This is a genomic window from Nonomuraea rhizosphaerae, assembly GCF_019396405.1.
Lineage (GTDB): Bacteria > Actinomycetota > Actinomycetes > Streptosporangiales > Streptosporangiaceae > Nonomuraea > Nonomuraea rhizosphaerae.
This window is the reverse complement of record NZ_JAHKRL010000007.1, coordinates 1-54,888: the sequence shown is the minus strand read 5'-3', so window position 1 is coordinate 54,888 and position 54,888 is coordinate 1. Positions and strand designations below refer to the sequence as shown.

At 66.4% G+C, this 54,888-nt stretch carries 54 protein-coding genes and 2 tRNA genes; 32 read left to right on the top strand and 24 right to left on the bottom strand.

The genetic code is table 11. The features are described 5' to 3' along the window. The first annotated feature begins 204 nt into the window (after nt 1–204). The gene (locus tag KME77_RS00500; protein ID WP_219460038.1) at nt 205–531 is read left to right on the top strand and encodes a hypothetical protein; all 327 of its coding nucleotides are present in this window, start codon (nt 205–207) and stop codon (nt 529–531) included. Between the two features lie 190 nt (nt 532–721). Here the strand turns inward: KME77_RS00500 and KME77_RS00495 are convergent, their stop codons facing one another. Further along, nucleotides 722–1,105 carry a GntR family transcriptional regulator gene (locus tag KME77_RS00495; RefSeq protein ID WP_219460035.1) on the bottom strand — a complete coding sequence of 128 codons (384 nt, stop codon included), beginning with the start codon at nt 1,103–1,105 and terminating at the stop codon, nt 722–724. A gap of 143 nt (nt 1,106–1,248) precedes the next feature. On the opposite strand from KME77_RS00495, the gene KME77_RS00490 reads away from it, so the two are divergent. The 8 genes from KME77_RS00490 (at nt 1,249) to KME77_RS00455 (ending at nt 7,287) form a co-directional block, all read left to right on the top strand. After that, the gene (locus tag KME77_RS00490) at nt 1,249–1,578 is read left to right on the top strand and encodes an SCO3933 family regulatory protein (protein ID WP_219460032.1); all 330 of its coding nucleotides are present in this window, start codon (nt 1,249–1,251) and stop codon (nt 1,576–1,578) included. Then, nucleotides 1,571–2,905 (top strand): FtsK/SpoIIIE domain-containing protein, encoded by a 1,335-nt coding sequence (locus KME77_RS00485; RefSeq protein ID WP_308250479.1) that lies wholly within the window; start codon nt 1,571–1,573, stop codon nt 2,903–2,905. The genes KME77_RS00490 and KME77_RS00485 overlap by 8 nt, the downstream gene beginning before the upstream one ends. 23 nt (nt 2,906–2,928) lie before the next feature. Continuing rightward, on the top strand, nt 2,929–3,639 hold the full coding sequence (locus tag KME77_RS00480) for a DUF2637 domain-containing protein (RefSeq protein WP_219460028.1): 711 nt from the start codon (nt 2,929–2,931) through the stop codon (nt 3,637–3,639). Between the two features lie 8 nt (nt 3,640–3,647). Continuing rightward, nucleotides 3,648–3,977 carry a hypothetical protein gene (locus KME77_RS00475; protein ID WP_219460025.1) on the top strand — a complete coding sequence of 110 codons (330 nt, stop codon included), beginning with the start codon at nt 3,648–3,650 and terminating at the stop codon, nt 3,975–3,977. A gap of 11 nt (nt 3,978–3,988) precedes the next feature. Next, complete coding sequence (locus KME77_RS00470; RefSeq protein ID WP_219460022.1) at nt 3,989–4,150, top strand: hypothetical protein; 162 nt, start codon at nt 3,989–3,991, stop codon at nt 4,148–4,150. A gap of 253 nt (nt 4,151–4,403) precedes the next feature. Further along, nucleotides 4,404–5,735 (top strand): replication initiator, encoded by a 1,332-nt coding sequence (locus KME77_RS00465; RefSeq protein WP_219460018.1) that lies wholly within the window; start codon nt 4,404–4,406, stop codon nt 5,733–5,735. Then, a complete protein-coding gene (locus KME77_RS00460) occupies nt 5,732–5,926 on the top strand; it encodes a helix-turn-helix transcriptional regulator (protein ID WP_219460015.1) in 195 nt (64 codons plus the stop codon). Before KME77_RS00465 ends, KME77_RS00460 begins: the two co-directional genes overlap by 4 nt. After that, a complete protein-coding gene (locus KME77_RS00455) occupies nt 5,923–7,287 on the top strand; it encodes a tyrosine-type recombinase/integrase (protein WP_219460012.1) in 1,365 nt (454 codons plus the stop codon). Before KME77_RS00460 ends, KME77_RS00455 begins: the two co-directional genes overlap by 4 nt. A 604-nt stretch (nt 7,288–7,891) precedes the next feature. On the opposite strand, the gene KME77_RS00450 is transcribed toward KME77_RS00455, so the two are convergent. From KME77_RS00450 to KME77_RS00420, 7 genes are all read right to left on the bottom strand, one after another. Then, on the bottom strand, nt 7,892–8,830 hold the full coding sequence (locus KME77_RS00450) for a pentapeptide repeat-containing protein (protein WP_308250478.1): 939 nt from the start codon (nt 8,828–8,830) through the stop codon (nt 7,892–7,894). 919 nt (nt 8,831–9,749) lie between these two features. Next, the gene (locus KME77_RS00445; protein WP_219460007.1) at nt 9,750–10,190 is read right to left on the bottom strand and encodes a hypothetical protein; all 441 of its coding nucleotides are present in this window, start codon (nt 10,188–10,190) and stop codon (nt 9,750–9,752) included. Then, a complete protein-coding gene (locus KME77_RS00440) occupies nt 10,157–11,308 on the bottom strand; it encodes a hypothetical protein (RefSeq protein ID WP_219460005.1) in 1,152 nt (383 codons plus the stop codon). The genes KME77_RS00445 and KME77_RS00440 overlap by 34 nt, the downstream gene beginning before the upstream one ends. 419 nt (nt 11,309–11,727) lie before the next feature. Next, nucleotides 11,728–12,252 carry a hypothetical protein gene (locus tag KME77_RS00435; RefSeq protein ID WP_219460001.1) on the bottom strand — a complete coding sequence of 175 codons (525 nt, stop codon included), beginning with the start codon at nt 12,250–12,252 and terminating at the stop codon, nt 11,728–11,730. A gap of 609 nt (nt 12,253–12,861) precedes the next feature. Continuing rightward, nucleotides 12,862–14,256: a hypothetical protein gene (locus KME77_RS00430; RefSeq protein WP_219459999.1), complete on the bottom strand. Its 1,395-nt coding sequence runs from the start codon at nt 14,254–14,256 to the stop codon at nt 12,862–12,864. A 400-nt stretch (nt 14,257–14,656) separates the two neighbouring features. Then, entirely contained in the window at nt 14,657–15,265 is a 609-nt protein-coding gene (locus tag KME77_RS00425) for an abortive infection system antitoxin AbiGi family protein (RefSeq protein ID WP_219459996.1), read from the bottom strand. Nucleotides 15,266–15,562: 297 nt separating this feature from the next. Next, nucleotides 15,563–16,009 carry a GntR family transcriptional regulator gene (locus tag KME77_RS00420; protein ID WP_219459993.1) on the bottom strand — a complete coding sequence of 149 codons (447 nt, stop codon included), beginning with the start codon at nt 16,007–16,009 and terminating at the stop codon, nt 15,563–15,565. Nucleotides 16,010–16,629: 620 nt separating this feature from the next. On the opposite strand from KME77_RS00420, the gene KME77_RS00415 reads away from it, so the two are divergent. After that, entirely contained in the window at nt 16,630–17,115 is a 486-nt protein-coding gene (locus tag KME77_RS00415; RefSeq protein ID WP_219459990.1) for a GntR family transcriptional regulator, read from the top strand. A gap of 3 nt (nt 17,116–17,118) precedes the next feature. Beyond that, nucleotides 17,119–18,033, top strand: coding sequence for a phosphotransferase (locus tag KME77_RS00410; RefSeq protein ID WP_219459987.1), 915 nt, complete (start codon nt 17,119–17,121; stop codon nt 18,031–18,033). 10 nt (nt 18,034–18,043) lie between these two features. On the opposite strand, the gene KME77_RS00405 is transcribed toward KME77_RS00410, so the two are convergent. After that, nucleotides 18,044–19,435 (bottom strand): NsdA family TPR-like regulatory protein, encoded by a 1,392-nt coding sequence (locus tag KME77_RS00405; RefSeq protein WP_504739318.1) that lies wholly within the window; start codon nt 19,433–19,435, stop codon nt 18,044–18,046. A gap of 290 nt (nt 19,436–19,725) precedes the next feature. On the opposite strand from KME77_RS00405, the gene KME77_RS00400 reads away from it, so the two are divergent. The 12 genes from KME77_RS00400 (at nt 19,726) to KME77_RS00345 (ending at nt 28,986) form a co-directional block, all read left to right on the top strand. Then, on the top strand, nt 19,726–19,893 hold the full coding sequence (locus KME77_RS00400; RefSeq protein ID WP_219459981.1) for a hypothetical protein: 168 nt from the start codon (nt 19,726–19,728) through the stop codon (nt 19,891–19,893). A gap of 87 nt (nt 19,894–19,980) precedes the next feature. Next, nucleotides 19,981–20,196, top strand: a complete 216-nt coding sequence (locus KME77_RS00395; protein ID WP_219459978.1) for a hypothetical protein — start codon at nt 19,981–19,983, stop codon at nt 20,194–20,196. Next, entirely contained in the window at nt 20,193–20,495 is a 303-nt protein-coding gene (locus tag KME77_RS00390; RefSeq protein ID WP_219459975.1) for a WhiB family transcriptional regulator, read from the top strand. Before KME77_RS00395 ends, KME77_RS00390 begins: the two co-directional genes overlap by 4 nt. A gap of 179 nt (nt 20,496–20,674) precedes the next feature. Further along, entirely contained in the window at nt 20,675–20,839 is a 165-nt protein-coding gene (locus KME77_RS00385; RefSeq protein WP_219459971.1) for a hypothetical protein, read from the top strand. Beyond that, on the top strand, nt 20,836–21,057 hold the full coding sequence (locus tag KME77_RS00380) for a hypothetical protein (RefSeq protein ID WP_219459968.1): 222 nt from the start codon (nt 20,836–20,838) through the stop codon (nt 21,055–21,057). Before KME77_RS00385 ends, KME77_RS00380 begins: the two co-directional genes overlap by 4 nt. Next, nucleotides 21,054–22,181, top strand: a complete 1,128-nt coding sequence (locus tag KME77_RS00375) for a DUF2637 domain-containing protein (protein WP_219459964.1) — start codon at nt 21,054–21,056, stop codon at nt 22,179–22,181. The genes KME77_RS00380 and KME77_RS00375 overlap by 4 nt, the downstream gene beginning before the upstream one ends. Next, complete coding sequence (locus tag KME77_RS00370) at nt 22,178–24,385, top strand: FtsK/SpoIIIE domain-containing protein (protein ID WP_219459961.1); 2,208 nt, start codon at nt 22,178–22,180, stop codon at nt 24,383–24,385. Before KME77_RS00375 ends, KME77_RS00370 begins: the two co-directional genes overlap by 4 nt. A 173-nt stretch (nt 24,386–24,558) precedes the next feature. After that, nucleotides 24,559–24,759 (top strand): hypothetical protein, encoded by a 201-nt coding sequence (locus KME77_RS00365; protein ID WP_219459956.1) that lies wholly within the window; start codon nt 24,559–24,561, stop codon nt 24,757–24,759. 101 nt (nt 24,760–24,860) lie between these two features. Further along, entirely contained in the window at nt 24,861–25,778 is a 918-nt protein-coding gene (locus KME77_RS00360) for a bifunctional DNA primase/polymerase (RefSeq protein ID WP_219459953.1), read from the top strand. Beyond that, nucleotides 25,775–27,112: a DUF3987 domain-containing protein gene (locus tag KME77_RS00355; RefSeq protein WP_219459951.1), complete on the top strand. Its 1,338-nt coding sequence runs from the start codon at nt 25,775–25,777 to the stop codon at nt 27,110–27,112. Before KME77_RS00360 ends, KME77_RS00355 begins: the two co-directional genes overlap by 4 nt. A gap of 264 nt (nt 27,113–27,376) precedes the next feature. After that, a complete protein-coding gene (locus tag KME77_RS00350) occupies nt 27,377–27,574 on the top strand; it encodes a helix-turn-helix transcriptional regulator (protein WP_308250477.1) in 198 nt (65 codons plus the stop codon). Beyond that, nucleotides 27,574–28,986 (top strand): tyrosine-type recombinase/integrase, encoded by a 1,413-nt coding sequence (locus KME77_RS00345; protein ID WP_219459948.1) that lies wholly within the window; start codon nt 27,574–27,576, stop codon nt 28,984–28,986. Before KME77_RS00350 ends, KME77_RS00345 begins: the two co-directional genes overlap by 1 nt. Nucleotides 28,987–31,803: 2,817 nt before the next feature. On the opposite strand, the gene KME77_RS00340 is transcribed toward KME77_RS00345, so the two are convergent. Beyond that, nucleotides 31,804–31,879 (bottom strand) — tRNA-Arg (locus tag KME77_RS00340). Between the two features lie 977 nt (nt 31,880–32,856). Here KME77_RS00340 and KME77_RS00335 point away from each other — a divergent pair. Beyond that, nucleotides 32,857–33,900: a M15 family metallopeptidase gene (locus tag KME77_RS00335; RefSeq protein WP_219459946.1), complete on the top strand. Its 1,044-nt coding sequence runs from the start codon at nt 32,857–32,859 to the stop codon at nt 33,898–33,900. 6 nt (nt 33,901–33,906) lie between these two features. Here the strand turns inward: KME77_RS00335 and mscL are convergent, their stop codons facing one another. From mscL to KME77_RS00320, 3 genes are all read right to left on the bottom strand, one after another. Beyond that, nucleotides 33,907–34,305, bottom strand: a complete 399-nt coding sequence (gene mscL, locus KME77_RS00330; RefSeq protein ID WP_219459943.1) for a large conductance mechanosensitive channel protein MscL — start codon at nt 34,303–34,305, stop codon at nt 33,907–33,909. A gap of 23 nt (nt 34,306–34,328) precedes the next feature. Further along, nucleotides 34,329–34,655, bottom strand: a complete 327-nt coding sequence (locus tag KME77_RS00325; protein ID WP_219459941.1) for a hypothetical protein — start codon at nt 34,653–34,655, stop codon at nt 34,329–34,331. Between the two features lie 485 nt (nt 34,656–35,140). Then, on the bottom strand, nt 35,141–35,947 hold the full coding sequence (locus KME77_RS00320; protein WP_219459937.1) for an S-methyl-5'-thioadenosine phosphorylase: 807 nt from the start codon (nt 35,945–35,947) through the stop codon (nt 35,141–35,143). A 108-nt stretch (nt 35,948–36,055) separates the two neighbouring features. Here KME77_RS00320 and KME77_RS00315 point away from each other — a divergent pair, with 108 nt between their 5' ends. Then, nucleotides 36,056–38,023, top strand: a complete 1,968-nt coding sequence (locus tag KME77_RS00315; RefSeq protein WP_219459934.1) for an MFS transporter — start codon at nt 36,056–36,058, stop codon at nt 38,021–38,023. Nucleotides 38,024–38,606: 583 nt separating this feature from the next. Here the strand turns inward: KME77_RS00315 and KME77_RS00310 are convergent. From KME77_RS00310 to KME77_RS00300, 3 genes are all read right to left on the bottom strand, one after another. Next, entirely contained in the window at nt 38,607–38,939 is a 333-nt protein-coding gene (locus KME77_RS00310) for an FmdB family zinc ribbon protein (protein ID WP_219459932.1), read from the bottom strand. Nucleotides 38,940–39,008: 69 nt separating this feature from the next. Continuing rightward, nucleotides 39,009–40,517 carry a potassium/proton antiporter gene (locus tag KME77_RS00305; protein ID WP_219459928.1) on the bottom strand — a complete coding sequence of 503 codons (1,509 nt, stop codon included), beginning with the start codon at nt 40,515–40,517 and terminating at the stop codon, nt 39,009–39,011. A 24-nt stretch (nt 40,518–40,541) separates the two neighbouring features. Beyond that, on the bottom strand, nt 40,542–41,102 hold the full coding sequence (locus KME77_RS00300; protein WP_219460065.1) for a 5-formyltetrahydrofolate cyclo-ligase: 561 nt from the start codon (nt 41,100–41,102) through the stop codon (nt 40,542–40,544). 33 nt (nt 41,103–41,135) lie between these two features. Between KME77_RS00300 and galU the strand changes: the two genes are divergently transcribed. From galU to KME77_RS00265, 7 genes are all read left to right on the top strand, one after another. Next, entirely contained in the window at nt 41,136–42,038 is a 903-nt protein-coding gene (galU, locus tag KME77_RS00295) for a UTP--glucose-1-phosphate uridylyltransferase GalU (protein ID WP_219459925.1), read from the top strand. Next, a complete protein-coding gene (glp, locus tag KME77_RS00290; RefSeq protein WP_219459922.1) occupies nt 42,025–43,212 on the top strand; it encodes a molybdotransferase-like divisome protein Glp in 1,188 nt (395 codons plus the stop codon). The genes galU and glp overlap by 14 nt, the downstream gene beginning before the upstream one ends. A 65-nt stretch (nt 43,213–43,277) precedes the next feature. Next, nucleotides 43,278–43,745 (top strand): cyclic pyranopterin monophosphate synthase MoaC, encoded by a 468-nt coding sequence (gene moaC, locus KME77_RS00285; RefSeq protein WP_219459919.1) that lies wholly within the window; start codon nt 43,278–43,280, stop codon nt 43,743–43,745. Next, nucleotides 43,733–44,236: a MogA/MoaB family molybdenum cofactor biosynthesis protein gene (locus KME77_RS00280; RefSeq protein ID WP_308250476.1), complete on the top strand. Its 504-nt coding sequence runs from the start codon at nt 43,733–43,735 to the stop codon at nt 44,234–44,236. The genes moaC and KME77_RS00280 overlap by 13 nt, the downstream gene beginning before the upstream one ends. A 115-nt stretch (nt 44,237–44,351) precedes the next feature. Continuing rightward, entirely contained in the window at nt 44,352–45,005 is a 654-nt protein-coding gene (locus KME77_RS00275) for a GNAT family N-acetyltransferase (RefSeq protein ID WP_219460059.1), read from the top strand. A gap of 76 nt (nt 45,006–45,081) precedes the next feature. Next, on the top strand, nt 45,082–45,720 hold the full coding sequence (gene sepX, locus KME77_RS00270; RefSeq protein WP_219459917.1) for a divisome protein SepX/GlpR: 639 nt from the start codon (nt 45,082–45,084) through the stop codon (nt 45,718–45,720). 72 nt (nt 45,721–45,792) lie between these two features. Next, nucleotides 45,793–45,866, top strand: a tRNA-Ala gene (locus tag KME77_RS00265). A gap of 268 nt (nt 45,867–46,134) precedes the next feature. On the opposite strand, the gene KME77_RS00260 is transcribed toward KME77_RS00265, so the two are convergent. From KME77_RS00260 to KME77_RS00225, 8 genes are all read right to left on the bottom strand, one after another. Continuing rightward, nucleotides 46,135–47,391, bottom strand: coding sequence for a phenylacetate--CoA ligase family protein (locus KME77_RS00260; RefSeq protein ID WP_219459915.1), 1,257 nt, complete (start codon nt 47,389–47,391; stop codon nt 46,135–46,137). 9 nt (nt 47,392–47,400) lie between these two features. After that, entirely contained in the window at nt 47,401–47,862 is a 462-nt protein-coding gene (gene paaI / locus KME77_RS00255) for a hydroxyphenylacetyl-CoA thioesterase PaaI (protein WP_219459896.1), read from the bottom strand. Then, nucleotides 47,859–48,752, bottom strand: a complete 894-nt coding sequence (locus KME77_RS00250) for an SDR family NAD(P)-dependent oxidoreductase (protein ID WP_219459893.1) — start codon at nt 48,750–48,752, stop codon at nt 47,859–47,861. Before KME77_RS00250 ends, paaI begins: the two co-directional genes overlap by 4 nt. Continuing rightward, the gene (locus tag KME77_RS00245; RefSeq protein WP_219459890.1) at nt 48,749–50,002 is read right to left on the bottom strand and encodes an MFS transporter; all 1,254 of its coding nucleotides are present in this window, start codon (nt 50,000–50,002) and stop codon (nt 48,749–48,751) included. Before KME77_RS00245 ends, KME77_RS00250 begins: the two co-directional genes overlap by 4 nt. After that, nucleotides 49,999–51,228 carry an AMP-binding protein gene (locus KME77_RS00240; RefSeq protein ID WP_219459889.1) on the bottom strand — a complete coding sequence of 410 codons (1,230 nt, stop codon included), beginning with the start codon at nt 51,226–51,228 and terminating at the stop codon, nt 49,999–50,001. The genes KME77_RS00245 and KME77_RS00240 overlap by 4 nt, the downstream gene beginning before the upstream one ends. Next, nucleotides 51,225–52,217 carry an ATP-grasp domain-containing protein gene (locus KME77_RS00235; protein ID WP_219459888.1) on the bottom strand — a complete coding sequence of 331 codons (993 nt, stop codon included), beginning with the start codon at nt 52,215–52,217 and terminating at the stop codon, nt 51,225–51,227. Before KME77_RS00235 ends, KME77_RS00240 begins: the two co-directional genes overlap by 4 nt. Beyond that, nucleotides 52,214–53,581, bottom strand: a complete 1,368-nt coding sequence (locus KME77_RS00230) for a KamA family radical SAM protein (RefSeq protein ID WP_219459887.1) — start codon at nt 53,579–53,581, stop codon at nt 52,214–52,216. Before KME77_RS00230 ends, KME77_RS00235 begins: the two co-directional genes overlap by 4 nt. Next, nucleotides 53,578–54,888, bottom strand: a 1,311-nt coding sequence (locus KME77_RS00225) for a class I adenylate-forming enzyme family protein (RefSeq protein WP_219459885.1), incomplete at its 5' end; no start/stop codon positions are given. The genes KME77_RS00230 and KME77_RS00225, both read right to left, overlap by 4 nt.

Sequence of the window (54,888 nt, the reverse complement as noted above, 5' to 3'; positions counted from 1 at the left end):
CAGCAACGAGCCCACCGTCACCACCACCTCACCGTCTGCACTCACAGTAGAAGGCGGTTCTCGGACTAAACAGTCACGACCACAAAAGCCCAGCTCAGACACTCACTGAGGAAGAGCTACACCCAAAGTCATCTGGGGGAGGCGCGTCGCGTCGCCGAGGATCTGCCGCGAGACGGCAACGTCTTCCAGACGCAATTCAACCGGGTGAACACGACGATCCATGCCGTCGAGGTCAGCATGGAGCTGGGCCGGCCACGCGATGTCATCACTCGCGCCGAACATGTCGAGATCGCCCAGATCGGTTCGTCGGAGCGGCAGGCGCACTACTGGACCTGCACCGCCGCGGGCTATCACATGAACAGGAAGGACAACGAAGCGGCGGATGCTCTGCTGCGTGCTGACCGGATCGCTCCTCAGCATGTCCGAAATCGGCCGCTGGTGCGCAACATCGTGCGTGACCTGCGAGGCAGTTCGCGGTTGCATCGCCAGCGCGAGATCCTCAACCTTGCCCAGGTCATGCGGCTGCTCTGATCACAGAAACGGTGGGCCTATTCGCGCATTGGCTCCCCACCCGTCAGGTAACCCGGGGCGTTTCGGCGTCCTGCCTACACGAATGGGGCAGTACTCGTGGGTCTCAGTGAGATCGAACGACAGGTCTTGCTACGCGAACTGGCGGAGATCACGGCCGACCTGGCCGAACTCCAACGGCGCGCGATCAGGATCACTTCTCAGCTTGATCAGGACGCGTCCGATCGTCGAGCTCGTCCAGCCTGATCGTCAGCTTCTGCATGTGCTGGCGTATCTCGCGTAGTTGCTCGGAGATGATGCGGAATTCTTCGCTGTGCTCGCCTGGGGCGGGGCCGGCGGTCTCGTCGTCGGGTGCCCGGCTGACGAAGCTGCCCGCCCCCTGGCGGGTCTCGATGAGGCCCTCGTCGCGCAGGACGGCTAGGGCGTTGCCGATGGTCATCATGGCAACGCCATACTGTTCCGCTAGTTCGCGGGCTACGGGGAGGCGCTCGCCGACCGCGTACCGGCCCGATGCGATGTCGCGCCGGATGTCCTCGGCGATCCTCAGGTACGGCCGGCGCCGGTCAGTGGATGCCATAGCTCCACAGTAGCGGTTCTAGATGCCTAGGTCTCTGGGCAACTTGTAAGGAATCTCGATCCAACTTCACTGTTCTGGGTTTACAGAGCTAGATATCTAGGTATCTTTATAGCTAGGACAACACTTCAAGGGAGACCAGCCCCATGCGCACCGTTCCTATCCCTGTCGACACCAGCAAGCTCATCGTCACCTGCGTGAAGGCGCCCAAGCCGCGCCTGCTCAACAAGGACACCGGCGAGATCAAGACCGACAAGAACGGCAACACGGTCTTCGAGGTGACCGTGTCGGTGGAGGACGAGTTCGGCCGGATCGAGCTCGTCAAGATCGGTATCACCGGTGAGCCGCCCATCAAGGCCGGCGACTCCGTCAACGTGGTCGGGCTGCTCGGCTACGTCTGGGAGATCTCCGGCCGGTGGGGGATCGCCTACCGGGCCACCGCCCTGCTGCCGCTGCAGGAGGCCGCCGGTGTATGACCAGTTCTCCACGATGCTCGCAGTCCTGGCCGCCCTCGTGGCCGGGCTGTGGGCCTGGCGCCGCTGGCACTATCCATCGTTCTGGCTCCTCGTCGGCTTCCCGCTGACCGCGATCAGTGTCCGCGCCACCTGGCGCAAGGTCGCGCTCGGCTGCAACCTGACCAAGAAGCGGCAGCGCTTCTGGTTCACCACCGTCCCCGGAATGATCGCCTCGACCGGCGTCGTCCGCGTCAAGCGCAAGTTCCAGCGCATCGCCGTGGACACCAAGCCGTTCATGTGGCTGCCGCTGCCGACCCGCTACGGCTGGCGCGTCACCCTGCACACGCTGGAAGGACAGATCCCGGCCGACTACGCCGACGTCGCCGAACGCCTCGCTCACTCCTGGGGCGTGCACGCCGTACGCGTCTCCTCCGACAAGCCCGGCCGGATCCGGCTCGCGGTCACCATCCGCGACCCACTGGTCAAGGTCGATGACCTGCCACCCTCCACCGAACTGCTCAAGGTCACCGTGGGACGGCTGGAGACCGGCAAGCCGTGGGTCGTCGACTTCCGCACCGTGCCGCACTGGCTGAACGCCGGAGCCACCCAATCAGGCAAGTCCAATCTCGCCAACGCGCTCATCGTCGGCCTGGCCCCGCAACCGGTCGCCCTGGTCGGCTTCGACCTCAAGGGTGGAGTCGAGTTCACCCCGTACAGCCCACGGTTGTCCGCGTTGGCCACCAGTCGCGCCGAATGCGGCGGGCTGCTGGATGACCTGGTGGCGCTCATGACGGATCGGATGGGCGTGTGCCGGATGGCCTCGGCCCGCAACATCTGGCAGCTCCCGCCCACCATGCGGCCCGTCCCGGTCGTGGTGCTGGTGGACGAGTTGGCCGAGCTGTACCTGATGGCCGACAAGAGCGAGAAGGACGAGATCGCCAAGACCTCCACCGCACTGCTCAGGGTCGCACAGCTCGGCCGGGCGTTCGGCATCTATCTGTTCTGCTGCGGTCAGCGCATCGGCTCTGACCTCGGTCCCGGAGTCACCGCCCTGCGCGCCCAATGCTCGGGACGGATCTGCCACCGCGTCAACGACCCCGAAACCGCCACCATGACCCTCGGCGACCTCGACCCCGCCGCCCTCGACTCCGCCCGCACCATCGCCGCCGAAACACCCGGCGTCGCCATCGTCGCCAGCCAAGACGGCCAGTGGTACCGCGCCCGCTCCTTCTACGTCAGCGAACAAGCCGCTGAACACGCCGCCCACATCTACGCCGACCGCGCCCCCGCCTGGGCCGAGGTCATGACCGCACAACCTCATGAGACGCCCGACTCCCAGACCGCCTGACCCGAACCGAGAGGAGGAACGAGATGCGCCGCTTCGCCGCCTGGCTGCTCGACACCGGCCCCGTCCTGGTCCTGGCGCTCATCGCGGGCGCGGGCTCGTTCACCCACATCCGCGACACCGCCACCGAGAACGGCCAGCACGGCTGGATGGCCTGGGCCATCGCGGTCTGCATCGACCTGACCTGCGTCATGGCCGCCCGTGAACGCCAACGCGACAAGAAGACCGGCAAAGCTCGGCGCGGCCCGATCTCCTGGCCTGTCCTCGTCCTGACCGGCGGCATCGTCCTGTCCCTGGCCGCGAACCTGCAACAAGCCGCCCCGACCATGTGGGGCTGGATCACCGCCGCCACCCCGGCCGGCGCCTTCCTCGTAGCGGTCTCCATGCTCGAACGCCGCGCCACCGCCACCCGTACCGAACCGTCCCCGGACGTCCTCCAGTCGTCCCCGTCCTGGACTGCGGCGTCCCCGTCCGTCCCCGAAGGTCCCCAAGCCGTCCCCTATGAGGACCGTCCTGCCCTCGTCCCCGCCGATGAGGACAAGAGCGAGGACGACCAGGACGCCGGACCCGCACCTGACCCGGCACTCATCGACTACGCCCAGCGCGTCGCCGCCGAACACCAGACCAAGCACGGCAAGCCCATCACTCGCGACCTGCTGCGCGCCCGCCTGGGCGTGTCCAACCAACTCGCCTCCGACCTGCTCCGCACCCTGCGAACCACACCAGAACCCTCATGAGGAGCGCCATGAGCGACCACCGCAGAGCACTCATCAACGGCCTGCTCCACCTGGCCGTCTTCCTGGAAACCCACCCCAACGTGCCGGCCTCGTCCAGGGTCGTACTCCATCACTTCCCGAAGCCCGCGAGCGACGAGGACCTGCGCGCCGAGATCGACGAGATCGCCGCTCAGATCGGTTCGGGGATCGAATTCGCGGACTCGCCGTACGGCCACTACACGACCTCCGTCCACTTCGGCCCCGTCGAATACCGGGCCGTGGCCATCCTCGCCGCCGCCCGCGCCCGCCATGACGCCGAGAGCAGCTACCACGGCTGCATCGAGCCTGACGCCACTTAGGAGCCCATCAAATGCGCATCCGCCTCGAAGGCAATCGTGCGGAGATCACGCTCGGCCTGATCCACCTGCGCGAGGTTTTCACCGTCACCGCGGTGTCGAGAGCGTTTCCCGACCGCGCTCACCCGCGTCGGTACCGCGTCTACGTCCGCATCGACCCGCGCGACAACCGGTGATCACCATGAGCGTCCCGATCGCGCACTACTGCTGCTGCACCTGCAACGCCACCGGAGTCGACCAAGACGGCAACACCTGCCGCGACTGTCACGGCAGCGGCATCGACAACCACGGCGCATAGCCGAGATCCCCTCACCTGGCCACACAACCGCCAAGTTCCGCGCCAGGTGAGGGGCCATCCCACTCCAGATCACATCCGGACAGGACGGATCCATCTTGCCCCACCCTGCTCACAGCCATGCCGTAGCCGGGATGATCTCCCGACTGAACGACCCGAACTATGACCGCTGGGCCAGCCAGATCAAGCGCACCGGCGGCTGCCGTCAGCCCATCCACCTGCGTGGCAAGGTCGAACACTATGACCAGGCCAACGGCCAATTGCTCCACCGCTACAGCACCAACCACGAGCCCGACGGCATCCTGCGCGTTCCCTGCAAGACCCGCCGCGCCTCCCGCTGCCCCGCCTGCGCCGAGATCTACCGCGCCGACACCTACCAACTCGTCCGCGCCGGCCTCGTCGGCGGCAAGGGCGTACCCGAGACCGTCAGCAGCCACCCGTGCCTGTTCGTCACCCTTACCGCACCGTCCTTCGGGGCCGTGCACGTACGGCGAGAGAAGAACGGCAAGGTCCTGCCCTGCCATGCCCGCCGCGACGCTGAGACCTGCCCGCACGGACAGGTCATGTCCTGCGCCAACCGGCACAGCGCCGACGATCCCCGGCTCGGCGAACCGTTGTGCCCCGACTGCTACGACTACGACGGTTCAGTTCTGTTCAACGCCCTCAGCCCTGAGCTGTGGCGCCGCTTCACCCTGGCCCTTCGCCGACGCTTCGCCAAGCTCTCCGGCCTGACGCTCAAGGCGCTTCGTGAGCAAGCCAGCATCGGCTTCGCCAAGGTGGCCGAGTATCAGCGGCGCGGCGTCGTCCACTTCCACGCAGTCATCCGCCTCGACGGACCTGATGGACCCAACTCACCACCACCCGCCTGGGCCACCGCCGACGCCCTGGAACAAGCCGTCCGACATGCGGCCGCAGCTGTGACGGCGGAGGTAAAGCCCCTCGGCCGTACCTTCTGGTGGGGCACACAGCTCGACGTCCGCCGCATCGCCATGGACGGCGAACTCACCGAACAAGCCGTCGCCGCCTACATCTCCAAGTACGCCACCAAAGCCGCCGAATGCACCGGCACCCTCGACCGGCGTATTCAGCCTCTCGACAACCTCGACGCCCTACCGGTGCGCGATCACGCTCGGAGACTTATCGCCGCCTGCATGCGCCTCGGTCGCCATCCCGACCTTGCCAATCTCCGGCTGACTCACTGGGCTCACATGCTCGGCTTCCGTGGCCACTTCTCCACCAAGAGTCGCCGCTACTCCACCACCCTCGGCGCCCTGCGCGCCGCCCGCGAGGAACACATTCGCGCCGAAGCGATCACCACCGGCCGACTGCCGCTCTTCGAGGAGGACACGGTCCTCGTCATCGCCCACTGGCAGTACGCCGGACAGGGCCTCTCCGCGGGTGAACAACTCCTCGCGGCAGCGCTCACCGGCGTCCGCCTCCCAAGCCCTGGCGGTGATCCTCGATGAGCAGCAGAAGCGACGAGTTGCTGACTGTTCCGCAGGTCCTCGCCGAACTGGGCGGGGTCTCCCGCCGCACCTTCTACCGCTGGCGCGAACTCGGCCGCGCGCCGGTTTGCATCCAACTACCCAACCTCGAACTCCGCGTCTGGCGAAGCGACCTCATGACCTGGCTCAACACACGACGGGAGGCGAAGTGAAGACCACTTACGACGTGAGGTTCAGCCAGATCCAGCAGCGCACCAACTGCGGCACCTCCTCCTACGTCGCTCGATGGAGGGTCGCTGGCAAGGAGCGCTCGAAAAGTTTCCGTACCAAGGGACTGGCCAACGCCTTCATGTCCGACCTGAGGCAGGCAGCCAAGGCAGGGGAGGAGTTCGACGTTGCCACCGGCCTTCCGGTGTCAATGCTTGCCCCCGAATCCTGTGGGCCTTCATTCCTGCAATTCGCCCAGGCATACGTACTCGGACGCTGGAACACCTCGGCTGCCCGGACCCGTGAGACCGACGCGTACGCGCTCCTGACGCTGGTCCCCGTCCTGGTGGCCGACGCGCCTCGCCGTCCCGCCATGGAAGAACTGCGCGAGGTCCTCAAGATTCACGTCCTTCTCCCTGAAGGGAGGCGCGCTGACCTTACCTCGTCCCAAGCTGCGGCTTTGAGCTGGTTGGAGAGGGCGTCACTCCCGCTGTCGGAACTGGGAGAGGCGTACGTACTTCGCAGGGCCCTCGACGCTGTCTCGGCCACCTTCGCCGGTACTCCGGCAGGAGCGAACACGGTACGGCGTAAGCGCGCCGTCCTACATCACCTCCTGGAACACGCGGTGGAGCAAAAGGTGTTCAGCAGCAACCCACTGGACGGGATCAAGTGGACGGTACCCAGAGCCGTGACCGCTGTTGATCCTCGTACGGTGGTCAACCCGGCCCAAGCGAGGCAGCTCCTCGACGCCGTGCCCCAGGTGGGGCGCAAGCGAGGCGCACGGCTTCAAGCACTGTTCGCGTGCATGTACTACGCCGCGCTCAGGCCGGAGGAAGCGGCTGACCTACGCCTGAGGAACTGCACCTTGCCGGCGTCAGGCTGGGGCCTGATCGTTCTGGAGAAGGCTCGCCCCCAAGGAACGAAGCGCTGGACCAACTCCGGTGAGACCCACGAGTCGCGCAGCCTGAAGCACCGCGCGGACAAGGAGACACGAGAGATCCCCATCCCACCCGTCCTGGTCGCTATGCTCCGCGAGCACATCACCACTTATGGGACCGCCAAGGACGGCAGAATCTTCAGCACGGGCACCGGCGGCACCTACTCCAGCTCAGCGCACTCCTACGTCTGGCAGGAAACCCGCAAGCTCGCCCTCAGCCCGGCACAGATCGCGTCGTCGCTGGCCGCTCGACCGTACGACCTGCGCCATGCGGCAGTCTCGCTCTGGCTGAACGCGGGCGTCCCGGCTGTCGAAGTCGCGAAGCGCGCCGGCCACAGCGTGGACGTCCTGCTGCGGGTGTACGCCAAGTGCATGGACGGCCAGCAGGAACAGATCAACGGCAAGATCAACGACGCCTTGAGCGAATAACTCCCGTTCACCCAACTACGGCCCCGGCATGACCGGGGCCGTAGTCACTTCGTGCTGCTCAGTATGCCCGTCGTTCCCGCCAAGCGCTGTCACACTGCGTCACTCTGGGATGACCGGGCGATGAGAGGAGGGCCTATGCAGAACGATCAGAACCGCTCCGCACCTTCTTCCGGCGAATGGCGTCCGCTGAGGCGCCCACCTTACAGACTGCCCCTCCGAGACCAGTCGCGGTTCCCCAGCACATCTGACGCCCTCGGTTAGCGAAGGTACGCAACTCCAGTCCCCCCGCAGCAGTCCCCTCTTCGAGGCTGGGATCGCCTAATACTCCAGTGACACTTCGCGATCTTGAGAGGTCGGTGTCACATGGCCACGGCCACCGCGTGATCACGCCGTGCTCGTGCTGACCCGGCACCGCTCCGTCACGGACGTCCTGCGCTGGTCGTACTGGCGCCGACGCCACCAGGCCACAGCCCGGCACTGCCACTACCAGCACAGATCCGACCCATGATCGCGATGTGTCACTGGAGTACTAGAAGACCAGGTCAGACCCCCTGCATCAGTTCTGGCACCGGACAACCCGTGGTCAGCAGGAGCACCCGTCATGTCACAGCAGTGGATCAATCAGCGTGTTCGAATCGACCACGGCTGCCTCACGTATCTCCTGCTCAGTCTTGCCAAGAACAGCCCGCAGGTCAGCGCCACGTGGGTCCGCGCTGCCCAGGGCCGCACCGCTCAGATTCGCACCACGAAGGTTCGCGCCACGCAGGTCCGCGCCACCCAGGTCTGCGTCCCTCAGGTAGGCGGCGCGCAGATCCGTGCCACGCAGGTCCGCGCTGGCCAGGCCTGCGCTACGCAGGTTCGCTCCACGCAGGTTTACGCCGCGTAGGTCTGCGTCGACCAGGTCCGCGCCCCGTAGGTCCGCACTGACCAGGTACGCATGGGGCATGCGTGTGGATCTTAGGATTGTGGTGGGGAATCGCACCCTGGAGAGATCAGCGGCAGCCGTGCGAGAGCCCAAATCTGAGGCGATGGAGAGCGCTGCAATGACGTCCGCTCCCGGCGTGATACTCGCTTCAGGTATGCGCAGTTCCTTAGCCTCTGAAGCGCACACGCGGGGAGGCTTCTTCTGCTCAGGTCGCACGGTGCAGGAATCATGGCTGCGGACGTACGCGGACAGCACGTTGCGGATGGTGTCTTTGTCACGGGGAGAGTCGTCGGCCAGACGCTGGAGCGCGTAAATGCCACCCAAGCGCACGTCCTGTCGGGCGTGGCCGAGTTGTTCCACCGCTTTGGTGTAGCGGTCGGTGATCTGGCCTTCCTGAGCGGTCTCGACCGTACGGGCGGTATACCACAGACCGAGGGCGGTGAAGGCGACACCGCCGATGACGACGAGACCGGTGGCCGCCTGAATCAGGGTATGGCGGGCGGCGTTGAGTGCTTCGATACGCTCGGTGGCAGTCATCTGCCGACGCTCAGTGTCAGTGATCGGGGTGCGTTCGCCGGACAGGTAGCGGGCGGCGGGGCCGATCAGTAGCCCGATCACAAGACAAGTCGTGGCGGCCATGGCCAGGCCGCCGGCCGTCCAGCGCCCCCAGGCCGGGAGAAGGGGGTTGAGAGCGCTCTGGGTTGCCGCGGCGATGATGACCAGGAACAGGATTAGGCCGAGCGAGCGGAGTAATCGACGCGTGCGCCGTGGCGGCGCTAAAGAAGTTGGCTGGTGATTCGGTGGCGGGTCGTGCGCGGACCCCGGCGGTGAACCTGCTGGCGCGGCAAGTGGTGAGGTGCGGGCGCATGCCAGGGCCGCAACGGCGGCGCAGGCTATGAGCACAGCCGCACGTAGAACCCTGGAGATTGTGGCCGTCATATCATTATTGGAGCGTGCGGCCGTGGGTGTTGAGACGAGAATCTGTCATCGCATGATGACCCGACCATCGCCATGTGACGCCAACCTCTCAAGATCGCGAAGTGTCGCTGGAGTACTAACCCGGCCAACGCTCATCGTCAGCTTCGCTGTCTGCGTTGGCTTGGGCGTCTGGTCGAGTGCATGGAACGCTGGCAGCGATTCGGCGCCGACGAGGGCACCCTCGACGCCGATGTCTCTCCCCAGCGTTGCAGAACGCCCGGTGGCGCAGATTTCGCCGCTGGCATCCACACTCCCGCTCCAGGCGATGCCCTCCGCGGCGCCCAGTTCAGAGCTCCAGGCACCGAAGAACAAAGCGGTGCGGCGAGAGAAGCATCGCCAGCCGAATGTGTTAAATCTTCCGCATCAGACTCATCGGAACGTTGCGACGGTACCGCGTAGGAAAACAGCTATCCCAGTGGCGCGTCCAAGAAAGACCTGAAGCAATCGTGCAGAGCACATCGCTTCGTCATTGGTGGCCGCGAAATGTGACGAGCTATTCCCGCCCTCTCGTCCTCAATTCCAGATGCGTAACTATGCTTGCCGAAAGATGTTGGAGTGATCAATCGAATCCGGCGATCCACTCCTCGATATACTTCGCGTTTTCTTCGGCGAGGACAACGGATTCTCTCGGAGCTGGGGCGAGGCAATTAACGATCTGGTCGGGGGATACGGGCCTATGTGCGGTTACCAGATAACATCCCAGGCCATCACTCATCTGGCGTGACATCGAGGAGACGAAAGCATTGCGGCGGAATCTGTTACACAACAGGAGAAATCCTTGTTGCTCCAGCGTTGCTCGCAGTTCGCGCAGCGTGTCTTCGAAATCAACTGACGACCGCAGGATGATGGGCGACACGCCCGTCCAATCAAGCCGTAGCTCGCACACCTCACCCAAAATCTGCGTTGTGACGCGACACGGCAAACGGCTTTCGTCGGCAAGGCTGACCAGTTCGAGCCCATGCGTTATCACTTCGGTTTGAAGTTGGGATTGGGAATCCATATATCTGGCTTTCCGAGTTTTCCGGGCTTCCAGGCGCCTCGGACCTGTGATGGCTCGATCCTCGTGAACACGAACTCTCTCTCGCCCGCGAGGTGTCCGTAGCCGGGCGGGTACTTCACGCGTATGCTATTACCTCGGTCCTCGATCTCATAAATATATCCCCTGTGTTGAATGGCGAATCCCCTCGCCACATCCTTGATCTTTGATGCACCGATAAGGCCATTCCCTCCACCGAGATGCTCTTCGAGGCTCATGTCGGGACTGCGAGCCGTCATCCCATCCTGGAAGATCTCATCTGTTGGCCGCCCGTCTCCACGGAACAGCGGAGGGATTTCCTTCTCCTTGCGGCCGAAGTGCTTGCCCAAGGTCAACGGTGACGGCTTGGCCGGCGGCTTGGCCTTCACAGCCTCGGCGGCCTTCCGCAGGGCCCCGGCAACCTTTGACCCGCCTGACGCCACGCTGCTGGAACCGGCCGACGTGACAGCCGCCATGATGTCGGGGATCAGTCGGCCGAAGGCTCGGTCAGGGTTGGAGGTCCAGGTATCCCAGTCCAGCACCGACTTGGCGAACTCGCCCGGATTCTTGGCTCCGGCTACCAACGCTCGGCTGAGGTCGCTCAAGCTGCGCTGCCACCCCATGTGGTCGATGATCATACGGTTGGGGGAGACGTCGACCACTAGCTTCCCGAGTCCGGCGACGCCTTCCACTGCACCCTTGACCTGTTCCGTCAGCGGATCCCCGGAGTTCAGACTAGGGTCAAGGGTGGCCTGGATCTGCTGACCGATGCGATCCCAGACATTGCCCGCCAAAGGCAGTACCGCCCCAGGAACGAACAACGAGTCGTCCACAGAGATCGGCGGCTTCCCCGCACCGAACAGCTCCGGTTTGGCCAACTCCATTCGCTCCAGGAGCAACAGCCGCTTGTTGATCTCAGGGCCCTGGTCGCCAGCCCACGCCGCCACCTGGCGAATTATGTCGGCCGAGGAGGGCAGTAACCAGGCCCTCGACAGCAGTGCCCATAACTCTTCGCCTATGGAGTCCAGCGAGGTTTCGGCTTGGCGCAACGTGTCGTTAAGGCTTCGGACTCCATCGGGGACCATGCCCTCCAACTGGGCCATGGCCCTAGCGAGTACTGTCTGCGGGCGTACGGGCTAACAAAGCCCGCAGTTCGTCTACAGCTCCCGTGCATGCTCTGAGCAGCAATTGGCGCTGAGCCACCAGTTCCTCTGCGAAGCGCTGAGCGGCCGGTCCAGTCCAGACGTTCTGCGCCATCAGCGTCACCGCGCGATCGAGGCTGGGCCTGGCTTGATCGGTCAGCTCCTCGGCTCGGCGTAAGGCCTGTTCCACTTGCTCCCGGGTCATCCATGACTCCTTGAGGTGTGGCGATCAAGCTAGTGACCAAGATGCCAGTCCATTGGACTTCGTTCCGCAAAGCACGGCAACCGAATCGTCGGGATTGGTCCGAAGTGTCTGATGGTGCGATGGGTCCCGCTCCAGGGGCGCCCTGCGTGGGTAGCAGTGTTCCAGGTACGACTCGCTATGGGCTCCCTAAGGTCGCGCGGGCCGTTTCAATGAAGATTTGCAGCTGGTCACGGTATGTCTGGCGGGCTGCGTCGAAGCGCGAACGTCCTTCAGGGGTGCCTTGCGCGATACCCCGCAGGGCCGAGTTCGCATTCGAGGCCGCTTGCACGACGGCTTCCGCTCCTGCGGCGACGGCTTCTGGTGCTTCGAGGACAACTACTCTGGCGCATCGAGCCAGAGGGTCATAGGCGTCCCGAAGGGCGGTGCGTAAGTCTTCAAGCTTCTCCAACTGCTCGTCCGGCCGCGTTAACTGCATGTAGATGTCATCTAGCCTGAAGTAGTGCTCGCCTGTGATATGGGCCTGCTCCAAGAACTCGAGGTAGGCCGTTCGACGTGCCTCACGGATCTGAGCATGATGCTGAGCCTTCGCGGAGGCCTGGGCCTGGATCCGTGCTGTGCGAGCGTTCCCCAGGCTGGTCACCCATCCTGTTAGAACTGCAGTCCCACCCGTCAAGATCGCGACCCACACTGTGCTGTCCACACGACCTCCTGGTCAAGGTCCGCGCGTTCGCTCCGGAGACTGCTACACCGAGCGCAAGAACATGTCGAAGTGTCTTGCTTCCGGCTTCGTAGCCCGGCGTATCTAACATCGCCGTTCTATGGCGTCCGCGCCAGGCCGATTCGCAGTGACCGTCCTGTTGGGTCGTGGAGAGCCTGTACAGGCCACTCGGCGGGGACGTCTGTCAGCGTCGGTCTGGTTCACAGGTCTGCCAGTGACCTGGGGAAATGCTAACAAGATCATCCCGTGCATATCCCGTGATCATGGTCCTACGGCTGCATAGGGGTGCCCTCGGCGACCCATCCAGGGGACTGGAAAGCAAAAGACCTGCGGCAGGAAACCGCAGGTCGGAGGCTGAAATGCCTGGTGGAGATGCGTGCCCCCGGCAGGATTCGAACCTGCGGCACCCGCTTTAGGAGTCCGATGGGCTGCAAGGTCTAGTCATGCTGTCTACCTGCAGCGATGCAATAGATGCTGTGCTATGTGACCGATGCTGGGAAGGGATTGGGAACGATCAAGGCATCTGCTGGAGGTCGATTCGGGCGATGGAAGATCGTCCGTGAGTCCAACGGATGATTGCGCGTGTTCGGGCTACTCCGGTGCAAGGTCCTGCCGAGTCCCAAGCTTGAGTTTGATCACATGGTCGTCGGCCAGCTCGAAGACGGCTTCAGGGTTCTCTCCGTTACCGCCGAGCCTCGCGATGGCAAGCAGTTGCCTTCTGTTTCCGAGCTCTACGTGAGGGCAGACATAGTAGCCCGGACCGAGATTGAACTCTTGGTCCGCCAAGAGGAATCTGATATTTTCAGATTCCACATATAGCATGCCACCCTTGTTGATCATGCTAAGGAAGTTTTGTAGCCGGTGACGATGTATATGGGCCCGAATCGGCCCGCGGCCCATGCTAACGCCTTCTCCAGAAAGAAGCTTGCGGGTGTTTCTTATGGCGTGGAAATCGCCACTTTCCAACGGCTCAGGCATCGGAAAGTAGAGCCCGAGCTTATTTTGGATATATGCAAGATCCTCTACCACGGCGACCCGTGGCCGGAGAGCCTGAAACATGGGACTTCTGATAACAGTTTCTGAAACCATGCCCGCAATTTTCATGCGCAAGACGCGGCCTTCGAGAAGTTCGCCGATAAACTGCAGTACGGGTAGCAGTACTGCTGGAGCTGCCTGAAATGCTTCTTGAGATATCTCGATATCCAATTTTCCTTTCCGCTCATGGATATCGAGCCGAGTTTGGACGCGTAGTAGGTTTCCCGTGATCTGCCCGTGCAGTGTCAAGCCACGCTGGCCGGCCTGCCGGCGATCGAAGTTGACGTGAACAATTCGCCGTGTATTTCCGGAGGCATCTATAACTGCCAGTGTGCCGCGTAGCGGCAGGCCTGTCGTGTCCTCCAGGGATTTGAATGATATGGAGTCCACCTGAAAGGTTCCACTGATACCCAGTTCTTGTGGTGCCGTGATGGTTATATCGGCAAGCTGAGGTGCGGCTAGAGTCACTTCGCCGCCGTAGTCAATGACTTGTTGGAACTCCTGCATTGCAGAGGTGACTCGCTCTGGGTCTCCTTTTATGTTGAACCGGGGAATAAATTCGATGTTATTTGCGCCCCCCGCCTTAGGGGACACAGTTATGCTGATGCCGTCCTGTCCGCTGGAGAAGCCCAGATAGTGGCTGGCAGACGAATCGTATGCTCGAGATGCCAGGATGCCTACTCTTTTGACGAGGTCTGGTATCCCTTCCTCCAATACGCCGCGCTCGGCATTCATCTCCCGCAGGATGTCGAGCACTTCTGCGTTCTGATCTTTTAGAAAATATCGCTGAAGATCGGGATGATTTGCGATCTGAGTGTTGAGCCAACCTTTACCGTACCAGCGTTTTACGAATGGGAATTTCTCTTGGAGGCCATCAAACCACTTGATTTCTGACGGAGTGAGATCCGTCGGCACCACCAGATACCATTCGTCTGGTTTCGCCTTCGCCACTGCGCGTAGCGATCTCATTACCTGATTGCGTCGGCCACTACGAGAGTCGACCCTGCTGGGAAAGTACTTGAGTTGGTAGACGACGAGGCGGGAGCCGCTACGGCGTTGTACATCGCGACCGCCGTCCCCTCCCGCACCATCGATAATTTCCGCCTCTGGGTACATCCGTTGCAGCAATGCGGATACTAGTGGTGTGTATCGGTTCTCTCCGAGTTCGCTCCAAGGCACCTGCACTGTGTACCTCCCATCGCGACTTACGCTATCGCATGTCACTGACAACCTAGAAGGATTGTTGGATGCTGCGACAACTCGGACGCGACCGCGACCGCCTCTGGTCAGTCTTCGTCCGTACTCGTGAGGTCTGTTGGTCGCGGCAGGGAACGCGAGGGTCTCCTCGCCACTATCCGTCTGCTTGAGCTAGCGCAATGATCATCCGTTCAAGACTCCAGTTCGGGTCGAGAAGTGGAGGGGTCCGCTCAAAGGCTGATCGTTGGGCACTTAGGTCGCGAACGAAGGAAACATGATCAGTTTCGGGAGCAAGGATAGTCACAACGTCATCGACTGTGAAATTCAGATCGCCCTGATGGCGCCATTCTCGCTCCCATGAAAAGTCCTTGCGATAGCTTGCTCCGTCGGTCGATCGAGTTCCGGTGCCCATCTGCTCCATGAAAGGGGTGAGCTTAAGGATGTCTGGCACATCGCTAGTTGGATGGATAGGCGATAGGGCGAGCTGCGCTATGGCTTCCTTAATAAGACGATCGAGTGGATTGGTCAGCCAGTCGTGCCCGGGAGTGATGTCGATGTACCAGATCGGGTTCACTCCGCGGCGGCGTGCCCAGTCCTTAGCAAAGGCGACTCCGTAGCTGGAGAGACGAACGCTTCTAGCTGCAATCGGTTGGCACATCATCCACGTGTGCTCCAGTGGGGTTTCCGTAAAGCAGACAGCTCTTTGGCTGGCTTCGTATGGTGTGCTTCTGGTAATTGCTGCGGCTGGGCCGAATGAGGTCACGGCGCGCATCTGTTGGCCACTCAAAATGGCAAGGAGAGCCTCGCGGGCGCTCACTCCCTGTGTCGAGTCTCGTGTGAGGTGGACGAGGAAGGTGGAGAGATCACTTCGTCGGTGCAGCAAGCTCTCAACTTCGACTGGCTGGTGGGCGGGGGTATTTGACATGACGCTCCCGGATTTATGGTGGGTCATCACTGTAGGATTGCCGGCCGGAGGTAACGAGGTGCCACATAGAGTAATGGCGCCAATGTGCGACACCAGGAGGGATACCAGTCCATCCCTGAACCACTGTTGGACGTTCTACTCTGGCAATCCTTCGGTATCACTAAGGGTAGGGGCGCCGGAATCCCAAGTGAGGATTGTCCGGTCGGCGGACAGAATCCGGTCACGTGTACGCGGCGTCTTGATGACAAACACCGGAATGCCTTCAGGGATGTCAAGGTGTCTTCGCTCGTCAGGCGAAGGCATGCGGGCGGTGACCTCTGCTTTGGGTTGCATCGCAACCCGCTCAACGGGCACCTGCGGTCGAACGTAGGAGCCTTCACGCTTCACGGTGACGACCAGTCCCTCGCTGCGCAGCACTCCGAGTGCTTGCCGTACGGCGACGCGGCCGAGCTCGTACTGCTGCATGAGCCGAGTCTCTGAGGGGAGTGCCTGGCCAGGCTCCAGCCGGCCCGCTGCGATGTCCGCGCGGATGATGTCGGCGAGCTGCCGGTGCACCGGTCGATCGGAACCGAAGTCGATCACAACAGATCATCATTACAACCTCACTTCCTCACGTGAGCTAGTAGGCATATGCTCATAAGCGTTTACGTGCAGGAACGTTGCCACATCGCTAGGCGGGAGGTCAGGCCAATGGCCCAACCGACAGAGCCGGGAACAGAGGAGTGGCCCTGTCCGGGATTCGCTGTCCATCCCTCCCTCCCGGCGGGCCTCCTGGAAGTCTCTCTCGACTGGTGCGAAGAGGGCCGCTACACCCACCACTGCCCGAACCGACAGCGAGTCATCGACTACACCTGCGCCTGCTCCGAGACGTCGTATGAGCTTCTGGGAGTCGGCGGCAGGTACCAGTTCCGACGCATACGCCGGAGCAACCTCAAGGTCGTCGCCTACGCCGGTCCCTGGCAACGGGTCAGAGCCGTTGAGCTATGGCGCCTGCTGCTGAAGGGCGAGGCTCGATGATGCCGCTGTCTCGCGGGCAAGCTACGCGGTTCCGAAGATGGCAAGAGCGGTGGTCTCACGCCCGCCAAGTTCGAGCCAGCAGTCGATCGAACACCAGAGATAGCCGTCCACCGAAGCGGCCTGCATTACCGGCCATGAGCGCTCGTCTTAGCCTTGAGTCCGTTGTTGCTCGGCAAGGGAGCCTCATGACTCACGGCAAAGCTCAGCCCGCCTACGCCACGTTGGCCGATGACCTCCGTCAGCGGATCGCCGCCGGCGAGTATCCACCAGGCGGGATGATCCCGTCCGAGACGGCGCTCATGCAGACGTACAGCGTCGCTCGCGGCACCGTACGACAGGCGCTCGCGGAGTTGGAACGCGAGGGCCTGGTCGTCAGCCAGATGGGCCGTGGTCGCAGAGTGCAGGGGCAGGCCGCAGAGGACGCGAAGCCGGCCACCCGCTATGAGGACGTGGCCAACCAGCTCCGCGCCGCCGTCATGGCCGGAGAGTTTCCACCCGACGCGCGTTTGCCTGGTGAACCTGTCCTCGCCGAGAGGTTCGGTACGGCGCGCATCACGGTACGCAAGGCCCTGGAGGTGCTTCAGCAGGAGGGCCTGATCGTCGTCATCCCCAGCAAGGGCCGTTTCGTGGCCACCGGTTCGCCACCGAGCAACACGAGCAGAGAGGGCTGATCCATGACCGAGACCCCCACCGCGCAGGGCTTCTGCCAGCAGGACGCGCACAGAGCGCTTGTCGCGGCCTGCGAGCAGGCGGGGTTGGACAGCCGCGCGGCGGTGCCGATACGGATCGGGGAGAACGCGCTGTACCGGCTCGTGTCGGCTCCGGTGGTGGTCCGGATCGCGCGGAGCGCAGATCGCCTGTCCGATGTCCAGAAGGAGGTGGGGGTTGCTAGGTGGCTGGAGGAAGCCGACTTTCCCGGCGTGCGTCTGTTCCCGGACTGTCCTCAAGCGATCGTCCACGATGGACGGGTGGTGACGTTCTGGCTGTACGCGGACAACAGCGGGCCGGCCCCCGGCTTCGCTGATCTGGCGGTCATGTTCAGACGGTTGCACGACGTTCCGAAGCCGATGGATCTGTTGCTACCGCTGTTCGACCCGCTGGCCCGCGTGGAGAATCGCCTGGACAGCGCCTCCACCGTCGCGGACAAGGACATCGAGTTCCTGCGCGAGCGGGTCAAGGACCTCTATGCCGAGTACAGCGCCCTCGACTTCGCCCTGCCCGCCGGCCACATCCACGGCGACGGCCACAAGAGTAACCTCCTGCGTCGCACGAACGGTCAGGTGATTCTGCTCGACTACGAGGCGTTCGCCTGGGGGCCGCGTGAGTGGGATCTCTGCACGGGCGTCGGCATCCCGTTCAGAGGGTTCCGGTGGGTAGCGCCGGACGAGTATGCACAGGCTGTGGACGCGTACGGCTTCGACATCACCGAGTGGCCCGGCTTCCACACCCTGCGCCGCATCCGTGAGACCACGATGACCACGTGGCTCATGCAGAACGTTGACCTCAACCCGGAGACCCGCGCGGAGTTCGATCGGCGTGTGGCGTCGCTGCGACACGACGTGCTTCCGCGTGTCTGGAGGCCATTCTGAGCGGCTACGACTACCGCGCGACGCTCGCCTCTGAGCGGGCTCGGGCGAGCCGTGATTCCGTGAATGTTTGGAACTCGCGCACTCTTGGATCGTTCCCGAAGCGCGCGAGTTGTTTGACGAAGTCCTGTACGTAGCGCCGCGTCCTGGTCGACCGTAGGTCGGCCACCGTGGTTACCACCTCGCGCGCCACGGCGAGCCCATGCTCCAGCTCGCCGCCGGCCACGTGGCTCGCGGCGAGAATGGTCCGCACGAAGGACAGGCTGCGCACGTACAGGCTCTCGGAGAGCTCTACGCTCTCCAGCACCCTGTTGGCGGCCCGATGGTAGTGGCCGAGGTCGCGGAAGCAGTGGGCGAACTCAGCGGCCATCTCGGCTTCGTCGAAGTACCGCAGCCACGCCGGATCGTCCTCCGGTGTGCGCCGCTCGAACCAGCGCTCGGCCTCTCCGAGCGCCCGGCTACACGCGGCCTCGTCACCCTGGGAGGCCAAGGCTCGCGCCTCCATGGCGCTGAACAGCGCCATGGCCGTGGGCGTGGCAGCGCCCACGGCGCCCATCTGGGCGGCTCGCGCGAGGTTGACCGCCATGCCGTAGTGGCCGAGGTAGTTGGCCTGGTGGCTCATGCCGGCCAGGATGCGGCCGCCGAGCATCCGATTGTCAGCCTCGCGCGCCAGGTGAAGAGCCTTGGTCATGTAGCGCTGGGCGAGACCGTGCCGTCCCGTGTCGTACGCCATCCAGGCCGCCAGTCGCAGCATGGCCGCCGTCTCGGAGAGGAACTGCTTGCCAAGCGCGGTGTCCGGCCTGACGTGTTTGAGGAGCGGCTCCACCTCCATGGCGATGTACTGGACCACGGTGGATCGGGCGTGGCCGCCGCCGAACCGGTAGTCCAGCTTCGCGAACATCGCCGTCGTCTCGCGTACGGCCTCGACGCTGGAGGCAGTGACCAGGCGTCCCTCCGTCAACAGCTTCGGGATCGGTGCAGGGTTCACCAGCCACGTGACCATGGAGTCGTTCCACGAGTCCGCCGAGACGTCGCTCTCGACCACCTGAGGGTTGGCCGAGAGGTCACCCGACACGAGGGCCGTCACGCCGCCGGCCAGGCAGTCGGCCTGTTGCTGCTTGCGCGAGCTGGGTGCGAACGGCGTCGTCTCGGCGTACATCATGCCGATGTCGCGGACGCTCACCCGCTCACCCAGCTTGCGGCTGAGGGCTTCGGCGATGAAGTGCGGCGTCAATCCTCGGGGGTGCATTCCGTCGAGCCAGCGTTTCACCGACACGTGATCGCAGCGGAGATCCGCTCCGTGGCTCGTGGCCACGTCCTGCACCCGGCGCGCGAGCGCCTTGTTGGAGCACGTGGCCCTCATCATGACCGCTGCGAGCTGGTGATTCGACTCTCGGAGCTTCACGGCACTCCCAGCACGCAACGGGTCAACGACCCTGAGTGATCACGATGTCGCCGTCAGTTTGCACCCCCTCCAGGCCGTCGTGCACCCCCAATCGCTCAATTGCACCGCCATTTGAACGCTGCCACACCCCCTGACCTGCGCGGTTTTCTAGAGCCACGAACACGGCGGGCCCCGAAAGAGGCTTGACGGACCCGCCACGCCTGTTCTATACCTGTACAGGACAGGTTCTCGCGAGAGGGCCGGTCCACCAGGAGACGGGCTCTATGACGACCGGAAGGGATCACCGCCCCATGCCTGTTCTCCGACCCCGACGCTTCCTGCCCACGGTGCTGATGATCCTCGCGGCCTTCTTTGTCATCACTCAGCCGCACAAGGCCGCGGTCGCCGTCAACGTCGCCGTGAACGCCGTGCAGACGATCGCCCAAGCCCTGACCACCTTCAGCAACGGTCTCGGCTGATCCACCAACCAGAACAAGCCGGGGCGCGGCCCAAAGTCGCCAAACCTGATCCGCGCCCCGGCACCCCTTAGAAGAGGTGTCCTCATCATGACCCACGGGTCCAGCAACACCCCGCCCACCTACGACCTCGACCTGCCCATGCGCCGGGTGACCTGGGCATCCGTCCATTGGATCTGCCTCGTCTGCGGTGGGGCCGAGGAGATCGCCCCGGAGGAGGAGGCTCCCACCCCGCCGATCTGCCCGATCTGTCATCAGCTCGCCGTCGCCGAGGCCGTCGCCACCCTGTGGGCGGTGCGCCGATGAACGAACTGGCTGCCGTCGTCCTGGGCGACGAGAAACTGTCCGATCTCCGCGACGACGTCATCAACGCCGATCCGGCCTGTGAGAGCGGCGACGCCGAACTCTTCACCGGTCCTGACCTGTTCGAGCCCGAGTCGGACGACGAGAGGAATGCTCGCGAGGCGAAGGCCAAGGGGGTGTGCGGGGGATGCCCGGCCCGCGCCGCGTGCCTGATCTACGCCTTGGCCGCGCTTCCCGAGGTCGGCGTCTGGGCGGGTCTGACCGCCAACGAGCTTCGCGGCCTGCGGGAGGTGGCCGCCTGATGGCCTGCTTCCAGTGCGCCGACTGCGGCAAGCGCTCGCGTAGCGCGTACCGGTGCCGTGGCTGTGGCGTCCGTCGCCAGGTCGAGGTCTGCAGGGCTCATGGCACGCGCTGCCTGCCCGGCTGCCGTATGTGCCGCATCCTTACCCGCTCCCAGTCCGGCCTCTGAGAGGAGGTCCCCATGCACAGCATCCACCTGTCGCCCTGGCCGGCCGTGTGCTGCCCACGCTGCAAGACCCGGCTCGACGGCGGTCCCGTCCAGTTCTACTGCGCACAGTGCCGCCGCACCGTGTTCGCCGCCGACCTCGACCACGAGACCCCAATCCCGCTCAGGAGAACCCCATGATCACTGTCTTGCTCTACCTGGTGGTGTTCGCCGCCGGATTCCTCGCCTGCGACCTGGTACGCATCGCTCAGGAGCGGTACCGCATCCGTCAAGCCGCACGCTACGCCGTCGTTGCTGCCGGATCGCCGGACAAGGTGCTCCGCATCTGGTCCAGCCACCGCGCCAACTGGTGCGACCGGCCCGGCTGCCCGCGCTGCTGGGGACGGTGGGGCCGATGATCGCCGCCATCTACGGACCCCGCCCGCTCAGCGAGGGCGAACAGACCGCCATCTCGGTCACTGCCGCTGCGGTGGCGAGCCTCGGCCTGCTCGGCTTCGTCATCAGCTTCGCCACGGTGGCCAAGGCCGCTGAACCGTCTTTCGGCTGGTTTTCTTGGATCGTTCCATTGGGCATCGATCTCGGCATAGCCGTCTTCTCGGCACTCGACGTCGTCCTGTCCCGGCTCGGCATGCGCCTTCGCCTGCTCCGAGTCGTGCCCTGGTCGCTGACGGCCGCCACGGTCTACCTGAACGTGGCTGGCGAAGACACCTTGTTCGCGATCATCGCCCACGCCATGCTTCCCGGCCTATGGGTGGTGGCCGTAGAGGTCGGCGCGTACGCCATCCGCAAGCGCGCTGATCTGGCCAAGCCCGACCACATGGAGTCCATCCGGCTCTCCCGGTGGCTGCTCGCCTTCCCGTCCACCTTCGCTCTCTGGCGCCGGATGGTGCTGTGGGAGATCCGCTCCTACCCGAACGCCCTCGGCCGCGAACGCGACCGTATCCTCGCCCGCACCGACCTACAGGACCAGTACGGCTGGCTGTGGCGCTTCAGGGCCACGCGCCGCGAACGAGCGCTCTACCGGCTCGGCGAGCTGGCCCCCGAAAGCGTTCAGCTCGCACCGGTGCCCGAGCGTCCGGCCCTGCCACCGTCGCCGGTACGGAAGCCCACCGTGCGGACTCGGCGAAAGAGCCCACGAAGTCGACGTGCCAACGTGGACGAGTTGATGCCGCTCGGCTGGCGGATCGTCGCCGACCACGAGATTCAAGGCGAACAGCTCACCCGAGACCGGCTCCGCGACGCCATCCGCCAGACCGGTCGGTCGATCTCCACCGACCGCGCCGGAACGCTGCTCGCCCGCCTGCGGTCCGAGGCACCGCCCGACCGGTCCGCGACCGCCACGCCGACCGCCACCACTGACGCGGACGGACCGCACGGTCCGACCGCCGAGCCAGAAGCGGACGAGACGCGGTCCGACCGCACATCGTCCACGACGCAGGGCGCGGCCCCCACTCCGCCAAGAACAGTGGCCGCGCCCCACCACCCCGCTACCGCCAAGGCACACGAGGTGCACACATCATGACCCAGAACCCGCACGAGTCCGACAACCGTCCAACACCAGGGCGCGAACTGGACGGCTTCGAGTGGTCGGAAGGCGAGGCCGAGGTCGTCCCGCTCGACTCCCGCCGCCGCGCCCGCCAGACCGACGAGACCGCGCCTGAAGAGGAGGACGAGTTCTTCGACCGCGAGACCATCGCCGTTGCCGACCGCGTCACCGGTCCGCCGGTCGATCAACCGGACGAGGACGCCGTACCGCCTGTGTCCCAACCTGCTCAGCGACGGGCACCCATCGTCCCGGCGTGGCTACGCACCTGGCAGTCCGTCCGGGCGATGATCGCCTGGCAGACGTGTGACGCGGCATACGTCGTCGCGTACCACTCCGCACGTTCACCCAAGTACCTCGTCAAAACGCTCTGGTACGCGGTCCCCGGCGTCTTCGCCGGGATCGGCCGGCTGCTGTACTGGGCAACGGCCGAAGAGGGGAACTGGGCTCTTCGCCAGTACGCCGCCGACCGCAACGACGCCGAGACATGGCTGAAGCTGGACAAGCAGCGTCAGCGCCAATCCCGGTGGCGCTGGTCGGTCCTGATAGCCCTCGGCGTGGTGGGCCTGGCTGGTCTCCCGGCCTTCCTGGTGGCGGACCTGCCGAGCTGGCTACGTCTCGCCGTCGTGGCCGGGGTCGTGCCGGTGCTGGCACGCATTGGACGACCGACCGACAGGCCCATCACGGACCGGGTGAGCGAGGCACCGAGGTACCGGAAGCTCACCGCGGAGCTGGTACGTCGCGCGCTGCTGGCCTGCGGCATCTCCGGCATCACCCAGGCCGTCAGCAAGGACCCGAACGCCATCAGCTTCCCTCAGGAGATCCACCGCGACGGCCCTGGCCACCTCGCGATCGTGGATCTGCCGTACGGCGTGGAGGCCGTCGAGGTGGTGGCCCGCCGTGGCCGCTTGGCCTCGGCGATGCGGCTCCCGATGGATCAGGTCTGGCCCGAGCCGGGCACCGGCCACCCGGGACGGCTCGCTCTGTGGGTCGGTTACCAGCCCGCGTCCGAGATGAAGCAACCGGCCTGGCCGCTGCTGCGGGACGGGAAGGTGGACGTGTTCAAGGCGTTCCCGTTCGCGACCACGCCGCGCATGGAGACGGTCAACGCCTCGCTGATGTTCCGTAACTGGCTGGTGGGCGGACAGCCCGGCTCCGGCAAGACGTTCTCGCTGCGCCTGGCCGTACTGGCAGCCGCCCTCGACCCGCGCGCCGAACTACGCATCTACGAACTGAAGGGAGTTGGTGACTTCAAGGTCTTGGAATCGGTCTGCACTGAGTACGGCAACGGCTTCGACGACGAGACCAAGGCCAGGTGCGCGGCGATGTTCGCCTGGCTGTACAAGGAGTGCGAGCGCCGCTCCAAGCGCATCGCCCACTATGCCGCCCTGGGCAAGGCCCCGGAGAACAAGGTCACGCCCGAGCTGGCCAGCCTCAAGGGCTCCGGCCTGCACCCGCTGATCGTCGCCGTGGACGAGATCCAGGAACTGTTCCTGGACGCCAAGCACGGCAAGGAAGCCGGGGAAATTCTGGAGAAGGTCATCAAGCTGGGCCGCGCCCTGGGCGTGATCCTGCTGATCGGCACCCAGATCCCGGACAAGGACAGTCTGCCGACCGGGATCACCCGCAACGTCAACACCCGCTACTGCATGAGCGTCGCCGACCAGGTGGCCAACGACATGATCCTCGGCACCTCGATGTACAAGAACGGCTACCGCGCCACCATCTTCCGGCCGGTCGATGAGGCGGGCTGGGGCATCCTGGCTGGCCTGGGCCTTCCAGCGGCGCGGCGCTCGTACGAGGTGAACTCCGACCAAGCCAAGTCCGTAGTCGACCGCGCCATGCAGCTCCGGGGACTGGCGGGCACACTGCCCGAGCCAGGCACGCAGGAGCGTGAGAACACCGTCATCTTCGATGTCCTGGCGGACCTGGCCGAGGTCTGGCCCGCTGGCGAGAACGCGACGTGGAACGAAGCGCTGTGCACCCGGCTGACCGAACTCCGGCCGGACGCCTACACCGGCTGGAAGTCCGAACAGCTCACCAGCGCCCTCAAGCCGCACGGCTTGAAGGTGGGTGACATCGGCCGCCGCATCGACGGCAAGCCCGTCACCCGACGCGGCATCCGCCTCGACGATCTCACCGAGACCATCGCCGACCGTAACCGCCGACAGCGCTCCGGCTGACCCCGCGCCGGGCTGCTAGCGATAGCGGCTGACCCTGCTATCGCTAGCAGCCCCGCTAGCACCCGAAAACAAGCCCTGGCCAGGCCGTTAGCACGCTAGCGGCCTTCCCCTCCCACGCCCTGAAACCGGCCCTGGAGGCTGTTGTGCACCCTGCCCTGCTCGCCGCTATCGCAATGATCGCCAGCACCCTGTGTTACGCCTCGGCCTGCTATGTGAGCCCGTTCGGCCGCTGCCGTAAGTGCAAGGGCAAGAGCCGCACCCGGCACGGCCGTGGGGTTCGCTACTGCCGCCGCTGCGACTCCACCGGCCTGCGCCTACGCCTGGGCCGCCACCTGTGGAACTACGCCCGGAGCCTGCACCACGACGGCCGCTGAACATGAACGGCCCCGGCGCACAGCCACCAAGCACGACGCCGGGGCCCTTGCCCCAACCGATCACCGGCCCCGCAGGGCCGACTCAAGGAGCACCCACCAGCATGACATCCGATCCATCCCGCCACACCCTGCCCTACGCCCTGGCCGCCGCAGCCCGAGGCTGGCACGTCTTCCCGCTCACCCCGGGCGACAAAACACCGCTTCGCGGCTGGAAGTGGACGCAGCACCACACCACCGACCCCGAGGTGATCCGCTGCTTCTGGAGCCGCACCCCGTTCAACATCGGCATCGCCACCGGCCCGTCCAACCTGGTGGTCATCGACCTGGACACCCCGAAGGACGGGGAGCAGTCGCCGTACGACCAGCCTGGCGTCAACGACGGGGCCGACGCCCTGGCCCTGCTGTGTGAGCAGGCAGGACAGCCGCTGCCGCTGGAGACCTTCCAGGTCCGCACCCGGCGCGGCGGGACCCACCTGTACTTCACCGCCCCCGAAGGGCTGCGGCTCGGCAACACCTCCGGCCCCAAGGGACAAGGGCTGGGCTGGCTGATCGACACCCGCGCCTGCGGCGGGTACGTCGTCGGCCCCGGCAGCCACGTGGACCTCCCGGACGGGGCTGGAGCGTACGAGGTGATCCACGACGCCGAGCCCGCACCCTTGCCTAAATGGTTGGCCGCACGCCTCACACGACCGGAACAGGACAAGCCCGAAGCCAACGTCTCGGTGCATGACGTGTTGGCCGTGCTCGGTGAGCAGTCCACCGGTTACGCGCTGGCCGGGTTGCGCAACGAGGTACAGCGCGTACTCGACGCCGCGCCCGGCTCCCGCAACCACACCCTGAACGCCGCCGCCTTCGCTCTCGGCCAGCTCGTCGCCTCGGGCCTGCTCCCGCCACGGCTGACCGAGGACGCCCTGCACACCGCCGCCCAGGCGATCGGCCTATCCCCCCGAGAAGCCGCCGCCACCATCCGCTCCGGCCTGACCTGCGGAGCGCGCTACCCACGCCGGGGGATCGCATGACCAACTCAATGGACGCCAACGCCATCCTGGAGAACCTTGCCGCCGATGCCACCATTGCCCGCCTACACCGCGACCTGTCCGGCGATCTGAGCATCGGCCTGCCGGTGGCGCCGCCGGCCGCTGATGCGTTCATGTTCTACGGCCTGCCCGGCGACCTGGTGCACGCCGCCGACCCCTCCACCGAGGCCGACCCCGTAGGCGTCCTGGTCTCCGCGCTGTCCGCCTGCGGCGCGGTCATCGGGCCGGGGCCGTTCGTCCAGATCGGCAACACCCGCCACCCGCTGCTGATCTGGCCGCTGCTGTTCGGCCGCACCGGCTCGGGCCGCAAAGGCCAGGCCACCGACACGGCCGAGATCTTCCTGCACGCGGCTGGCATGGGTTACGGGGACCTGTGCGTGACCGGCCTGTCCTCCGGCGAAGGGCTGATCGAGCGCATCCGCGACCCCGACAGCCCAGAGGACACGGGCGGGACGATGGACAAGCGGCTGTCGGTCACCGAGCCGGAGTTCTCCACCGTCATGGCCCGCGCCAAGCGTGAGGGCTCCACGCTCGGCACGATGCTGCGTCAGGCGTGGGATGGCCGCACCTTGGCGGTGCTGACCCGCAACGCCTACCGGGCCTCCAACCCGCACATCGCGATCATCGGCCACATCACGCCGAAGGAGTTCCGGCTGCGGGTGGCCGAGGCCGATATGGCGGGCGGCTCCTACAACCGCTTCCTGCCCGTCTATGTCGAGCGCTCCAAGCGGTTGCCCATCCCGGAAGGCGTCGCCCCCGACCTGCTGGCGACGCTCAGCGGCAAGCTGCACGACGCGGTCAGGGCCGCCCGCCAGATCAAGCGCATCAGCCTCGACGCCGATGCCCGCGCCTTGTGGTCGACCGAGCTGTATGAGGAGTTCACCGCCGCCGACGACGAAGACCACGCCTGGACCGAGTTCACCCGCCGCTCAGCCCCGTACTGCCTGCGCATCGCCGCCCTGTACGCCGCCCTCGACATCCGCGACCACATCACTGCCGCCGACCTTCAGGCCGCTGCCGCGCTGGTCCGCTACTCCATCGCCACGGCCATGTTCGTCCTGGACAAGCAGATGCGCGACCCGAAGATCGACCGCATTCGCCGCGCCCTGAACCAGGCCGCCGACACTGGGCTGACCCGCTCGGAGATCTCCGGCCTGTTTTCCCGCAACGTGCCCAAGCAGGCCCTTGACGAGCTGCTGACCAGCCTGACCGCCACCGGCCAGTACGAGACCTTCACCACGCCCACCGGCGGCCGCCCCTCGGTCCGCTATCGCCGTACCAGCCAGCACGAAGAAAGAAGAAACAAGCCCTCATGACCCCCACGACATGCATGCCACCAGCGCCAACACCACCAAGACAGCGGAGAGGTTCCTTCGTAGGCAACGAAAGAACTCCGGCGCATCGCACGGCACCGGACCTATGGAGCCGAGCACCGCCACAACGCTCCGAGCCGCCGCAACGACAGCCGCCCCCCGCCCGGCTGACCTTCTTTCTTCTTTCTTCGTCCCAGCAATTCCCGGCCCACAGCCACCAAGCACGAGGCCGGACCACCCAACCGCCTGCATCACAAGGAGCCGCACTTGGCCACCGGCCTCACCCAACGAGGGATGCTCACCCTCGCCGACCTCTGCACCGAACTCCAGATCTCCCGCTCCACCTTCTACGACTGGCGCGCCAAGGGCCGCGCCCCGCGCTGCCTCAAGCTGCCCAACGGCGATCTCCGCATCCGCCGTGCCGACCTCGACCGCTGGCTGAGCACGATGGAGGAGGCCGCCTGATGAAGGACATCACCTACAGCGTGCGCGTCTACGCGATCGAAGCGCGCAGGAACAAGGACGGCAAGGTCACCTCTTACCGGGTGGCCTGGCAGATCGTCCGCAAGTCGTGGAAGCGCTCGTTCAAGAACATCGCTCAGGCCGACACCTTCCGCGGTTCCCTGCTCACCGCAGCCCGCAGTGGCGAGGCGTTCAGCATGCTTACCGGCGAGCCGGTCTCCTGGGCGCGGGCCGAGCTGTTGCAGATGAGCTGGTACGACTTCGCCTGCAAGTTCGTGGACATGAAATGGAAGCCGGCGGCGGCGAAGTACCGCCAGGACATCGCCCGCGCTCTGACCGCCGCCACGCCCGCCATGTACACGGGTAGGCGCGGTAAGCCCGACGATCTCGCTCTCCGCTCGGCGATGCATGGCTGGGGCTTCAACACCAAACAACGTCAGGACGCGCCCGACAAAATCGCGGCGGCGTTGAGCTGGCTGTCCGATAACACCAAGCCTGTCTCCGCTCTGATCGACGACGCCGGGCTCGTCCGCGACCTGTTGGAGGCGATCACTTCACGACTGGACGGTAAGCGGGCCGCTCCCAGCACGGTCCGCAAGCACCGCATGCTGCTGTCCAACGCCCTCGACTACGCCGTGGAACTCAAGCTGCTGCCCGCCAACCCGCTCAAGACGCTGAAGTGGAAGGTCCCCGTGACCTCGTACGAGGTGGACCGGCACAGCGTCGTCAACCATGGTCACGCCAAGGGACTACTTGCCGCCGTCGAGGCGCAGAAGCCCAGCGGCGAGCGGCTAAAGGCATTTTTCGCCCTCATGTACTACGCCGCCCTACGTCCTGAGGAGGCCATCAACCTGCGCCGGGACAACATCGCCCTTCCGCCTCTGATCAAGAACCCTGGCACCGGAGAAATGGAAGAACCAGACAACGCCTGGGGCGAACTCCATCTCCTCAAGGCAGCGCCCTACGCTGGACGTGCCTGGACCGACGACGGCGCGGCACGTGAAGAACGCGCGCTCAAGCACCGCGCGGAAGGCCACACTCGGACAGTTCCCATCCCGCCGCCTCTGGTCCGCATCCTGCGCGCCCATCTCAAAGCATTCGACCAGGGATCGCACGGCCGCCTCTTCTATGGGGTCAAGGCCGGAGACCTGCCGTTCATCACCTACCGGCGCGCATGGAAGGCGGCCCGCAAGACGGCTCTGTCCGACAAGGAGTTCGCCTCACCGCTGGCCGCCCGGCCGTACGACCTGCGCCACGCGTGCGTGTCCATGTGGCTCAACGCCGGGGTCCCCGCCCCGCAGGTCGCCGAATGGGCGGGACATAGCGTGGATGTGCTCCTGCGCATCTACGCCAAGTGCATCGTCGGCCAGGACGAGGCCGCCAAGCGCCGAATCTCCGACGCCCTCAACGAATAGGACCGGCTGTGCGGGAGTACCGGTTGACGCCTCAGGCTCCCGCACAGCACCCCGTGAACCAATTACCCTTCGTGGTCGTCTATCAACTATTGGTTCATGATCTCAGGAGTGAAGTTGAGCAGCCTTCCACCGTCCGCATTCATCCGTCGAGTACCGACCGCACCCCGGCGGCGGCGCTGGCGAAGGGTGTGCATGACGTTCGCCCTCGTTGGAACGCTGGGGTTCGGCTGCGGCCTGGGATTCTCAGTCGGGCGGGCTGTTCAGGGGATCGAACAGTCCGCCCGCCCCCCGGTCGCTGCTATGTCAGCCACAACAAAGCGGAATGTGCTGGGCAGTCCCGTCCCTGCGGCAACGAGCCCTTCGCGTGTTGTTCCGCGAGCTGACGCCGTGTCGAAGATGGCTCCTCGGTCCGTGTCCAGGCCGAAGATCAATCCGAAACGCGGCAAGGGGAGGGAGGGGCACAGGCATTCACTCAAGCGTCCCCAACACCGGGTTCGGGCTCGGCATGGCGACATTCGTCACAGGGCCTGCGCGCGCTTTGAGGGCTTCAAAGCGCAAGTGTGCAGAAACCTCTTCCGTGGGCGCTGATGATAAGGCGCCCTCCCTGTGTGCCAAGAATTAGGCGGCACGCGGCGGATCTGGCTACGACTGGCCGAGTTCCGCGCGTACGGCGGGGTGTCCTCGATGATGCGCCACCCCAGATGGAGCGGCCGGACGCGTCGGCGACCCAGAGACCAGGAGCTTGCGCGCCTCCTCGTCGGAAAGCTGAAAGTGGGATCCGATGGAGTGGCCGGAGACAACACCTGGTCGCCAATTTCGGCGATGCGATGAGGGAGATGACGTGCTGGGGAAAGACTCCACGTATCCGTGCCAGGCCGAGATATTAGCCTCTCTACCGGTCAGGGGCTCGTCCAGGACGCATAACTCGTGGTCGCCTGTCATCAGGCGGTCCAAGCCGGGCACGTCGCCACGATTGATGCAGTCGATGAAGCCGATCACGAGGGCGGCGGGCGGCAGGTAGCGGCGGGTTATAGCTGCAGTCTACGCCTCGGAGACAAGGCCAGCACCGAGAGAAATTGCCCCCCTCGGGCCGCTCGACCTGACCGTCATCCTCCCACGTGACAACGCATAGTGACCACATAGACGTGCCATCGAGTACGTTGAGCAGGCTATCAAGGGGAATGGCCGCAGAGACCTGGATGATTTGGGCGGCGCTGATGAGATCGAGGTGTGCAGAGATGTCGTTGACTATGGCTACCCGCAGTCTGGTCGTCTTTGCCGCAATGGCGCCGTAAGGATTGTCCTCGCTTGCCATCGCGAAGCTAGCTTCCAGGATGAGGCGGTGGAGAGCGGCCATGGTAAGGCACGAACCGCTTGATGTCCTACCTTGCCTTAACATATCTTAAGCTTTGCAGGAGGTTCTCCATGTGCCGTTTTCCTTGCTCTGTTTCAATATAGTAGAGACAGTCTTGGCCTTGAATGGCTACAAAAGCTACATAAGAGGTTGCGTCTGGGCCTGAGGCATATTTCGCTCCTGCGCCGTTAACTCCGTAACCTGCGATACTGCCGTCGTCCCATTTAATGTGATACGGCCACCGATCGTTTCGATTAGGATCGACACCACTGCTTGCGGGCAAATCCTGTCCTGCAATAGTGATATCTCCATCAGGAGCTTCATAAATGACACCCCAGCCGCCGTCAATATGTGTGGCTCTTGCAGTAGCTTTCGATCCACCGCCTAGAGTGCTTGGAGCGATCGGCGCGCAGTACTCGTGATTTCTCGACTTCGCCCACTGGGCAACGGTAATTGGGGCGTCCTTTGCTGGGATCTGTTTGTTGTCCCAAGGTGCCCTACCTGCAGGCGTCGGTTGGGGGGACTGCTGAGGCGATGCCGCTTGTCCCTTGGGGCAATTAAGTACGACGTTTCCGCCAGCGATTATACTACTGCCGGATACATTGCATTCTCCTGATGGGGGAGTCTGGATAGCCGGACGAGAAGGCTTGGGTTCGTCCTTCCACCACGGTAGTGCTATTATCGCTACTAATAGGGCTAATATTCCCACTATGGCGGCAATGCCCTGCCATCCAAGCCATTCCAGGAAGGCTTTTGCTTTGCTTTGAGATTCTGCATTTTCACTCTTCTTGCGACTCTTAGCCAAGGTATCCTACCAACGGGATTGAGGCGGAAGTAGTGACAGCGCTGTATGGTGGCGATTCCTGCGTGAACGTCACCCACAAATACGCTGCACTGCAGCCAACTAAGAGCGGTGCTTAATGGTTATATAGAAGCCTCCCGAGAATCGGCCCCAACTGCAGGGAAGCTCGGCGCGTTACCACATCCATACCATAAGTGCGGTCATGCGGGGCGCTGACCAGCAAACGAACCGGCATGAGATCGATATCATGCTTAACCTTGAGCGATACGGCTCAGGGTGTTAGGCGGCGCCGGTCGCGACCGGCAGAGAGCTTGACCAGGGCCAATCAATGACGCGGATAGGGCGTGCAGTTCCTGAGCCAGCGGTCGACGGTCTTCGGGGCGACGGTGGTGAGGCGCGACTGATCGTGCGGGTCGGCACATGGAGGAGAGGCGGAACGAGACGCTGATCATCCGAAGACGGTTCCCTGGACGAGGGCATCACCAGTGAACCGCCCCCGGTAGGCAGCGCAGATCCGTTAGAACGAGGTGGGGCAGCATTGGGAAACCATTGGGAAATGGTGACCGCAAACGATCGCTCACAGCCGCACACCACCGGACACACGAAATAGCCCTCAACTGACGTTTCCGCTGGTCGAGGGCGCTTCGCTGCTGGTCGAACCTGGTGCCCCCGGCAGGATTCGAACCTGCGGCACCCGCTTTAGGAGAGCGGTGCTCTATCCCCTGAGCTACGGAGGCGGACCCAATAAGCCTAGCGAAAGTATGGCACTGCGTGGGACGTGGAGCGTGGGTGGGATTGAGGTGGGTGGGTCATCAGTGCTGTGAGCTGCAGTAAAGGGATGGCAAGCGGTCAGATTGTTGCATGGCTGGCGTCGGTAGCGTCGGGGCTGTGACGAGAAGGCGACGTGGTGGGGCGCGTAGGCGGCCGGTGGTGTTGGTTGCGGCGGTGTTGGCGCCGGGGATTCTGGCTGGCGGAATGCTGGTGGGGGAGTTGACCGGGTATGAGAGTGCGGTGGCTCAGCCGGTGGCGAAGGGGGAGTCCTTCAGGCGGGTGGTGTTTGAGCCGGTTTTGGTGCAGGCGCCGGCTCGGGGTGGGCGGCGGTATGAGGGGGCTGTGCCTGCGGTTGTGCGGGTGCGGGTTGAGTCTCGGGTGCGGGAGGTGGAGCGGGGTGTGAAGGATGTGGTGCCGCCTGCGCCTCGGCCCAAGGAGCGGCGTCCTGCTGAGCCTGTGGAGAAGGCGGAGCGGGAGTGTGCGGGGGAGTGGGTGAATACGTGGCTTTGGGAGATGTGTCGGGAGCATGCGCGGTGGCCTGAGGCCGAAGTGAGCGAGGGGCGGGGTGGCGAGGGGCGAAGTGAGGATGTGGAGGGTGAGGGGTGGGGGTGGTGGCCCACTTGAGGGGGCTACTTGAGGGGGTGGAGGCTTGCTTGATTGGTGATGGTGTGGATGGTTCTTTGTTGCGGATGAGCGTGGGGATCGACGGGGTTATTTGGGGTGGTATGGGGGCGTCGGGCTGGGGTGATGGGGGGTCTGGGCGTCGGAGGGGCGGGGAGTTGGGTGGGTAAAAGGGTGTTTTGGGCTCATAACAGCTCTCCGGAGTTCGGTCCGGGCACAAGGGGGGCTGTAGTAACGTGCGTGCCGGACCCCGGTAACAGAGTTGCAAACGGAGGAGTCGACAGTGCCATCCCCTCGGTCGGCGGGTCTGATCGTGGCTGTTATGGCTGTGACCTCCTTGTTTGTGGTGCCGACGGCCGCTCCGGCGCAGGCTGAGCGGGTTGAGCAGGTTGATCGGAAGGATCCGGCGGACCTTACCGCGCTGCGCAAGGAGGCCGAGAAGTCGGCCAAGGAGCTTGAGGACGCCACCAAGGCGCTGGAGAAGCGGCGGGCTGACATCGCGGCGGCGGAGAAGCAGCTGACCGGGAAGCTGAAGGCGTTGCAGGACGCTGAGGCGAAGTTGGCGGTGATTCGGCAGCCGGTGTCGCAGATGGCGGAGTTGCTGTACGAGCAGCCCGTGGGGGCTGACGGGGTCACGTCGTTCCTGTCGGGAGATGCCTCTGCGGACACATTGCGGGCGATGGCCAATACCTCTCACATCGTGGCGAATCGGCAGCTTGTGGTGGAGCGGACCAGCACGCTGTACAAAGAGACCGAGCGGCTGGCGGCGGAGGCGCAGGAGCTTCGGGCGTCGAACATGCTGGCCGAGGCGCAGATGGCGGCGGAGATCGACACGCTGCGGCAGCGGTCGGACAAGATCGTCAAGTCGTTGACGGCGGCGCTGGTGAAGATGGGGATCAAGGTCGACAAGGTCGGGCGGGCGGCGCTGGGATGCAATCCGTTGCGGGCCGCCACTGCCAACGGGTATCCGAACGGGTTGATCCCGAAGGCCATGCTGTGTCCGTTGCAGCAGAAGGGGCACAGCCTGAGGGCTGATGCGACGATCGCGTTCGTGAGCTTGAACGAGGCGTACAGGCGGCGGTTCGGGAAGCAGATATGCGTGACGGACGCGTACCGCAACTTGGCTGAGCAGCAGTCGATCTACTATCGGCGGCCGGGGTTCGCGGCGGTGCCGGGGCGGAGCAACCACGGGCTCGGGCTTGCTGTGGACCTGTGTGGCGGGGTGGAGCGGTTCCGGTCGGTGGAGTTCGTGTGGATGGAGAAGAACTCCAAGAAGTACGGGTGGTTCCATCCGTCCTGGGCCTACAGCAGCCCGTTCGAGCCGTGGCACTGGGAGTACGACCCGAAGATCGACTCCGTTCTCTAGCCCCTTCTATGCGCGGGCGATTTCGGCGCAGCAGTGGGCGCAGCGGGTGGCTGCGATGGGAATCTCGGACAGGCACTCCGGGCAGTCGCGGTGGGTGATCTCTTCTCGGGTGGCGGCGCGGTCCTTGTAATGGGTGTACGGCTTGACGATCAAGAAGTAGAGGACTGCCGCGATCAGCAGGAACGAGATCACGGCGTTGAGGAACTTGCCGTACATGAAGTTGGACTCGCCGACGGTGAACTTCAGCGACGAGAAGTCGGGCAGGCCACCGAAGGCTGAGATCAGCGGGGTGAGCAGGTCGGCTACGAACGAGCTGACGATGGAGTTGAAGGCCACGCCGATGACTACCGCCACGGCCAGGTCGATGACGTTCCCCTGCATGAGGAACTTCTTGAATCCACTCATGAGATCAGAGCGTAGTTGAACTGCTACTGATTGTTATTGCTGATGGTGAGGGAGAGGCGGCCGCCTGCTTGGGCGGCGGCCAGTTGGGCTGCTTGGGGTGGGGTGGTGGCCACGACGAGGAGGGCGCCGTGGTCGGTGTCGGCCTTGGGGATGGTGATGACTGTGACGTTGTCGGCCACCAGCTGGGCCTGCTGGCCCTCCCAGGCGGCCAGGAGGCTGATTGTTGATCCCGGGCTGATCAGGTGCGCCGTGTCGGGGTCGGCTATGCGTACGGGGGTGGCGACGGTGCCGGGTGGCAGGGGATAGGTGTGGAGAAGGCGTACGTCGGTCAGGGGCTCGCCCTTGCGCATAGGGGTCGTGAGAACGCGGCCGGTGGCGCCTGTGCGGATGGCGCCGGCGGGGACAGGGGTTACGGCGGCTGGGCGTAGGTCTCCTGGCTTGAGTACGCCGGGGGAGAGGTCGTGGGTCGCTATCAGGGCTGAGGACGTCGGGGTGGTGGGGCGTAGGGCGACATATGCGGATAGGACGCCGGTGCCTGCGAGGAGGGCGGCGAGGGCACGTCGGCGTCGGCCGCTACTTCTGCCCCTACTTCTGCCTCTTCCTCCTCCGCCGCCGAGTAGTTGACGGCGGCGGCCGAGGAGGGGGTGTTTGGTGGGTGGATCGCCGGTTGGTGCCGCATTGCGATCAGGGGGTGTGTGGGGGTGGGGGGATGGTGTGCTGCGGTTGGCCCATCGGGTGAGGGTGGGATGGGCGGTGGAGGTGGAGGCGGCTTGCCTCACGTAGTCGGGTAGGCGGGGGGCGAGATGGCGGGGGAGCCTCTGTACGGTGCTCATCGTCACGGCAGGTCGAACGGGAGCTTGATTCCGTCCAGGGCTGAGCCGCAGGCGCATGATCGTTCGCGGGGCAGGGCCTGTACGGCGTCGGACACGAGGGTGCGCATGCGGGTGACGTTCTGGGCGAAGAACTTGAGCACCTCGTCATGGGTCACGCCCTCGCCCGCCTCGACGCCCGCGTCGTGGTCGGTCACCAGGGAGAGGGACGTGTAGCAGAGTGCCAGCTCGCGGGCGAGGATGGACTCGGGGAAGCCGGTCATGCCGACGATCGTCCAGCCGTTGCTCGCGAACCAGCGGGACTCGGCGCGGGTGGAGAATCTAGGGCCCTCGATGACTACGAGGGTGCCGCCGTCGACCGTCTCCCAGTCGCCGGCGCGGGCGGCCGCCACGGCCACGGAACGGCCTGTCGGGCAGTAGGGGTCGGAGAACGACACGTGCACTGCGCCGTCGATGTCGTAGTAAGTCTGAACTCGGCCTGACGTGCGGTCGACAAGTTGATCGGGAATGACGAGCGCACCTGGGCCGTGCTCGGCGCGGAGGGAGCCGACGGCGCTGGGGGCGAGCACCTGGCGTACGCCGATCGAGCGGAGCGCCCAGAGGTTGGCGCGATATGGGATGCGGTGCGGCGGGAAGCGGTGGTCCCGGCCGTGTCGGGGGATGAACGCCACGGTGCGCGAGCCGATGCGCCCGACCGTGACGACGTCGCTGGGCGGGCCGTAGGGCGTGGCGACGTCTATCTCTTCCGCGTCGTCGATAAGGGAGTAAAACCCCGAACCGCCAATGACGCCGATATCTGCACGAGTGACCATGGCGCCGAGAGTAGCGGCATCGGATGGGCGGGTCGGCAGCCGAACGGGGTTCTGTGGATAAGTGGCGGCGTAGCGTTAGCACTCATGTGCGAAGAGTAGTATCGCTGCATGCGGCAGAAGGGCCTCGGCCTCATCATCATCGCGCTCATGCTCGGCATGCTGCTCGCGGCGCTCGACCAGACGATCGTCTCGACGGCTCTGCCGACGATCGTGAGCGACCTCGGCGGGCTGGAGCAGCTGTCGTGGGTGGTGACCGGCTACATGCTGGCCTCGACGGTGTCAACGCCGCTCTGGGGCAAGCTGGGGGATCAGTTCGGGCGTAAGCGGCTGTTCGTCGCCGCGATCGTGATCTTCTTGATCGGCTCTGCGCTCTGCGGGCTCAGCCGGAACATGGGTGAGCTTATTCTGTTCCGCTCGATCCAGGGGCTCGGTGGCGGCGGGCTCATGGTACTGGCTCAGGCCATCGTGGGCGACGTCGTGTCGGCGCGTGACAGGGGGAAGTACCAGGGGTTCTTCGGCGGGGTGTTCGCGGTGTCCAGCATCGTCGGGCCGCTGCTCGGCGGGGTGTTCGTCGATCATCTCGGCTGGCACTGGGTGTTCTACGTCAACCTGCCGGTCGGGGCGGTCGCGCTGTTCGTGATCATCGCGGTGCTGCCGGGGGACGACACACGCACCAAGCACAGGATCGACTACGCGGGTGTCGTGCTGCTGGGCGGCGCCACGTCGTGCCTGGTGCTGATCACCACCTGGGGCGGCACCACTTATCCGTGGGGCGATCCGGTGATCGTCGGGCTCGGGGTGGCGGCCGTGGCTATGGTGGCGGGGTGGGTGTTCGTGGAGCGGCGGGCGGCTGAGCCGGTGCTGCCGCTCGGGTTGTTCAGGTTGCGGGCGTTCTCGATGTCGTCTGTTGTCGGGTTCGTGGTGGGGTTCGGGATGTTCGGGGCGCTCACGTACCTTCCGCTGTACTTGCAGGTGGTTCATGGGGTGAGTGCCACGCTGTCCGGGGTTTATCTGCTGCCGATGATGGCGGGGATGCTGACGATGTCGATCGTGAGCGGGCAGATCATCACTCGGACGGGCAAGTACCGGTTCTTGCCGATCGCGGGGACGGCTGTGGCGACGGTCGGGATGTTCCTGCTGTCGATGCTCGACGAGCGCAGCAGTCTGTTGACGCTGGGGGTCTTTCTGCTGGTCCTGGGGGTGGGGCTGGGGATGACCATGCAGGTGCTGGTGATCGTCGTGCAGAACGCGGTGGACTTCCGGGATCTTGGCGTGGCCACGTCGGGGGCCACCTTCTTCCGGTCCATCGGCGGGTCGTTCGGGGTGGCCACGCTCGGGTCGGTGTTCACGGCGCGGCTGAACTCCGACCTGGGGGACGTGCTGGCGTCGGTCAGGTTGCCGGCGGGGTTCGAGCCTGGGCGGATCCAGGAGGATCCGACGGTGATCCAGCGGTTGCCGCGTGGGTTGGCGGCCGAGTTCCTGCACGTGTACGCGGATGCGATCGCGACTGTTTTCCGGGTGGCCACGCCGATCGTGTTCGTTGCGTTTCTGCTGAGCTGGCTGATTCCGCAGCAGCGGCTCCGGGAGACGACCAAGGCGACTGATCTGGGTGAGGGGCTGGGGGCCACGTCGGCTGAGCGGTCGTCGCTGGCCGAGGTGGAGAGAGGGCTGGTACGGCTGGCCGACGCGGATCTGCGTAAGGGGTATTACGACAGGCTTGGCCAGTTGGCTGGGATGGGCGATATTTCGCCGCAAGGGGTGTGGATCGTGGCTCGCTTGGGTGGTGAGGGGTGGGTCAGGGCGGCCGACTTGGCGCAGCGGGCGGACGTCAGCCGGGAGGAGGGGCGGCCCTATGCCGACCAGTTGGTTGAACGAGGGCTGGTGGAGCGGTCGGCGGATGGGGAGATGCTGCGGCTCACGGGGGAGGGGCAGCAGGTGGCGTTGCGGTTGCTGCGGTGCTCTTGTGAGGGGCTGAGCCGGTTGGTGGCGGATTGGGGGCCGAGTTCGGAGTTGGAGCGGTTGGTGGAGCGGGTTGGTCCTGCGTTGCTGGGGGCGAACGCGGACCGGCCGAGGTAGGAGATGGCCCGTTGGTGGGGAGGCGGGTTCCGGGAAAGCGCCTCGGCAGCAAGCGGGCCTTCCGGTGGGCAGCTGGGGTGTGGGAGGAGGTGAAAGGCCTGGTTGTGTGACGGGGAGAAGTGGTTGTGTGACGGGGAGAAGAAGGCGAGAGCTCGGTAGCGCGATGGGCGGAGGCGAGCAGGGGTGCGGTAGCGCGATGCACCTGGGGCGAGTGGAGAGGCTGCGAGGGGGTCGCCGGGCTGGGAGAAGGCTGGGATGCTGCGGGCGCCGGTTGTCGGCGTGCCTGCTGGTCAGCAGTTGCACGCGCAAGTGGACGCCAGTTACACGCGCATCAAAACACCAGTTACGCGCGCATCATGTGATCACCGGTTCCACGCGTAGGTGGTCAGCGGTTACGAACGTAAGCCCCTGTCCGCGGTTCGTAACGGCGGACAGCCAGGTGCGGGTTCAGAGGCCGTATCCCTGGAGGTCCTCAGCCATGTGCGGCGTTTGGGGCCGGCCCATGCTTGCCGTACAAGAAAAAAGGCTTGTAAGGCGCGGCGGGACTCTGACGCGGAGGGGAGCTACGGCCGAAGAAGAGCCTCTACGAGGCGGCTGCCGCGGGCGCGGGGGAGGAAGACGACGAAGACGAGGACGACGACGGCTTCGACTCAGACGGCTTGGAGTCGGAAGACTTGCTGTCAGAGGACTTGCTGTCGGACGACGTCTTGATGTCGCTGGACGACTTGCCGTTCGACGAGGAGCGGTTGTCCGTGCGGTAGAAGCCGGAGCCCTTGAACACGATGCCCACCGCCGAGAACACCTTCCGCAGGTTGCCCTGGCAGTTGGGGCACACGGTCAGCGCATCGTCGGTGAACTTCTGAACGACCTCAAGCTGCTCACCACAGTCGTTGCAGGCGTACTGGTAGGTCGGCACGCGTCCTCCTTGGAACTTCTGGCACTCGAACGATGCGACTGCTAATGCTAACCGATGCGTCAATACGACTTATTCCAAACCCCGTTCCCCGTACCAGCCGGCCAGCTTGCCGCGGCGGCTGACGGCGCGCAGGCGGCGTTCGACCTGGTCGCGGACGGCGGCGGTGGCGACGACGAGGAGTTGGTCGTCGGCGCGCAGGCGGGTGCTGCCCGCTGGGACGAAGGATTTGCCGTCGCGGACGACGAGGGTGATCTGGGCCTGGCTGGGCAGGCGGAGCTCGAAGATCTCCACGCCGTGCAGTTGGGAGCCCGAGGGGATCTTGACCTGGAGGAGGTCGGCTTTCAGCTCCTCCAGCGGCGCGGATTCGACGGAGAGGTCGTGCGCCTCGCCGGGGGCGGCCACGCCGAGGAGGCGGGCGACGAACGGCAGCGTCGGGCCCTGGACCAGCGTGAACACCATCACGATCACGAAGACCTCGTTGAAGATGTCCTTCGAGCCCTCAACGCCGGCCGCCCAGGGAATGGTCGCCAGGACAATGGGGACCGCTCCCCGCAATCCGGCCCAGGAGAGGAAGGCTTGTTCGCGCCAGTTCGTACGGTCGAAGCGCAGCAACCGGGTCACGCCCGCGCTGATCACCACGGACAGCGGCCTGGCCAGGAGCACCAGGACCGTCCCCGCGATGAGGCCGGGCACGATCGCCGACGGCATCTCGCGCGGGCTGGCCAGCAGGCCGAGCATCACGAACAGGCCGATCTGCGCGAGCCAGGCGGCGCCCTCCGCGAAACCCCTGGTCGCGGCCCGGTGGGGGAGCCGTGAGTTGCCCAGGATGAGTGCCGTCAGGTACACGGCCAGGAAGCCCGAGCCGTGCAGCAGCACCGCGCCGCCGTAGGAGACGAAGGTGAGGGAGAGCACCGCGATCGGGTAGAGGCCGGAGGCCGGCAGCGCGACCCGGCGCAGCGCGTACGCGCCCGCGGGGCCGACGGCGAGGCCGACCGCGCCGCCGATGAGCAGCTCGATGCCCGTTTGGAGGAGGAACGAGCCGACTGTCGGTTGCGGGGCCGTCATGGAGCCGCTGAGCAGCATGACCGCGATGACCGTGGGTGCGTCGTTGAAGCCTGATTCGGCTTCCAGCGCGCCGGCCAGACGTGAGGGCAGCGGCAGCCGTCGCAGGACCGAGAACACGGCGGCGGCGTCGGTCGAGGCCAGCACCGCGCCGAGGATCAACGCGGCATTCTGCTCGAACCCCAGCAACCCCTGCACGGCCAGCGCGACGACCACGATGCTCACCGCCACGCCCACCGTGGCCAGAACCAGGGCCAACGGCACGGAGCGGCGTACATGGCTCCAGTTCGTCGTTAAACCGCCCTCGGCCAGGATGACCGCGAGGGCGGTGAGGCCGATCTGCTGGGCGACCTCCGGGTTGTCGAACGGGATTCCGAACCCCGACTCGCCCAGAATCAGGCCCAGCCCGAGGAACAGCAACAAGCTGGGCAAACCGCTGCGATGCGCGATCCGTACGGAGCCGATGGCCGCGATGACGATCACGGCGCCGATAAGGAGCCAGACATCCAGCGTCATCTGGCCCCCTCTCATGTGATTAGTTCACATAAGCCTAGTGAGTCCCTGGGGGCTGATCGTCCAGCGCACCCGCTGGTCATGTGGTTCGGTGGGCACATCCTCGATCAGTTCGCCGTCGTGGAGAAGGGCGACCGTCGGCACATTCGGCCCGACCCTGGACAGAGCGCGGTCGTACGAGCCGCCGCCGCGGCCCAGTCGTACACCCGAGCGCTTGTCCACGGCGAGCGCCGGGACGATGACCAGGGCGGCCGTGCGGATCGCGTCGACGCCGCGCCGCGTGTCCACCGGCTCCATGAGCCCGAGGCGGCCGGGCGCGAGCGTGTCGGGACCGTCATAAACCGCCCAGTCCAGGTCGTTGTCCTCCTGGAGAACGGGCAGGATCACGGTCGCGCCGTGTTTCCACAGAGCGAACACCAGGCCGTGCGTCTCCGGCTCCGCCCCGATCGACCAGTAACACGCCACCAGCCCGGCCATCTGCACCCACGGCTCGTCGAGCAGAGTTTCTCGGACTTTGGCGGCGTTTATCCGCAACTCTTCAGGGGAGAGGAGGCCACGCGCCAAAAGCAGTTCACGGCGCAGATTCATCTTGTCCACAGATACCTCCACTAGGGTCTACTCATGGCTGACTTCGACCCTGTGACGAAAGCCGTCGTGCCCGCCGCAGGTCTGGGCACCCGATTCCTTCCGGCGACCAAGGCGACACCCAAGGAGATGTTGCCCATCGTCGACAAACCCGCGATCCAGTATGTCGTTGAGGAGGCGGCCTCCGCCGGGCTCCTTGATCTCCTCATGGTCACGGGCAAGAACAAACGGTCGATCGAGGATCATTTCGACCGGGCATTCGAGCTGGAGGAGGTGCTCGAGGCCAAGGGCGACGAGCACCGGCTGTCCCAGGTCCGCGAGCCGGCCTCGCTGGCGACCCTGCACTACGTGCGGCAGGGCGAGCCCAAGGGGCTCGGGCACGCGGTGCTCTGCGCCAAGCAGCACGTCGGCGACCATCCCTTCGCCTGCCTGCTCGGCGACGACCTCATCGACTACCGCGACAAGCTGCTGGAACGCATGATCGAGGTGCGCGGCACCTACGGCGGCAGCGTGATCGCGCTGATGGAGGTGCCCAAGGAGCAGGTTTCGCTGTACGGCGTGGCCACGATCGAGGACACCGCCGAGGACGACGTCGTCCGCGTGACCGACCTGGTGGAGAAGCCGCCGGTGGACGAGGCGCCGTCCAACTGGGCGATCATCGGCCGCTACGTCATCGACCCGGCCGTGTTCGAGGTCCTGGAGAACACCCCGCCCGGCCGCGGCAACGAGATCCAGCTCACCGACGCGCTGCGCACGCTCGCCGGGCGCGGCACCGACGAGGGCGGGCCGGTGCACGGTGTGCTGTTCCGGGGACGCCGCTATGACACAGGGGACAAGCTCGACTATTTGCGTACGGTGGTGAAGTTCGCCGCTGACCGGCCAGACCTGGCGCCCGATTTTGTGCCATGGCTGCGGGAGTTCCTCGATGAAATCGGTTGAGGCGCATCTGGCGGAGATTCTGGCCACGGTACGTCCGCTCGCGCCGCTCGAACTGGAGCTGGAACGGGCACTCGGCACGACGCTGGCCGAGGACGTCTCCTCGCCGGTGCCGTTGCCGCCGTTCGACAACTCCGCCATGGATGGATATGCGGTACGGGCGCGGGATGTCGCGGATGTACCGGTCACGCTGCCGGTGATCGACGACGTGGCCGCCGGTTCCGGCGAGCTGCGGGCGGTCGGTCCCGGACATGCCGTACGAATCATGACCGGAGCGCCTCTGCCCGGCGGCGCCGACACGGTGATCCCGGTGGAGTGGACGGACGGCGGGACGGTGACGGTCACGATCTCCCGCACCGCCGACGCGGGAAACGCCGTCCGGCGGGCGGGCGAGGACGTCCAAACCGGGGAAGTCGTCCTCAAGGCGGGCACGTTGATCAGGCCCGCGCAGCTCGGCATCATCGCCGGGGTGGGACGCCGGCGGGTTCTGGTACGGCCGCAGCCGCGGGTCGTGGTGTTGTCCACAGGGGCTGAACTGGTGGAACCTGGGATGCCGCTGGGGCATGGGCAGATCTGGGACTCCAACAGTTTCACCCTGACCGCCTCCGTGCGTGAGGCCGGGGCCGAGGGGTTCCGGGCCACCACCGTCGGCGACGATCCCACCGCCTTCCTCGAACAGCTCGACGCCCAGCTCGTACGCGCCGACGCGGTCGTGACCAGCGGCGGCGTGTCGATGGGGGCGTACGAGCCGGTCAAGGAAGCGCTCTCGCCGCTCGGCACGGTGAACTTCGAGAAGGTCGCGATGCAGCCCGGGATGCCGCAGGGGTTCGGCGTCGTGGGCGAGGACCAGGTGCCGATCTTCGCGCTGCCGGGGAATCCGGTGTCGTCGTTCGTGTCGTTCATGCTGTTCGTACGGCCTGCGGTGATGAAGATGCGCGGGCTGCCGGCGGGGTTCCCGGAGACCTCGTCGGCCATCGTCACCGGGGCGTTGCGGTCGCCTTCGGGGCGGCGGTCGTACTTGCGGGGGGTTCTGGCCGAGGATGGGACGGTTTCGCCTGTGCGGGGGCAGGGGTCACATCAGCTGGCCGCGCTGGCGTCGGCGAACGCGCTGATCGTGGTGGCGGAGTCCGTCACCGAGGTGGCCGCCGGGTCGGAGGTGGAGGTGATCCGGCTGTGAGCGGGTCGGACGGGCAGGGGCTGGCTGTGGGCGGATCGGGGCTGCCAGGTGGAGATGGTCCGGCTGTGAGTGAGTTCACGCATCTGGACGAGACGGGCGCGGCACGGATGGTCGACGTGTCCGCCAAGGACGTCAGCGCGCGTACGGCCACGGCCACCGGGCGGGTGATGCTGTCGGCCGAGGCGGTGCGGCTGCTGCGGTCGGGCGAGGTGCCCAAGGGCGACGCGCTGGGTGTCGCGCGGATCGCGGGGATCATGGGGGCGAAACGGACGCCGGACCTGATCCCGCTGTGTCATCCGATCGCGTTGCACGGGGTGAAGGTGTCGCTCGACGTCGAGGACTGGGGAGTGGCGATCACCTGCCGGGTGAAGACCGCCGACCGTACCGGGGTCGAGATGGAGGCGTTGACGGCGGTGTCGGTGGCCGCGCTGGCGTTGATCGACATGGTGAAGGCGGTGGATCCCGCCGCGGTGATCACCGATGTGAGGGTGGAGGAGAAGGTGGGCGGTAAGACCGGGTTGTGGACGCGGTGACGTCTTCTGGTGCGGTGATCCGGGCGCTGGTGGTCACGGTGTCGAACCGGGCCTCCGCCGGGGTTTATGCCGATAAATCGGGACCGCTCCTGGTTGAGCTGCTGGGCGAGGCCGGGTGTGAGGTCGAGGGGCCGGTTGTGGTGCCCGACGGGGAGGCGGTCGAGGAGGCACTCCGGGAAGGGGTGTCGTCCGGATATCAGGTGATAGTGACCACCGGAGGGACCGGGCTGACGCCGATGGATCTGACGCCGGAGATGACCCGGCGGGTCATTTCTCGGGAAATTCCCGGGATAGCGGAGGCTGTCCGGCAAGCGAACCGCGACAAAGTCCCCACCTCGATTCTGTCCCGTGGTCTCGCGGGCCAAGCCGACCAGACGTTGATCGTTAATCTGCCCGGATCGTCCGGCGGCGTACGGGATGGCATGGCCGTACTGGCCCCTGTACTCCAGCATGCCGTCGACCAGATTCGCGGCGGCGATCACCCGCGCTGAGTCTTCGCCGCGTCCCCACCGAGCCCTCGTCGGCGGCCGCGATATGGAACGTGATTCGGTGTGCGGAGAGTCACCGCTGCTGATCCGTGGCGACATCGTGCCCGATAGGGGGATGATGAGAGGTGTGGATCGACTTCGTGGCTGGCCGGCGGTGCTCAACGAAGGCCCGGTAGGCCTGCGGCCCCTGCGGCTGGCCGACGTACGCGTGTGGCGCGACACGCGACTGCGCAACGCCGACTGGCTGCGGCCGTGGGAGCCGAGCAATCCGGAGACGCCGCTGTTCAGGACCGGTCTGGGCCCGTACATCTCCATGGTCGGCACCCTGCGCCGCGAAGCAAGGCAGGGGCTCGCGTTGCCGTGGGTCGTCACGTACGGTGGCCGGTTCGCGGGGCAGCTGACCGTCGGCGCGATCGTGTGGGGCTCGGCCCGCTCGGCCCAGGTGGGATACTGGGTGGACGGCTCGCTCGCCGGGCGGGGCATCACCCCGACCGCGCTCGCGATGGCTGTCGACCACTGCTTCTTCACCACGGGCCTGCATCGGCTCGAAGCGAACATCCGCCCCGAAAATCAGGCCAGCCGCCGAGTGGTTGAGAAACTGGGATTCAGGGAAGAAGGCATTCGGCGTCGCCAACTTCACATCGATGGAGCCTGGCGCGACCATATCTGCTATGCGCTGACTGTCGAGGACGTACCCGGCGGATTGCTCGTACAGTGGCGTCGCGCCCGTGAGTCAGCCGCTCACGGCGGGTCTCCGGTAGAAGAGGTTTGACGATCTCGCGACACACCGCACCGAATGCTCGTCAATCAGTGACACGCGGTCTTACGGTGCGTGACGTGAGCACATCATGGGCGCCGGAAAGACGCAGGCGTTCTTGTTGTGCCCGGAGGTGGCTGTGAGCATCCTCCTCTACCTGGCGATCGTCGTCATGTGGCTGTGTGTGCTCGTTCCGATGTGGTTGAGGCGAGATAAGACGAATCTCGCGGAATTGGCGGAGCTTGAGGAGTACTACACAGGCGAACACCAACTGCCGGACCTGTCGGCCACCGCGGCCGAAGCGGTGGATGACCCGGAATCGCCGCCCGTGGAAGTGGAACGGGTGGATCCACGGCAGTTCCGGCTCCGGCGGCGGGCGATCATCGTGGCCCGGCGCAGACGGCTGCTGTTCTTCACCGCCCTGCTCGTGATCGCCTCCGTGGTCACTGCCGGCGTCAAGGTCATCCCCTGGTGGGGCATCGCGCCCGCCGGGGTCATCATGCTGGGATACATGCTGTTCCTGCGGATCGCCGTACAGGTGGACCGCGAACGTCGCGACCGCGCCGCCCTGGCGCGCGCCGAACGGACGCGGCGCGCACGCGAACAGCGGCGGGCGGCGCAGCTGGCGGCCGAGCGGGAGCAGGCGGAGATCATCGATCTGGCGGCTCGGCAGGAGGACGTCCTGTTCGACCAGTACGCGGAACCGCCGCGTCGCGCGGTGGGGGACTGACCTGCTCTTTCGGGGGCGGAGAGATGCGTGGCGCGAGGACTGCTGGAAGTTTGCTAATCTGGTCGAGTCCTTGGGGATGTAGCGCAGTCCGGTAGCGCACTTCGTTCGCATCGAAGGGGTCAGGGGTTCGAATCCCCTCATCTCCACAGGTCAAAGGCCGCTTCCAGAGTGTTGGAAGCGGCCTTTTGCGTTGCTGGGTGACTAACTGAGTGACTATGTGTCCCTGAAGATCTGGTCCATGGCTTCTGCGCCGTCGAGGATGACGGGGCGGAGCTGCTTGCGGTAGACGGTCTCAGTGACGGTGGTGTTGCGGGGGCCGACCAGGCTCGCGGTAGACGGTTTCGGTGACGGTGGTGGACGGGGGCGAACTCGGGGTAATTGATCGGCTGCGCGCTCGCCGTCGATCTCCTCCGGTCAGGAGCGCGGGCGTTCGTCCACGACCTGCAAGACCTTCCCTGTACGGGGGTGCAGTACCAGGTCCGAGGGCCGTACCCATTCGATCGTCAGTGGGTGGACGCCGCCTTCCTCCACAGTCTGGGGATACAGGGGCCTGGCCGCGTACACGGCGTCGATGAGGCGCTGCGTCAGCTCCGGCGGTGGCTCCTCGGTGCAGGCCAGTCGCAGCGTCAGCCCGTCCTTGCCGTTCCAGCGGCGCTGCACCATCTGCATGCCCGACATGGCCCGGTCCGGGTCCGCCGCGATGAGGACCGCGCGGATGGCCTCCGTGGACATCGACACCGTCTCCACCCTGGCGCCCTCGGTCGACCGTCCGAGCAGGCGGAACGCGCGGCAGCTCGGGTCGGTCCACTCCGCCATGTCGCCGGCCGGGTAGCGGATGATCGGCATCAGCGTCCTGAACAGGTTGGTGACGATCACGCGGCCGGGGACTCCGGGGACGGTGATCGGCTCGCCGGTCGAGTCGTCGACCAGCTCCACCAGGGTGCGGTTGGCGAAGGCCTCGTGCACGCGCACGTCGTCGCCCGGCACCGGGCCGCCGACCAGCCCGGCGTCCACCGAGGCGTATCCGAGCGAGGCGATCGCCGCCCCGGGGAACGCCTTGGCCAGCTGGGGGCGCAGGTCGTCGAAGAGGAAGTCGCCGGCGAACAGCAGCAGCTCCACCGTGTCGGCCGCCTGCCCGCGGGCGTTCACCGCGTCGGCCACGGTCGCGAGCTTCATCGGCGGGCCCGCCAGCACGTCGATGCCGAAGTACGCGATCAGGTCGGCGACGAAGTCGTCGGGGGCGTGGCCGGCGATGGGCAGCCGGACGTTCTCCACGGGGGCGTTGTGCAGCGCGTGCTCGATGTAGAGGAAGCCCCCGTACATCTCGCCGGCCGAGAACAGGTTCGCCACCCGGTGTCCCGGTTTCAGCCCCGCCCGGACCATGCCCGCGCCGAAGGCGGTCACCGAGTCGGCGTGCTCCGTCCGGGTCCAGGGGGAGAACTTCGGGGCGCCGGTGGTGCCGCCGGAGGTGTACACGCCGGCGTCGGTCAGCGGTCCGGTCAGCAGCCGGTTGTCCGGGTAGACGTTCGCGGCCCAGAAGGCGGTCTGGTCGATGATCGGCAGTTGGGTGAGGTCGTCGGCGCCGTCGGGCACGTCGCGGTACGTCTCCGCGTAGAAGGGGGAGTGGCGGCGGGCGAAATCGACCAGGTCGCGCAGGGATTTGGCGGGCATGTGTGTCTCCTAGGTCCTTGTCCGGTCGTCACTCGGTGGCCTGCCGGAAGCCGTCAGGTCGCCTGGTGGTCTGCCGGAGACGGTCACGCTCTGGCCGCGGAACTCCGCGATGATCTCGCCGGTCGGCCGCCGTACCGTCACGTCGTAGACGCCGTTCCTGCCGTACCTGACGCGTTCCGTGGCCTCGGCCACCAGCTCGTCGCCGGCCGCGGCCGGGCGCAGGAACGTCACCTGCGCGCTGTGCGCCAGCGTGACGCGGCCATGGCTGTTGCAGGCGTACGCGAACGCGGCGTCGGCGAGCAGGAACAGGTAGCCGCCGTGGGCGACGCCGTGAAGGTTCACCATCTCGTCGGTGATCCGCATCCGCAGCCGCGCCCGGCCGGCGGCCACCTCCTCCAGCGCGATGCCGAGCGAACGGCAGGCAGGATCCTCGACATCCACGCCGACACTAGTGCCAGTGCCAGTGCTCATACGGGGGCTCCGATCCAGGTCCTGGCCAGGCCCTGCACGGCCGATCCGTCAGGGTCGGCGAGCTTGCCCGCCAGGTACGCCGACACCCACGCACTGGTGGGGATCCGGAACGGCGGCTCGTCCTCGTTCAGCGCGCGCACCACCACCTCGGCCACCTCCCACTTGGACTGGCCGGCCGCCTCCCAGCCCGCGCCGCGCACCCAGTCGAGGTAGCCGTCGAACGTCGGCGCGTACGGCCCCGAGGCCGCCCGGATGGTCCCCCGGTTGATGTCAGGAAAAATCCCGAACTCGGTGTCTGGGACGAAGCCGGGCACGACCACGCTGACCCGCACCCCGTGCGCCGCCGCGACCGGAGCCAGACTCTCCATGAACCCTTCGACGGCGAACTTCGCCGCCGCGTACGCCTCGTTGAACGGCTGCCCGACGACCCCGTGCACGCTGCCGATGGTCAGCAGGCGGCCACGCGCGGCGCGCAGCAGCGGCATCGCGACCCGGCTCACGGCGACGACGCCGAAGAAGTTGACCTCCAGGTTGGCCCGCAGGGCCTCCATGGTGGACATCTCCATCGTCGGGTCGAAGTTGGAGACCCCGGCGTTGTTGACCACCGCGTCCAGCCGCCCGTGCTCCTCGCGCACGCCCTGGAGGCACGAGGAGATGGACGCGGCGTCGGTGACGTCGAGGCGGCGGACGTCCAGCGTGACCCCGGCCTGGCCGGCCGCCTCGCGCAGCGCGCCGTCCTTGCCCGGGTCGCGCATCGTCGCCACCACGGCGAACCCGGCCCTGGCCGCGGTGACCGCGGTCGCCAGGCCGATGCCGGACGACGTCCCGGTGATCAGCACGGTCGGCACGGTCCGCGAGGAGCGCGCGGTCGGCGCGGTCGGGGCGGTCATGCCGGGCTCTCCGAAAGGTTCTTCGCGCGGTCCAGCAGCGGCTGGATCCCCACCGCCGGCAGGAACGAGAACGCGGCCAGCAGCGTGCCGCCGACCATGACCACCTTGGCCGCGTCGAGCACACCCAGGCTGCCGGTCAGCAGGGTGACCGCCGAGCCTCCGACGAGCGCGGCCAGCGGGATCACTCCCCAGGTCACACTGCGGAACGCGGCGTGCATCACCCCCTGGTTCTCGGCCGTCATCCGCGACTGGCGAATGGGGGCGCTGCAGACGTTGATGCACGACATGAAGAAGCCGTAGCAGCCGAACGTCACGCCGATGACGGGCGCGGCGGGCAGCGCGGGCGCGGCGAGGATGCCCAGGCCGACCAGGCAGTGCAGCAGCAGCCCCCAGGCCATGGTCCGGCCCAGGCCCAGCCGGTCGCTGATCCTGGGCGCGACGAGCGCGCCGATCACCGCGCCGCCCGCCCCGGCCGACATCGCCGCCCCGAACACGCCGACCGAGATGTCCAGGCCCTGGTAGGCCAGCACCGGCAGGACCGTGACGAAGATCGGGCCGCCCGAGTTCAGGGTCACGGCCGCGATGACCACCCGGCGCAGCACCGGGTCGGCCCAGTTCAGCCGGAACCCCAGCAGCAGCCGCGACCACACGGACCCCTGCTGGACGGTCTTGACCCCCCAGGGCCGCATGAAGCGGAAGCACGCCGCCGAGACCAGGTAGCTGGCCGCGTCGACGAGCAGCGCGGCCACCCCGAGCGCGTGGTACAGGCCCGCGGCGATCGACGGCCCGGCCACCTCGGACACCGTGCTGCTGCCCTCAAGGCGCGAGTACGCCCGCACCAGCTTGTCCTCCGGCACCGTGGTGGGCACGGCGACGAGGTAACCGACGTTGAAGAAGATCGTCGCGCCGCTGATCAGCGCCACGCAGACGAACAGCAACGGGGTCGACAGCACGCCGGCCCAGTACGCCACGGGGATCACCGCCACCGCCACCAGCCGTACGACGTCGCACATCAGCATGGTCAGGCGCTTGTCCCAGCGGTCGACCAGCACCCCGGCGATCGGCCCCAGCAGGGGGATGCCGAGGTACTGGGCCATGGCCACGACGCCCACCTCGAACGCGGAGGCGTGCAGCGCGAAGATCATCAGTGTCGGGACCACGAACACCGTGATCCGGTCGCCGACGAGGCTCACCGTCTGGCCGCCCCAGTACAGGTTGAACTGCCTGCCCAGGGACTCCGGCAACCTCACGGCTCCTCCCGTACGACGAAACCGGCGGTCTTGCCGGTGCGCTCGTTGCTGATCAGCGCGTCGACGGCCTTGACCCGGAAGGCGTGCGGGTCGTGCTGGAACGCCGTGCTGATCGTGAACGTCGCCGACATCAGCTCCCCGCGCAGCCGTTCGGGCAGGTCCGGCGGCGCGTCCTGGTCGGTCAGCAGCAGCACGTCCACCGCGGAGACCCGGCCTGCCTGCTCGGTGATGAGGATCTGCGCCCTGGAGACGCCCGGCTCGCGCTCGGCCTGGGCGACGATGTCGTCCACGTGCAGCCCCAGCCCGCGTACCTGCACCACCGAGTCGCGGCGGCCCAGCACCCGCAGCGCGCTGCCCTCCCGGCCGCACTCGCACGTCACGAAGCGGCCGGCGTCGCCGGTGCGGTAGCGCAGCACCGGGTTGAGCACGTCCGGGTCGAGCGTGGTGAAGTCCAGCAGCTCGTCGGCGTCGGCGTGGACGAGCTGCGCGGGCAGCGGGTGGAAGACGTCCGCCGGGCACTGCGGGGTGTTGGTGCCGATGACCCAGGTCTCGGTGCTGCCGAACATGCCCCAGCGGCGCGCGTCCGGCGCCACCACGGCCATGTCCTCGTCGAGCTGGGGATGCCACGCCTCCCCGAGCCAGAGCACCTTGCGCAGCGCGGGAAGGCGCACGCCGGCGGCCCGCGCGTGCGCGAACCACAGCCGCAGCACGCTGGGGGTGCCGCCGAACGCGGTCACGCCCTGGGCGGCGAAGAACGACAGCCAGTCGCCGTACTCCTCCTTCGTCACCGAGCCCAGCGCGATGACCCGGCAGCCGGACAGGTCGGCGAAGGCGCCGGCCAGGAAGTGGGCGCCCCACATGCGGCCGGCGCCCCAGCCGTTGACGAAGACGTCGTCCGGCTCCAGCGGCCGCCACTGCTCGTACACGCCGGCCATGTAGAAGCCGGTGGGGGCGTAGCCGACCTTGGGCGCGCCGGTGCTGCCGCCGCTCTGGAACAGCCAGGTGGCGCCCTGCTCGGCCTTGGGCGTCAGGTGCGCCAGCGCCACGTTCAGGTCGTCCTTGACCAGCGGGGGAAGCGCGGCGACGTCCTCCAGCGTGAGCACCTTGTCGTAGCCGGCGTAGCGCGGCGCGAGCGCGGGCACGGTCTTGAGCCGCTCCAGTGCTCGCCGCGGGACGCGCAGGTGCGGCTCGGCCGCCTCGGGCGGCAGTGAGAACGATCCGGTCATTTCTTCACCTGGCTTTCGGTCATCCAGCGGGTGTGGGCGTCGCGGTAGGCCGTCCAGCGGGCCCGGGTGACGTCGCGCTGGAGCGTGCGGGCGGGGTCGCCGAAGTCCGGCGCGATCACCCCGTCGGGTTCGAGCTCGGAGAACCAGTACCGCTCGCCGTCGAACAGGAAGTCGACGCAGAAGAAGGGGATGGGCAGCTTCTCGTAGAAGTACGCCGTCGCCTCGGCCAGCTCGGGCGGGACGGGCGGGAACTCCATCGCGCCGCCCCGGCTGGCGTTGGCGACCGGCGAGCCGGGCTCGGGGATGCGCTTCATCACGGCGTACGGCTCGCCGTCGACGACGTAGACCCGGTAGTCGACCGTGCCGTCGCCCAGGTAGGGCTGGATCACGAGCGTGGTGTCGCCGCCCTGCGCGAGGCTGGCCAGGCCGCGGATCTCCTCGGAGTCGCGGGCCAGGTTCACCCCGCCGCCGCCGCACCACCCGGACGGCTTGACGATGGCCGGGTAGGTCAGGTTCGACAGCGCCACCTCGTACAGGTGCTTGCTGGTGTCCCGCCCGGTTCCGATGCGGAGCGTGGGCACCGGCGGGACGGGCGAATCGTGCAGGAAGAGGACCGTGGCCAGCTTGTCGTTGGCGATGGGGGACAGGCCCGGCGGGAACGACAGGTAGAAGCCGGCCTGTTCCAGCACGGCGTACAGCGCGTACTGGTTGAAGATGTCCATCGACTGGTAGGGCAGGGAGTACAGGGCGGTGATGAAGAGCGTGTCCTCCGGGGTCACGGGTTCGTCGTCCACGTAGACGCGCGTCTTGCCGGGTTCCAGGCCGTCGACCGTCACCGAGTCCGGGGAGTTCCTGGTCCAGCGCAGGCCGAGCTCGGCGGCCACCTCGGCGTACAGGTCCCAGAAGAAGGGGTGCCACATCGCGGTGGCCCGGGTGGACTCGCGGTCGGGGAAGATCCAGCACATGCGGCGCAGGGTGCCAGAGGTCATGGTTGTCCCTCTCCGCCGGCCCACCAGCGGCGGCCCGGCTCGGGCAAGGTGTCGATCGGGTCGTAGAAGGGGAAGCGGCGCTCCTGCTCGACCGGCTGGAGCCCGGTCCCGTGGCTCTGGGTCCAGTACGAGATGCCGCGTTCCCGGTCGTACTCCACCACCTGGTGCACCCAGCGTTTGCCGACGTAGGGCACGTCGCACACGAGGCGCGGCGTCGCGTAGCCGGGGAGATAGCCCATGATGGCCTCCTGCAGCCGTTGCGCCTGGTGGAGCGGGATCCGCCAGTGTTCCGCGTTGGGGATCAGGTCGCAGAGGTAGAAGTAGTACGGCAGGATCCCGGCCTCGCCCTGCAAGGCGAAGCAGAGGTCCAGCAGGTCGTCCGGGGTCGTGTTCACGCCCCGCAGGAGCACTCCCTGGTTGCGCACGTCCCGCACGCCCGCCGCGAGCATGGCCCGGGCCGCCTCGGCGACCAGCGGCGTCACCGACTGCGCGTGGTTGGCGTGCGTGTGCACGGCCAGGTTCACCCCTCGGGCGCGGGCGATGGCGGCCACCCGGCCCATCCCCTCGACCACGCGGGGCTGCAGCCAGTGCTGCGGCAGGCCGATCAGCGCCTTGGTGGCCAGGCGGATGTCCCGTACGGACTCCAGTTCGAGCAGCCGCAGCAGGAACGCCTCCAGCCGCGGCCAGGGCAGGTTGGCCACGTCGCCACCGGAGACCACCACATCGCGTACGGCGGGCGTGCGCTTGAGGTAGTCCAGCATCAGCTCCTGCCGGTCCACGGGCTTGAGCGCGAGCCGGGCCTTGACGACCTGCGGGGTCGAGGTGCCGACCAGGTCCATCCGGGTGCAGTGGCCGCAGTACTGCGGGCAGGTGGACAGCAGCTCGGCCAGCACCTTCGTCGGATAGCGGTGGGTCAGCCCCTCCACCACCCACATGTCGGCCTCGTGCAGCGAGTCGCGGCGCGCGCGTGGATGGCTGGGCCAGACCGGATGCCGGTCGGAGCCGACCGGCAGCAGGTAGCGGCGGATCGGGTCCGCCAGGAACGCCCGCGTGTAGGCGGCCGGACCGCTCGTGGCCTCCGGCACCATCACGTTGAGCAACTGGGGCGTGATCAGCGTGGACATGGTCGCGAACCGTGCCCGGTCGTCCGCCAGGTCGGCGTAGAAGGACTCCTGGAGCAGGTCACCGACCACCGCGCGCAACTGCCCGGCGTGCTGCACGCAGTGGGCGCGCTGCCACTGGGCATCGCGCCACTGCGCGTCGGTGACGCCGCGCCAGCCCGGCAGCCGCCGCCAGTCCGGCTCGACGAGCGGACGGCGCACATAGGTGTACGGGCCGCGGGCGGCGTTCATCTGATGGCTCATCCGGTGAGCAGCACCGCGTGGCGGGTACGCAGCTCGCGCTTGAGCACCTTGCCCGTGGGGCCGAGCGGATAGTCCTCGTCGGTCCGAGCGATGATCACGGTGGCGAGCGTGGCCAGACCGGCGTCGGAGAGGGCCTTGTTCGCCTTCTCCAGGACCTCGCCGGCGGTGACACCGGCGGCGCCGGCCTGCAGCCGCACCACGGCGATCGGGCGCTGCCCCTCTCCCGGCCTGCCGGGCACGCCGACGACCGAGCAGTCCTGGACGAGGTCCGCGCAGTCGGCGATGAGGATCTCCTCGATGGGCAGGCTGTAGACCGGTCCCGCCGCGGTGTCGATGACGTCCACGGTGCGGTCGAGGTGGTAGAAGTTGCCCTCGCTGTCCCTGCGCGCCACGTCCCCGGTCAGCCAGTAGCCGTTGAGCTCGAAACTGCTGGTCAGCCTCGCGTCGTTCCAGTAGCCGGGTGTGCGCGAGGGGGTGATCACACCCAGCAGGCCGACGGTGCCGTCGGGCACCTCCTGGCCGTTCTCGTCCAGCACCGCGGCCTTGATCACCGCGTCCTGCGCCTTGCCCACGCACCGGTCGTCGCGCGGGGTCTCCGGCGCGGTCACCTGGCCGAAGAGCGCCATCCCCATCTCTGAGGAGCCGAGCCCGTCGACGAACTGGGAGCCGGGCAGCGGCTCGCCCGCGGCGGCGCCCTGCGGGAGCAGCCACGACCTGATCAGACCGGCGGGCCGCTCGCCGAGCTGGACCAGCCGGGCGATGTGCCCGTAATGGGCGCTGTCTCCGGTGTTGAACCAGGAGTGGACCTTCGCCGCGGCCTTGACCGGGAGCTCACCGGTGGCCAGCTCCACGAAGGTCCTCGGGAAGGAGGCCACCATGGTCGGCTGGAACGCCTCCATCACCGGCTCCACGGCCGGGCGCCGCCAGTCCGCCATGACCACGGTCGGCAGTCCGAGCAGCACCGCCGTGAGGAAGTAGCTGAGCCCGCCGGCGTGGGTGTGCGGCATGAGCGACATCAGCTTGTCGTACGGCTCGGCGGGGAAGCGCAGCATCCGCGGCTGCTTGCCGTCCCAGAAGCTGCGATGCCCGAGCGTCGTCGACTTCGGGGTGCCGGTGGTGCCGGAGGAGTGGATCAACGCCACGATGTCGTCCGGATCGTGCTGGTAGGGGTACTCCTCCGGTAACCGGTCGGCGTCGGCGTCGTGGGCCCGCACCTCGGCGGCCAGGGCGATGAAACGGGGCCTGGTCTGCGGGGCGTTGCGGTAGGCCAGGAGCAGCCTGGTCGTGTCGTCGGCGATGATGCCGAC

Excerpts from the sequence above, each read along its gene's own strand:
- KME77_RS00495 (WP_219460035.1), bottom strand. The coding sequence starts at position 1,105 with ATGGCATCCACTGACCGGCGCCGGCCGTACCTGAGGATCGCCGAGGAC.
- KME77_RS00490 (WP_219460032.1), top strand. The coding sequence starts at position 1,249 with ATGCGCACCGTTCCTATCCCTGTCGACACCAGCAAGCTCATCGTCACC.
- KME77_RS00480 (WP_219460028.1), top strand. The coding sequence starts at position 2,929 with ATGCGCCGCTTCGCCGCCTGGCTGCTCGACACCGGCCCCGTCCTGGTC.
- KME77_RS00475 (WP_219460025.1), top strand. The coding sequence starts at position 3,648 with ATGAGCGACCACCGCAGAGCACTCATCAACGGCCTGCTCCACCTGGCC.
- KME77_RS00470 (WP_219460022.1), top strand. The coding sequence starts at position 3,989 with ATGCGCATCCGCCTCGAAGGCAATCGTGCGGAGATCACGCTCGGCCTG.
- KME77_RS00465 (WP_219460018.1), top strand. The coding sequence starts at position 4,404 with ATGATCTCCCGACTGAACGACCCGAACTATGACCGCTGGGCCAGCCAG.
- KME77_RS00460 (WP_219460015.1), top strand. The coding sequence starts at position 5,732 with ATGAGCAGCAGAAGCGACGAGTTGCTGACTGTTCCGCAGGTCCTCGCC.
- KME77_RS00445 (WP_219460007.1), bottom strand. The coding sequence starts at position 10,190 with ATGGATTCCCAATCCCAACTTCAAACCGAAGTGATAACGCATGGGCTC.
- KME77_RS00440 (WP_219460005.1), bottom strand. The coding sequence starts at position 11,308 with ATGGCCCAGTTGGAGGGCATGGTCCCCGATGGAGTCCGAAGCCTTAAC.
- KME77_RS00415 (WP_219459990.1), top strand. The coding sequence starts at position 16,630 with ATGACTCACGGCAAAGCTCAGCCCGCCTACGCCACGTTGGCCGATGAC.
- KME77_RS00410 (WP_219459987.1), top strand. The coding sequence starts at position 17,119 with ATGACCGAGACCCCCACCGCGCAGGGCTTCTGCCAGCAGGACGCGCAC.
- KME77_RS00400 (WP_219459981.1), top strand. The coding sequence starts at position 19,726 with ATGCCTGTTCTCCGACCCCGACGCTTCCTGCCCACGGTGCTGATGATC.
- KME77_RS00395 (WP_219459978.1), top strand. The coding sequence starts at position 19,981 with ATGACCCACGGGTCCAGCAACACCCCGCCCACCTACGACCTCGACCTG.
- KME77_RS00390 (WP_219459975.1), top strand. The coding sequence starts at position 20,193 with ATGAACGAACTGGCTGCCGTCGTCCTGGGCGACGAGAAACTGTCCGAT.
- KME77_RS00385 (WP_219459971.1), top strand. The coding sequence starts at position 20,675 with ATGCACAGCATCCACCTGTCGCCCTGGCCGGCCGTGTGCTGCCCACGC.
- KME77_RS00380 (WP_219459968.1), top strand. The coding sequence starts at position 20,836 with ATGATCACTGTCTTGCTCTACCTGGTGGTGTTCGCCGCCGGATTCCTC.
- KME77_RS00375 (WP_219459964.1), top strand. The coding sequence starts at position 21,054 with ATGATCGCCGCCATCTACGGACCCCGCCCGCTCAGCGAGGGCGAACAG.
- KME77_RS00370 (WP_219459961.1), top strand. The coding sequence starts at position 22,178 with ATGACCCAGAACCCGCACGAGTCCGACAACCGTCCAACACCAGGGCGC.
- KME77_RS00365 (WP_219459956.1), top strand. The coding sequence starts at position 24,559 with ATGATCGCCAGCACCCTGTGTTACGCCTCGGCCTGCTATGTGAGCCCG.
- KME77_RS00360 (WP_219459953.1), top strand. The coding sequence starts at position 24,861 with ATGACATCCGATCCATCCCGCCACACCCTGCCCTACGCCCTGGCCGCC.
- KME77_RS00355 (WP_219459951.1), top strand. The coding sequence starts at position 25,775 with ATGACCAACTCAATGGACGCCAACGCCATCCTGGAGAACCTTGCCGCC.
- KME77_RS00345 (WP_219459948.1), top strand. The coding sequence starts at position 27,574 with ATGAAGGACATCACCTACAGCGTGCGCGTCTACGCGATCGAAGCGCGC.
- KME77_RS00335 (WP_219459946.1), top strand. The coding sequence starts at position 32,857 with ATGGCTGTGACCTCCTTGTTTGTGGTGCCGACGGCCGCTCCGGCGCAG.
- mscL (WP_219459943.1), bottom strand. The coding sequence starts at position 34,305 with ATGAGTGGATTCAAGAAGTTCCTCATGCAGGGGAACGTCATCGACCTG.
- KME77_RS00325 (WP_219459941.1), bottom strand. The coding sequence starts at position 34,655 with ATGCGCAAGGGCGAGCCCCTGACCGACGTACGCCTTCTCCACACCTAT.
- KME77_RS00320 (WP_219459937.1), bottom strand. The coding sequence starts at position 35,947 with ATGGTCACTCGTGCAGATATCGGCGTCATTGGCGGTTCGGGGTTTTAC.
- KME77_RS00315 (WP_219459934.1), top strand. The coding sequence starts at position 36,056 with ATGCGGCAGAAGGGCCTCGGCCTCATCATCATCGCGCTCATGCTCGGC.
- KME77_RS00305 (WP_219459928.1), bottom strand. The coding sequence starts at position 40,517 with ATGACGCTGGATGTCTGGCTCCTTATCGGCGCCGTGATCGTCATCGCG.
- KME77_RS00300 (WP_219460065.1), bottom strand. The coding sequence starts at position 41,102 with ATGAATCTGCGCCGTGAACTGCTTTTGGCGCGTGGCCTCCTCTCCCCT.
- galU (WP_219459925.1), top strand. The coding sequence starts at position 41,136 with ATGGCTGACTTCGACCCTGTGACGAAAGCCGTCGTGCCCGCCGCAGGT.
- glp (WP_219459922.1), top strand. The coding sequence starts at position 42,025 with ATGAAATCGGTTGAGGCGCATCTGGCGGAGATTCTGGCCACGGTACGT.
- KME77_RS00275 (WP_219460059.1), top strand. The coding sequence starts at position 44,352 with ATGAGAGGTGTGGATCGACTTCGTGGCTGGCCGGCGGTGCTCAACGAA.
- sepX (WP_219459917.1), top strand. The coding sequence starts at position 45,082 with ATGGGCGCCGGAAAGACGCAGGCGTTCTTGTTGTGCCCGGAGGTGGCT.
- KME77_RS00260 (WP_219459915.1), bottom strand. The coding sequence starts at position 47,391 with ATGCCCGCCAAATCCCTGCGCGACCTGGTCGATTTCGCCCGCCGCCAC.
- paaI (WP_219459896.1), bottom strand. The coding sequence starts at position 47,862 with ATGAGCACTGGCACTGGCACTAGTGTCGGCGTGGATGTCGAGGATCCT.
- KME77_RS00250 (WP_219459893.1), bottom strand. The coding sequence starts at position 48,752 with ATGACCGCCCCGACCGCGCCGACCGCGCGCTCCTCGCGGACCGTGCCG.
- KME77_RS00240 (WP_219459889.1), bottom strand. The coding sequence starts at position 51,228 with ATGACCGGATCGTTCTCACTGCCGCCCGAGGCGGCCGAGCCGCACCTG.
- KME77_RS00235 (WP_219459888.1), bottom strand. The coding sequence starts at position 52,217 with ATGACCTCTGGCACCCTGCGCCGCATGTGCTGGATCTTCCCCGACCGC.
- KME77_RS00230 (WP_219459887.1), bottom strand. The coding sequence starts at position 53,581 with ATGAGCCATCAGATGAACGCCGCCCGCGGCCCGTACACCTATGTGCGC.